This window comes from Gluconobacter japonicus (genome assembly GCF_002723975.1).
In the GTDB taxonomy this organism is placed as follows: Bacteria; Pseudomonadota; Alphaproteobacteria; order Acetobacterales; family Acetobacteraceae; genus Gluconobacter; species Gluconobacter japonicus.
The window spans coordinates 228828-284089 of sequence record NZ_BEWO01000001.1; the positions used below are offsets into that span (position 1 = coordinate 228828).

The 55262-nt window shown below is 57.1% G+C and carries 51 protein-coding genes (1 of these 51 only partly in view); 26 read left to right on the forward strand and 25 right to left on the reverse strand.

All coding sequences use genetic code 11. From position 1 onward, the window contains the following. On the reverse strand, positions 1-308 hold the start of the coding sequence (locus GJA01_RS01110) for a glycosyltransferase family 4 protein (RefSeq protein WP_253783423.1). It extends 769 nt beyond the left edge of the window; 308 of the gene's 1077 nt are visible here — the first part of the coding sequence; the start codon lies at positions 306-308; its stop codon lies beyond the left edge, outside the window. Positions 309-407: 99 nt separating this feature from the next. Next, positions 408-593, reverse strand: a complete 186-nt coding sequence (locus GJA01_RS01115) for a hypothetical protein (protein WP_062505281.1) — start codon at positions 591-593, stop codon at positions 408-410. A gap of 232 nt (positions 594-825) precedes the next feature. On the opposite strand from GJA01_RS01115, the gene mtnA reads away from it, so the two are divergent. Next, complete coding sequence (mtnA, locus tag GJA01_RS01120) at positions 826-1920, forward strand: S-methyl-5-thioribose-1-phosphate isomerase (RefSeq protein ID WP_062505280.1); 1095 nt, start codon at positions 826-828, stop codon at positions 1918-1920. Positions 1921-2473: 553 nt separating this feature from the next. Further along, entirely contained in the window at positions 2474-3394 is a 921-nt protein-coding gene (locus tag GJA01_RS01130) for a DUF2272 domain-containing protein (RefSeq protein WP_062505277.1), read from the forward strand. Here the strand turns inward: GJA01_RS01130 and GJA01_RS01135 are convergent. Then, positions 3370-3762: a rhodanese-like domain-containing protein gene (locus GJA01_RS01135; RefSeq protein WP_172794498.1), complete on the reverse strand. Its 393-nt coding sequence runs from the start codon at positions 3760-3762 to the stop codon at positions 3370-3372. The two genes, GJA01_RS01130 and GJA01_RS01135, sit on opposite strands and share 25 nt — an antisense overlap. 56 nt (positions 3763-3818) lie before the next feature. Between GJA01_RS01135 and GJA01_RS01140 the strand changes: the two genes are divergently transcribed. The 4 genes from GJA01_RS01140 (at position 3819) to aroE (ending at position 8201) form a co-directional block, all read left to right on the forward strand. Beyond that, the gene (locus GJA01_RS01140) at positions 3819-4862 is read left to right on the forward strand and encodes a cysteine synthase A (protein ID WP_010500923.1); all 1044 of its coding nucleotides are present in this window, start codon (positions 3819-3821) and stop codon (positions 4860-4862) included. Between the two features lie 61 nt (positions 4863-4923). Continuing rightward, positions 4924-5649, forward strand: coding sequence for a response regulator (locus GJA01_RS01145; RefSeq protein WP_010500921.1), 726 nt, complete (start codon positions 4924-4926; stop codon positions 5647-5649). A gap of 2 nt (positions 5650-5651) precedes the next feature. Continuing rightward, entirely contained in the window at positions 5652-7226 is a 1575-nt protein-coding gene (locus GJA01_RS01150) for an ATP-binding protein (protein WP_062505273.1), read from the forward strand. Between the two features lie 114 nt (positions 7227-7340). After that, positions 7341-8201 (forward strand): shikimate dehydrogenase, encoded by an 861-nt coding sequence (aroE, locus tag GJA01_RS01155; protein ID WP_010500918.1) that lies wholly within the window; start codon positions 7341-7343, stop codon positions 8199-8201. Positions 8202-8252: 51 nt separating this feature from the next. Here aroE and GJA01_RS01160 read toward each other — a convergent pair whose 3' ends face one another. The 5 genes from GJA01_RS01160 to GJA01_RS01175 form a co-directional block, all read right to left on the reverse strand. After that, positions 8253-9188, reverse strand: coding sequence for a hypothetical protein (locus GJA01_RS01160; RefSeq protein ID WP_062505271.1), 936 nt, complete (start codon positions 9186-9188; stop codon positions 8253-8255). Continuing rightward, positions 9185-10057, reverse strand: coding sequence for an ABC transporter ATP-binding protein (locus GJA01_RS01165; RefSeq protein WP_062024540.1), 873 nt, complete (start codon positions 10055-10057; stop codon positions 9185-9187). The genes GJA01_RS01160 and GJA01_RS01165 overlap by 4 nt, the downstream gene beginning before the upstream one ends. After that, complete coding sequence (locus tag GJA01_RS01170) at positions 10054-10413, reverse strand: GntR family transcriptional regulator (RefSeq protein ID WP_010500915.1); 360 nt, start codon at positions 10411-10413, stop codon at positions 10054-10056. The genes GJA01_RS01165 and GJA01_RS01170 overlap by 4 nt, the downstream gene beginning before the upstream one ends. A 202-nt stretch (positions 10414-10615) precedes the next feature. Next, positions 10616-10795, reverse strand: a complete 180-nt coding sequence (locus tag GJA01_RS15125) for a hypothetical protein (RefSeq protein ID WP_145993780.1) — start codon at positions 10793-10795, stop codon at positions 10616-10618. A gap of 181 nt (positions 10796-10976) precedes the next feature. Then, positions 10977-12317 (reverse strand): RsmB/NOP family class I SAM-dependent RNA methyltransferase, encoded by a 1341-nt coding sequence (locus GJA01_RS01175; protein WP_062505269.1) that lies wholly within the window; start codon positions 12315-12317, stop codon positions 10977-10979. Positions 12318-12338: 21 nt separating this feature from the next. Here GJA01_RS01175 and GJA01_RS01180 point away from each other — a divergent pair, with 21 nt between their 5' ends. From GJA01_RS01180 to GJA01_RS15205, 7 genes are all read left to right on the forward strand, one after another. Then, the gene (locus GJA01_RS01180; RefSeq protein WP_082785314.1) at positions 12339-13073 is read left to right on the forward strand and encodes a YggS family pyridoxal phosphate-dependent enzyme; all 735 of its coding nucleotides are present in this window, start codon (positions 12339-12341) and stop codon (positions 13071-13073) included. A gap of 106 nt (positions 13074-13179) precedes the next feature. Continuing rightward, complete coding sequence (locus GJA01_RS01185) at positions 13180-15204, forward strand: potassium transporter Kup (protein WP_062505267.1); 2025 nt, start codon at positions 13180-13182, stop codon at positions 15202-15204. Further along, complete coding sequence (gene hemW, locus GJA01_RS01190; RefSeq protein ID WP_062505266.1) at positions 15201-16352, forward strand: radical SAM family heme chaperone HemW; 1152 nt, start codon at positions 15201-15203, stop codon at positions 16350-16352. Before GJA01_RS01185 ends, hemW begins: the two co-directional genes overlap by 4 nt. Positions 16353-16387: 35 nt before the next feature. After that, positions 16388-17470, forward strand: a complete 1083-nt coding sequence (locus tag GJA01_RS01195) for a nucleoside hydrolase (RefSeq protein ID WP_062505264.1) — start codon at positions 16388-16390, stop codon at positions 17468-17470. A 22-nt stretch (positions 17471-17492) separates the two neighbouring features. Continuing rightward, positions 17493-17912 (forward strand): DUF1489 family protein, encoded by a 420-nt coding sequence (locus GJA01_RS01200; RefSeq protein ID WP_062505262.1) that lies wholly within the window; start codon positions 17493-17495, stop codon positions 17910-17912. Between the two features lie 108 nt (positions 17913-18020). Continuing rightward, on the forward strand, positions 18021-18956 hold the full coding sequence (locus tag GJA01_RS01205; protein ID WP_253783420.1) for a VOC family protein: 936 nt from the start codon (positions 18021-18023) through the stop codon (positions 18954-18956). Beyond that, a complete protein-coding gene (locus GJA01_RS15205) occupies positions 18953-19363 on the forward strand; it encodes a hypothetical protein (protein ID WP_062505260.1) in 411 nt (136 codons plus the stop codon). Before GJA01_RS01205 ends, GJA01_RS15205 begins: the two co-directional genes overlap by 4 nt. Positions 19364-19386: 23 nt before the next feature. Here GJA01_RS15205 and GJA01_RS01215 read toward each other — a convergent pair whose 3' ends face one another. The 10 genes from GJA01_RS01215 to rimP all read right to left on the reverse strand — a co-directional run bounded on the left by GJA01_RS01215 (position 19387) and on the right by rimP (position 32605). Then, positions 19387-21387 (reverse strand): FUSC family protein, encoded by a 2001-nt coding sequence (locus tag GJA01_RS01215; RefSeq protein ID WP_062505258.1) that lies wholly within the window; start codon positions 21385-21387, stop codon positions 19387-19389. 1 nt (position 21388) lies between these two features. Further along, a complete protein-coding gene (locus GJA01_RS01220) occupies positions 21389-22807 on the reverse strand; it encodes an NAD(P)H-dependent flavin oxidoreductase (protein WP_062505256.1) in 1419 nt (472 codons plus the stop codon). A 64-nt stretch (positions 22808-22871) separates the two neighbouring features. Next, positions 22872-25022 (reverse strand): polyribonucleotide nucleotidyltransferase, encoded by a 2151-nt coding sequence (pnp, locus tag GJA01_RS01225; RefSeq protein WP_062505255.1) that lies wholly within the window; start codon positions 25020-25022, stop codon positions 22872-22874. A gap of 195 nt (positions 25023-25217) precedes the next feature. Further along, complete coding sequence (rpsO, locus tag GJA01_RS01230) at positions 25218-25487, reverse strand: 30S ribosomal protein S15 (protein ID WP_010500901.1); 270 nt, start codon at positions 25485-25487, stop codon at positions 25218-25220. Then, positions 25447-26448, reverse strand: a complete 1002-nt coding sequence (gene truB, locus GJA01_RS01235; protein WP_010500899.1) for a tRNA pseudouridine(55) synthase TruB — start codon at positions 26446-26448, stop codon at positions 25447-25449. The genes rpsO and truB overlap by 41 nt, the downstream gene beginning before the upstream one ends. A 100-nt stretch (positions 26449-26548) precedes the next feature. Next, complete coding sequence (gene rbfA, locus GJA01_RS01240) at positions 26549-26968, reverse strand: 30S ribosome-binding factor RbfA (protein ID WP_010500897.1); 420 nt, start codon at positions 26966-26968, stop codon at positions 26549-26551. Continuing rightward, on the reverse strand, positions 26965-29760 hold the full coding sequence (gene infB, locus GJA01_RS01245) for a translation initiation factor IF-2 (RefSeq protein ID WP_010500895.1): 2796 nt from the start codon (positions 29758-29760) through the stop codon (positions 26965-26967). The genes rbfA and infB overlap by 4 nt, the downstream gene beginning before the upstream one ends. Continuing rightward, the gene (locus GJA01_RS01250; RefSeq protein WP_023944810.1) at positions 29757-30461 is read right to left on the reverse strand and encodes an RNA-binding protein; all 705 of its coding nucleotides are present in this window, start codon (positions 30459-30461) and stop codon (positions 29757-29759) included. Before GJA01_RS01250 ends, infB begins: the two co-directional genes overlap by 4 nt. Continuing rightward, positions 30409-31956 carry a transcription termination factor NusA gene (gene nusA, locus GJA01_RS01255; protein ID WP_062505253.1) on the reverse strand — a complete coding sequence of 516 codons (1548 nt, stop codon included), beginning with the start codon at positions 31954-31956 and terminating at the stop codon, positions 30409-30411. Before nusA ends, GJA01_RS01250 begins: the two co-directional genes overlap by 53 nt. A 34-nt stretch (positions 31957-31990) precedes the next feature. After that, positions 31991-32605 (reverse strand): ribosome maturation factor RimP, encoded by a 615-nt coding sequence (gene rimP, locus GJA01_RS01260; protein ID WP_010500889.1) that lies wholly within the window; start codon positions 32603-32605, stop codon positions 31991-31993. Positions 32606-32807: 202 nt separating this feature from the next. Between rimP and GJA01_RS01265 the strand changes: the two genes are divergently transcribed. The 3 genes from GJA01_RS01265 to GJA01_RS01275 are packed head-to-tail and all read left to right on the forward strand — an operon-like array spanning position 32808 to position 35619. After that, positions 32808-33410 carry a hypothetical protein gene (locus GJA01_RS01265; RefSeq protein ID WP_062505250.1) on the forward strand — a complete coding sequence of 201 codons (603 nt, stop codon included), beginning with the start codon at positions 32808-32810 and terminating at the stop codon, positions 33408-33410. A gap of 31 nt (positions 33411-33441) precedes the next feature. Beyond that, positions 33442-34692 (forward strand): AAA family ATPase, encoded by a 1251-nt coding sequence (locus GJA01_RS01270; RefSeq protein WP_034881021.1) that lies wholly within the window; start codon positions 33442-33444, stop codon positions 34690-34692. A gap of 3 nt (positions 34693-34695) precedes the next feature. Further along, positions 34696-35619 carry a hypothetical protein gene (locus GJA01_RS01275; protein ID WP_023944806.1) on the forward strand — a complete coding sequence of 308 codons (924 nt, stop codon included), beginning with the start codon at positions 34696-34698 and terminating at the stop codon, positions 35617-35619. A gap of 65 nt (positions 35620-35684) precedes the next feature. On the opposite strand, the gene GJA01_RS01280 is transcribed toward GJA01_RS01275, so the two are convergent. Continuing rightward, positions 35685-37253: an ABC transporter substrate-binding protein/permease gene (locus GJA01_RS01280; protein WP_062505249.1), complete on the reverse strand. Its 1569-nt coding sequence runs from the start codon at positions 37251-37253 to the stop codon at positions 35685-35687. Continuing rightward, the gene (locus GJA01_RS01285) at positions 37253-38038 is read right to left on the reverse strand and encodes an amino acid ABC transporter ATP-binding protein (RefSeq protein ID WP_373317451.1); all 786 of its coding nucleotides are present in this window, start codon (positions 38036-38038) and stop codon (positions 37253-37255) included. Before GJA01_RS01285 ends, GJA01_RS01280 begins: the two co-directional genes overlap by 1 nt. 170 nt (positions 38039-38208) lie before the next feature. Between GJA01_RS01285 and ccmA the strand changes: the two genes are divergently transcribed. The 4 genes from ccmA (at position 38209) to GJA01_RS01305 (ending at position 45190) form a co-directional block, all read left to right on the forward strand. Further along, on the forward strand, positions 38209-38838 hold the full coding sequence (ccmA, locus tag GJA01_RS01290) for a heme ABC exporter ATP-binding protein CcmA (protein ID WP_062505247.1): 630 nt from the start codon (positions 38209-38211) through the stop codon (positions 38836-38838). After that, positions 38835-39500, forward strand: coding sequence for a heme exporter protein CcmB (gene ccmB, locus GJA01_RS01295; protein ID WP_061932746.1), 666 nt, complete (start codon positions 38835-38837; stop codon positions 39498-39500). The genes ccmA and ccmB overlap by 4 nt, the downstream gene beginning before the upstream one ends. Positions 39501-39747: 247 nt before the next feature. Then, positions 39748-41727 carry a Hint domain-containing protein gene (locus GJA01_RS01300; RefSeq protein WP_061932747.1) on the forward strand — a complete coding sequence of 660 codons (1980 nt, stop codon included), beginning with the start codon at positions 39748-39750 and terminating at the stop codon, positions 41725-41727. Positions 41728-41875: 148 nt separating this feature from the next. Continuing rightward, positions 41876-45190, forward strand: coding sequence for a S41 family peptidase (locus GJA01_RS01305; RefSeq protein WP_062502595.1), 3315 nt, complete (start codon positions 41876-41878; stop codon positions 45188-45190). Between the two features lie 45 nt (positions 45191-45235). Here the strand turns inward: GJA01_RS01305 and GJA01_RS01310 are convergent, their stop codons facing one another. Next, on the reverse strand, positions 45236-45766 hold the full coding sequence (locus GJA01_RS01310) for a cytochrome b (RefSeq protein WP_062502594.1): 531 nt from the start codon (positions 45764-45766) through the stop codon (positions 45236-45238). Between the two features lie 123 nt (positions 45767-45889). Between GJA01_RS01310 and GJA01_RS01315 the strand changes: the two genes are divergently transcribed. The 3 genes from GJA01_RS01315 (at position 45890) to GJA01_RS01325 (ending at position 48296) form a co-directional block, all read left to right on the forward strand. Further along, positions 45890-46468 (forward strand): YqaA family protein, encoded by a 579-nt coding sequence (locus tag GJA01_RS01315; RefSeq protein ID WP_062502593.1) that lies wholly within the window; start codon positions 45890-45892, stop codon positions 46466-46468. A gap of 248 nt (positions 46469-46716) precedes the next feature. Continuing rightward, positions 46717-46932: a hypothetical protein gene (locus tag GJA01_RS01320; protein ID WP_062502592.1), complete on the forward strand. Its 216-nt coding sequence runs from the start codon at positions 46717-46719 to the stop codon at positions 46930-46932. Beyond that, a complete protein-coding gene (locus tag GJA01_RS01325) occupies positions 46929-48296 on the forward strand; it encodes an MFS transporter (protein WP_023944796.1) in 1368 nt (455 codons plus the stop codon). The genes GJA01_RS01320 and GJA01_RS01325 overlap by 4 nt, the downstream gene beginning before the upstream one ends. A 98-nt stretch (positions 48297-48394) precedes the next feature. Here GJA01_RS01325 and GJA01_RS01330 read toward each other — a convergent pair whose 3' ends face one another. Both GJA01_RS01330 and GJA01_RS01335 read right to left on the reverse strand, forming a co-directional pair. Then, positions 48395-50365: a transglycosylase SLT domain-containing protein gene (locus GJA01_RS01330; protein ID WP_253783111.1), complete on the reverse strand. Its 1971-nt coding sequence runs from the start codon at positions 50363-50365 to the stop codon at positions 48395-48397. Between the two features lie 165 nt (positions 50366-50530). Beyond that, complete coding sequence (locus tag GJA01_RS01335; protein ID WP_253783109.1) at positions 50531-51409, reverse strand: uracil-DNA glycosylase; 879 nt, start codon at positions 51407-51409, stop codon at positions 50531-50533. Between GJA01_RS01335 and GJA01_RS01340 the strand changes: the two genes are divergently transcribed. Genes GJA01_RS01340 through GJA01_RS01350 form a run of 3 tightly spaced genes read left to right on the forward strand, consistent with a single transcriptional unit; the run spans position 51386 to position 54460 of the window. Then, positions 51386-53149, forward strand: coding sequence for a tetratricopeptide repeat protein (locus GJA01_RS01340; protein WP_062502590.1), 1764 nt, complete (start codon positions 51386-51388; stop codon positions 53147-53149). The genes GJA01_RS01335 and GJA01_RS01340 overlap by 24 nt on opposite strands. Next, entirely contained in the window at positions 53146-54024 is an 879-nt protein-coding gene (locus tag GJA01_RS01345) for a 4-(cytidine 5'-diphospho)-2-C-methyl-D-erythritol kinase (protein ID WP_062502589.1), read from the forward strand. Before GJA01_RS01340 ends, GJA01_RS01345 begins: the two co-directional genes overlap by 4 nt. A 37-nt stretch (positions 54025-54061) precedes the next feature. After that, complete coding sequence (locus GJA01_RS01350; RefSeq protein ID WP_253783107.1) at positions 54062-54460, forward strand: hypothetical protein; 399 nt, start codon at positions 54062-54064, stop codon at positions 54458-54460. A gap of 7 nt (positions 54461-54467) precedes the next feature. Here the strand turns inward: GJA01_RS01350 and GJA01_RS01355 are convergent, their stop codons facing one another. Together GJA01_RS01355 and GJA01_RS01360 are read right to left on the reverse strand one after the other, a co-directional pair. Further along, a complete protein-coding gene (locus GJA01_RS01355; RefSeq protein WP_010500850.1) occupies positions 54468-54794 on the reverse strand; it encodes a hypothetical protein in 327 nt (108 codons plus the stop codon). Between the two features lie 3 nt (positions 54795-54797). Continuing rightward, the gene (locus tag GJA01_RS01360) at positions 54798-55193 is read right to left on the reverse strand and encodes a response regulator (protein ID WP_062502587.1); all 396 of its coding nucleotides are present in this window, start codon (positions 55191-55193) and stop codon (positions 54798-54800) included. Between the last annotated feature and the right edge of the window lie 69 nt (positions 55194-55262).

Here is a 55262-nt window from a genome sequence, read left to right on the forward strand (position 1 = left end):
ATCAGGCGAACAGGCGCGAAACGGGACAGAAACAGCGCAAGATCCGGGCGGTTATGAACTTCAATCAAATCAGGTTTGAAATCTCGCGCCTCAGACAAACAGGCCATGCCATATTTCAGACGCTGGGGAAGCGGCCAACCGGAGATTTCAAGGGGAACAAAAGACCCACCGGGCAAAGGGACATCAGTTATTGCTTTCCCGGTGATACGGTCTCCCGGTTGAGCCAGACGACTGACGAGCAGGGCAATCGCACCAGCATGGCCCTCCGCATAAGATTCACGCGGCGGGAGAACCGTCAGTACACGCAATGACACCGCTTTCTTGGCCTTCCCCGACAGGTCACCAGCATTCAGGCCAGAGACGAAAACGAATTACCAAACAGCACAGGGAGAGCGAAAGCCTATACGTCAGGAAGAATGCTGGAGTCTCTGTTCTTCCTCGATGCGCTGACGGCGAACGACTTTGCGGGTCTCACGGAGAATGCGGTATTTTTCCAGGGCGGACAAACCTTCCCGACTGGACTTCCGACGAACGGGCGAACGCGTGGCTGCCGTGTCTGAAACAGATTTCCCGGTGTTCACAAAAGCGCCCATTATCTTTCCCTGCGGCTTAGAAAGAGAATCCAGACATATTACGTAACACAAGCAAACCAACTGGTATCGGAATAATTCTGACCAGACAACCGCTAAACGCACGATACGGATAGGGGGTTTCTTCTCCTGACGTCGTAGGCCTTGAGTTCCGGGCTTCTATCGCGCACATGCCATAAAGACTTTTCGACCCCGACCGCGCGCTGACCGTCGGCGCGTTTTTCAGGAGCACTCCATGAAGATCAATGGCACAGCCTATCGCAGTCTCTGGCGCCCTTCTGACGACGCCAAAAGCATTCGCATTTTCGATCAGACGCGCTTTCCGTGGGAAGTGGAAATTCTTGAATTGCGCGACATGGGCGCTGTCGCTCATGCAATTCGCAGCATGCAGGTTCGTGGTGCGCCTCTGATTGGTGCCGTTGCAGCCTATGGGCTGGTTTTCGCGCTGCAGGATGACGCTTCTGATGCAGCTCTGGAGAAGGCGGCGGCTGACCTGATCGAAACGCGTCCAACAGCCATCAATCTCCGCTGGGCCATTGAGCGCATGGTGTCTCATCTGCGCGCCCTGCCAGCAGAACGCCGCGTTGATGCCGGGTATGTGGAAGCGGATTCGATCTGCGATGAAGACGTTCAGGTCAATGAAGCTATCGGCCGTCACGGGTTGGAACTCATCCGGGAGATCTGGGAGAGCAAGGGCCGTCAGGGCCGGGTGAACCTGCTGACGCATTGCAATGCCGGCTGGATTGCAACCGTGGACTGGGGCACCGCACTTGCCCCGATCTACATGGCGCATGATGAGGACATCCCGGTGCATGTCTGGGTAGACGAGACCCGTCCCCGCAATCAGGGCAGCCTGCTGACGGCCTGGGAACTCGGCAGCCATGGCGTGGCGCATACGGTCATCGCAGACAATGCTGGTGGCCATTACATGCAGGCTGGCGATGTTGATATGGTCATCGTCGGCACGGACCGCGTGACGGCACAGGGCGATGTTGCCAACAAGATTGGCACCTATCTCAAGGCGTTGGCCGCCAGAGACAACAATGTTCCATTCTGGGTAGCGCTGCCATCCTCGACAATCGACTGGCGCGTTTGCGATGGCGTGAAGGAAATCCCGATCGAAGAGCGGAGCCAGAACGAGGTTCTGTTCATGACGGGCCTGACGGAAAGCGGTGATCCGGGACGTGTCCGCATCGCACCAGAAAACAGCCCGGCGGCCAATCCGGCTTTTGACGTAACGCCAGCCCGCCTGGTGACCGGTCTCATCACCGAGCGTGGCCGGTGTGATGCTTCCGAAGAAGGGCTGAAAAGTCTGTTCCCGGAAAGCTGAGGACGATGAACTGTAGCCATTCCAGTTCTTCGGGACGAGTGGCTACAGTTTTCTCAGGCGCACACTCCTCAGGCCCATTTGTTAGATCCGGCAGTCTGGGCCTTAAACTGGCCTTAGTAATAAAAACTGCCTTTACGCGGGGGGCTCAACAGCATGTTTGCCGGCCTTCCACCCTGCACGTCCGGATGATTTTCCGGCATCTGATGTGCATCATATCGACCAAACTGCTCGCTTGTGAAAGTCTGACACCCTGTCAGCCCTGCCAAAAGACATACCATCAACAAGCCAGACGCGATTTTATAAATCATCTGAACCTCATTCTTTACTGTATGCCGCACAAAAAACCGAAGTCTGTTACTTTCGACACTTTCAAGAAAATTGAAGCACTACTGGAACATCATCGCAAGTCATTGGTTCTCCCTCGCATCTGCACCGCCCAGAACACAGTGAAGTTCTCAGCGCCGCAAACCTGTCCCCCTGCTCGAAGAGTGTTGCCCTTGACGCTCCATCGCACTTGCCGTTCAAGATGATGCTTCATCGAGCCCGCATGAGGATGATTGTGTCAGACTCGCATATCTTCTGGCGAACAGCCGCTACGGCCGCACTGTTCGTACTGACTGGCTGTGCCAGCCAGACCAGTGTCCGCCCATATCCGGCCCAGACGCCCAACGCTCAATATGCGAACGGCACAACCGGAACTCTTGGCTACAACAGCCATGTTCCAGATTTCGCCAGTCGGAATTTCGAGCCGTTCAACCGTCAGGACGTCGCAGCCATTGCCCTGCGGGAATGGCGGATGTTTGGCTCTCCGGTTTCGGATGATGATCCGGAAGATCGTCCGGAACCGACTGATCCGGCCCTCAAGCCAGAGCGTATTCCCGGTCTGTGGCAACGTATTGGCGAATACTGGTGGATCGGCCAGGACCCTTATGAAACGGAAGTCGCCTGGACGGGCAAGACCGATGCCAACGGCACGCGCTTCGAGGCGGCTCATGATGGCCATTATGCTTGGTCAGCCGCCTTCATTTCCTACGTCATGCGGGTTGCGGGAGCCAATGATCGCTTTCCGTATTCTCCCAATCACGCCACTTACATCAACGCGGCGGCCAGCGGGCAGTCCAGCGGTGTCAGCGCACATGATCCGGGGAGCTATACCCCCAAACTGGGCGATCTGATCTGCGTCGGGCGTGGACGGAGCAAATCCGTGACGTTCTCGATGCTGCCAACGTCCTACGGCTTCCCGGCGCATTGCGGCATTGTCACCGCCGTCAACCAGACTGCCCAGCCGTTCGGCCATGAACTGAGCATCGTGGGCGGCAACGTGGACGATGCGGTGTCCCTCACCCACGTTCCGACCGATACGAACGGCCGGATCGCGGATGGATCAGGCCACAGTTACGACAGCCGCTATCCTTGGTGTGCGGTTCTTGAAGTCCACTACGATGCGGATCAGGAACCTGACAGTGGTATGTGAGTAAACGGCAGTCCCCCGGCGCGCCAGCCTGTGCCGGGGCCATGCTTGTCCTCAAAGCCATCAACAATGTTTGTCACATCCGCATAACCGGCATGTTCTGCCAGAAGCGCGGCATTATGCGAGCGCATCCCTGAACGACACAGGAACAGCACGCGGTTGTTCTGATCCGGAACCGCATCCAGCAAACCTTCCAGAAAAATCTGCTCCAGACCGGGTTGCCAGGTCAGGCATACAACAGGCCGTGGCAGAGCCGCAGAATCGGGCAGACCGATTTCCGCCCATTCCACTGGCGTTCGGACATCCACGAGGACGCTGCCGGCCTCATTTGCAAGCACATCCCATGCCTGCTTTGCTGTCAGTACCTTCATGGCCTTCCTCATCCTTATAAAACGCGGTCTAATTCCGTCAGCACAGGAGAAAACGTATGACTGACATCACCGACGCACACCAGTCCGTTTCAAAAGGCTGGCAGGCTCCGTCTGCTGGCATGACGGCCGCCATCGGTGGCACGCCGCTGATCCGCCTGAAGCGTGCCTCGGAAGAAACCGGCTGCGAGATTTATGGCAAGGCTGAGTTCATGAATCCGGGAGGGTCCGTCAAGGACCGCGCGGCTCTCGCCATCATTCAGGACGCTTTCCGCACCGGTGCCCTCAAGTCCGGCGGTACGGTCGTTGAAGGAACGGCTGGCAACACGGGCATTGGCCTGACACTGGTGGCACAGGCCATGGGCTGCAAGGCCATTATCGTCGTGCCGGAAACGCAGAGCCGCGAGAAGCTCGATTTCCTGCGTATGATTGGTGCCGACCTGCGCCTCGTTCCCGCCAAGCCGTTCCGCGATCCGGGCAACTATGTCCATGTTTCGCGGCGACTTGCTGAAGAAACCGGTGGCTTCTGGGCTAACCAGTTTGACAATACCGCCAACCGCGAAGGCCATCGCACCACAACTGCCGTGGAAATCTGGAACCAGACGGGCGGGAAGATTGATGCCTTCACCTGCGCCTGCGGGACCGGCGGCACACTGGCTGGTATCGGAATTGGTCTGCGCGAACAGGCCGCAGCAGCTGGAAAGACGGCTCCGAAAATCGTTCTGGCTGATCCAGAAGGGTCTGCGCTGTATGGCTGGGTGAAATCCAACGATCTGACGATCAGTGGTGGTTCCATCACAGAAGGAATCGGTCAGGGCCGCGTGACTGCGAATCTTGAGGGCTGTGCGCCAGATGATGCCGAGCGCATTCCTGACCCTGAAGCTCTGGAGCAGATCTTTGCCCTGACGGCAGAAGAAGGGCTCTCCGTAGGTGGCTCTTCAGGCATCAATGTTGCAGCGGCCATTCGCACTGCAAGGAAGCTTGGCCCCGGACATACGATTGTTACAATTCTGTGCGACGGTGGTGCCAGGTACCAGTCAAAGCTGTTCAACCCTGACTTCCTTCGCGCCAAGAACCTGCCGGTTCCATTCTGGCTGGCCTGAGTGCGAAAGTGACGCGGTGGACCTGAACCGCGTCACAAGCCTACGGAAAGGTAACGCCATCATGGGTACGGAAACCCTGCCCCATCTTCTCGTCGTAGATGACGACCGTGAAATCCGGGAACTGCTGAGCAAGTTCCTTGAACGCAATCATTTCCGTGTCACCGCGGCTCGGGATGGCCGTGAAGCCCGCAAGGCGTGGTCCAACGGTCATTACCAGCTCGTCGTGCTGGATCTGATGCTTCCGGGCGAGAGCGGCCTTGAAGTTGCGCGCTGGCTGCGGTCTCAGGATAATGTTCCTATTATCATGCTGACGGCCATGAGCGATGAAACGGATCGTATCATCGGGCTGGAATTCGGCGCAGATGATTATGTCGCCAAACCATTCAACCCGCGGGAATTGCTCGCCCGCATCCGTGCAGTTCTGCGCCGTACGGTTGACGCTTCCGAAAAACGGCAAGCCACGGATACCCGCAAGATCATGTTTGCCGGATGGTGCCTCGATCCCGTTCGTCGTCGCCTGCTCAACCCGGACGGAGCAGAAATTTCTCTGACCGGCGGCGAATACGATCTCCTGATGGCTTTGCTGGATCGGGCAAACAGGGTTCTGACCCGTGACATGCTGCTTGAACTGCTGCGTGGCCGTCAGGCTGGACCGTTTGACCGGGCCATAGACGTGGCCATCAGCCGTCTACGACGCAAGCTGGAAGACGATGGCCGCAATGCTCAGGTCATCAAGACCGTCCGTGGCGGCGGTTATGTTCTGGCCGCAGAAGTCGAACGCATCTGACCATGAAGTTCCTGCCCGGTTCCCTGGTTGCCCGAACCAGTCTTGTCCTGATTGTCGGGCTTGCCGTTATCGAACTGGCAGGACTAGGCATCCATGCGCTTGATCGCCTCGACATGGCAGAGCGCAGCGAGATGCACGATTACCAGATGCAGGCCTTCTCCATTTACCGCACCATTGCAGAAACCAAGCCCGAAGATCGTCAGGCCATCATTGACGATCTTCATATTCCATCGAACACAACCGTCCTGCTCCGCCCCATGCCGGACCAGGACATTCACAGCCACAAGGTTCCACTTCCTTTTTTCCCGCCCCCGAAACTGGCTTTTCCAGATCATTTCCGGCCGGGACCTAATGACCCCTCACCCCGCAATGCGCCTTTTGAGCCTCCTAACCCCATGCAGGACGGGCCATACGGTCGCCCTCCTGCGGACATGGAGCCTTTTCCTACTCAAGGTCATCCACCGTTCCCCCATTCTGATGGCCCAGACGAATGGCGCTTGCCCAATGCCGGAGAACGCCACCGTTTCCAGGACAATTTCCCTGGCGCCCATTGGCCGTTCCTTCCTGCCGCCCTTTATCCCCGGGAAATCTGGAGCGGACAGGAACTGAGAACACATTCAACATCCCTGCTTTTGCCGGATACACAGTCCTGGGTGGTGGTGCGCTACGTCATGCCATTACCCAACCCGTTCGATGCTCCCACCTTCATCGTGGCCTTTCTGGTCATGTCTCTTTGCGGCGGCGCCCTGATCGTCTGGGCTACACGACGACTGATCCTACCCGTAACCACTCTTGCGAATGCAGCCGAAGCGCTTGGCCGGGACGTCAACAGTTCGACCGTTCTGCCGGAAAACGGACCTTCTGAGATCCGTCGAGCGGCCGTTGCTTTCAATACCATGTCCATGCGAATCAGGCGCTTCGTCTCTGACCGCACCCTGATGCTGACCGCCATCGGGCATGATCTGCGGACACCCATTACGCGGCTGAAGTTGCGGGCCGAGTTCATTGACGATGATGAACTTCGTACCAAAATGCTGGCTGATCTTGATGAGATGGAGGCCATGGTGGCAGCCACTCTGGCATTTGGTCGCGACAGCGCATCCAATGAACAGGTTGTTTCCCTCGATCTCCGCGCACTGCTTCAGACGATCATGGATGAAGCAGCAGAAGCCTACCCGGATCAGGCCGCCTCTCTGGTTTATGAATCGCCCAACGTCCCCGTCAGGATCATGGCGCGATCCGTGGCGTTGAAACGCGCCTTGAACAATCTGATTCTCAATGCCCTGAAATACGGCAATAGCGCCCATGTCACGCTGATCCCTCCGAACCAGAAAAAAGAGAAAGACCGGTACGCGCGCATCATCGTGGAAGACAACGGCCCAGGTCTGCCTGATGATGAACTGGACCGTGTCTTCGAACCTTTCGTCAGGATCGAAACCAGCCGCAATCGGGAAACAGGCGGAACCGGACTTGGCCTATCCATTGCCCGGACAATCCTTCGGGCTCAAGGCGGTGATGTGCGCCTTATGAACCGTCCCGAAGGGGGGCTGCGCGCCATCATCACACTGGAAGCCTGACCACACAGTCCATCACAAATCCGAAAACTGGTCTTTTTTAACCAGCCTGCCGGTTACAATCTGCGTCAGTTATCTTTCTATGTCGGAGACAGTCTCGGAAAAGGATAATCGACCATGAGCGGACAAGGCTTTCGGAGCATTCTCACAGGCTCGTTTTCAACACCCTGCGCCGACAATCCTACCGTGGCGATGGTAGAAGCAGGCTACCACCATGCCGGTCTTGATGCCCGATACATCAACTGTGACGTCAAAGCCTCTGGTCTTGCGGATGCCGTCAAAGGCGCCAAGGCCATGGAATGGGTGGGTTTCAACTGCTCCCTGCCCCACAAAGTCGCCGTTCTCGATCATCTGGATGATATTGCGGAGTCCGCCCGGCTCATCGGCGCGGTCAACTGCGTGGCCATTCGGGAAGGAAAGCTGATTGGCCATAACACTGATGGCAAGGGCTTTCTGGCATCTCTGAAAACTGTGACGTCTCCTGCTGGCAAAAGGGTTGTGATCCTTGGAGCAGGCGGAGCAGCCCGCGCAATTGCGGTAGAACTTGCTCTGGCAGGAGCGGCGCATATCACGATCGTCAACCGGGATGCCTCAAAAGCAGAAACCATCGCAGCACTGATCAACGACAAAACTGAAGCGACCGGCGAAGCTCAGGCATGGTCTGGGAAATTTTCCCTTCCCACTGGGACGGACATTCTCATTAACGCAACGTCTATCGGGTTGGGTGATCCCAATGCGGCCCCTCCCGTTGAAATGGGCAGTTTGACAAAAGAGACCGTCGTTGCGGACGTCATTCCCAACCCGCCTCAGACCCGCTTCCTGAAAGATGCCAAAGCCCTCGGCTGTACGACGCTGGATGGACTAGGAATGCTCGTCAATCAGGGAGTCATCGGTGTGGAAATCTGGCTGGGTCGCACACTCGACAGCGCTGTCATGGCTCAGACGCTGGAAAATATCTTCGGAACAGAAAACAAGTAAGCTGTTTCACCCCTGCCCGACCGATGGGCAGGGGTTTTCATACCATCAGACCTAAATCGGCTCCGCCCGGCGGCGTAACCAGATCGTCAGGGCAAGACAAACCACCCCAACCAGCACACCCCACCACAGAGCGGGGGCAGAAAACAATTCAGCAAAATTGGGGTGTACGACCAGTTGCTGGACTGGCGTATGGTCGATAGTGAGACCCTGATCGCGACCTGCACGCATCTGCATTTTTGCGTGACTCAGATTGCTTCCCGGGAAATGAGTAAATCTGTTGGAAACCAGATTTACGATACCACTCGTTGGTAGCCCCGCCATGCCTGTGATGGCCAGTGCCGCCAGAGCGCCCAGAACCCACACAATCGGCGTGCTTCTCACAAGAACCGATACCAGAAAGAGACTGGCATAAACCGGTAGCCACCAAAGAGCATTCAGGAAGCTGTATACTGCGTAATTCCCAAGATTTTCGATGATTCCAGCAGGGTGAGCTAACGAAGCAAGGCCTCCTCCAAACGCATAAGTACTGGCCAAAGCAAGCGCCAGAACACCAATCCATGTGATCATGAGCGCAAAAAGTGGAACAACAATCAGAATGACACCAATCTTGGCCAAAACAATCAGATGATCGGATACAGGCAGGGATTTCCAGAACAGGATCGAGAGATCCTTGCGCTCATTATAAAATGTACCCATTGCGTAAATACATCCCACTGCCAGCACTGACAGATTGGCAATGCAGGAGAGTAATTCTGCCGTCAGGGTAAAAAAGAGTTGAGGCGTAACGCCGGGTCCACTGACATTATGTCCTTTTAGAAGAGGGATACAAACCAGAATAACGGATAAAAGAACCATAATAAGCGGTCCCCAGAACAGAAACCGGTTCTCCCAAATCTCCCGCTTCACAGACCAGACATACTGCCTCAAGAGCCAGTCCATTTTTGAGCGAGAGTGCTTTCCAACAGACATCATCATGCTTTCGCTCATGCCACCGCTCCCTTGTTCAAACGGCTTTGCCCCATCAACACCAAAAAGAGATCTGCGAGTTTTGGTTGGCGCGTCTCCCCCAGAGCAGCTAGTTCGTTTTGCGGAACACCGTCAAAAAGCATGAGGGATTGCCCAAGGATGAGCCTTTCGTTCAATGGCCTCAGCGCGCGAGCAGCCTCGACAGTATCGGGACGCGGCTTTAGTTCCACAAAGCGTTGGGCCAGATTGTCCATACTATCCTGCAGCGTGATACGGCCGTCGCCGATCAGAATCACATCCGTCAGAATATCTTCGATTTCCTCAATCTGATGCGTTGTCACCAGAATGGTTCGGTCATGATCAAAGTAATCGTTGAGCAACGTAATGTAGAATTCGCGCCTATATAGCAGATCCAGACCTAACGTTGGCTCATCAAGCACCAGGAGCTTGGCATCAATAGCCATAACGAGCGCCAGATGCAGTTGTGCCACCATACCTTTGGACAGGTTCCGCACACGCGCTTTTTTCTGGATATCCGTTTTTAACAGAAACTGCTCGGCACGCGCCCGATCAAATCTTGGGTGCACCCCTTCAACATAGTCGAGAACCTGCCAGACCTTCATCCAGCGTGGCAGCAGAGCAACGTCTGCAATGAAGCAGACATCCTGCATCATGGCTTCGCGCTCACGCCAGGGATCACGCCCCAGAACTTTCAGAGAGCCTTCGTAGGGCACAAGCCCCAGGATGGCATTCAGTGTAGTGGTTTTACCCGCGCCGTTTGGGCCAATCAGCCCGACGATCCGGCCAGAAGGAATGCTCAGGTCAATACCCTGAACACCTTTGCCGCCACGGTGGATCTTGCGCAGGCCACGCGCTTCAATGCAGGTCATTGGCCGTCTCCATTTCGTAGAAGGTCATCCACAGACAAACCAAGGCGACGAATGGTTCGCAATGTCTCGGGCCATTGTTCCGTCAGGAATTTCTGTCGCTCGCTTTGCGCCAGACGTTCCAGCGCGCCGGACGCAACAAACATTCCCAGTCCGCGGCGTTTCTCCAACAGCCCTTCATCGGAAAGCTGCTGATAGGCTTTCATGACAGTCAGGGGATTGATCTGGCAGTCCGCAGCAACCTGCCGCACAGACGGAACAGGATCTCCCTCTCCCACAGCGCCATCCAACATCATGCCCACCACCTTTTCGCGCAGTTGCTGATAGATTGGCTGACTGTCATTCCACACACCATCCATGCTGGTCCTCCAGATGTTGACCACAACACAGGTCGCACCCTCTATTGGTATGGTGTTTTACATATGTATATCACCAAACCAATAGCAAGAGATTTTTGGAGGCCATTCCCCAAACGATCGGTCTTCGTTCTGATCAAAACGAAAAAACGCCACATCTTCCGATATGACGTTTTAAAAGTATACTTTTAATATTGAAGTAATTTTAGAACATCGCTCTATCAGGAATTGTGTTTCCTTCAGGAGAAATCATTTCTATTGTCTGCGAATAATGATTATTGGCGGCATATTTTTCTGGAGATCTACTTACAGAACATGCCCCTAATGAGAAGGACATTCCTACAATTGCGAAAGAGAGGAAAATGGTTTCTTTCCGGATCTTCATCGTTTTTCTCCTTATTCTTATTTTTTCCAAACGATAATCCTTAAAAAAATTATTAAAATCAGAAATTTTGGAATAGTCACAGAATTTTCATAAAAATAATTTATGAAAGTTCCCTGTCAGAATCCGTTTCTCGGGAAACCAAATAAAAAACCCCGCCTGAGCAGTCAGGCGGGGTTTGGCATCAGACCTTGATCAGACGGGCCGCAAAAAACCCGTCCATGCCGCCGCGGTCCCACCAGAGACCTGGATGTGTGCGGAAGAAGCCTTCCGGTGTGCGGGCGATGGACATTTCTGCCAACTCAGCGTCCGTAAAAGGCTCATGTCTCCAGCCGCCACGTTCCAGGGCCGCGCGAATGCGATCCGGGCCTTCCTCATCCTGAAGGGAACAGACAGCATACATCAGCATCCCACCTGGCTTGAGCATCTCACGCGCGGAATCAATGAAGGCATCCTGCCCTTGCGCCAGTGCGGTGACATCGCGGGGGCGTTTGATCCACAACACATCCGGATGACGGCGAAATGTCCCGGTGGCTGAGCACGGTGCGTCAAGCAAAACGGCATCCACGGGAGCTTTCGGACGCCAGGTCAGACCGTCTGCCACGATTGTTTCAGCCTCTACACGCATCCGCGCAATATTTTCGCGCAACCGTACAGCGCGTGCTTCTTCCTTCTCGATGGCAATCACCTGAGCCCCAGCCGTTGCCAACTGCGCCGTCTTACCACCGGGGGCCGCACACAGATCAATGATGGTCTTGCCAGAGACATTCCCCATCAGCTTCACAGGCATTGCGGCGGCAACGTCCTGTGCCCAGAACTGGCCTTCCTCGAAACCTTCCATCGTAGCGATGCGCGTTCCAGCCGGATAACGCACTGTCCCCGTTGGGAGCACATCCCCGCCCTCGGGGGCCGTTGCACCGGGTCGCAGGCTCAGATCCAGCGGGGCCTCACGATGAAGGCCACGGGAAATGGAACGCGCGCGTTGTCCCCATGCTCCCCACATCCAGGGTTGGACGTCCAGACGAGCCTCATCCAGCCCTTCCATCAGATCCCGTCCTTCACGAGCCACGCGACGCAGGACTGCATTGGCCAGCCCCGCGAACGGCGCCAATCCACGGCGACGCAGAAGATCCACGATCGTACCAACAGCCGCATGAGGCGGGGTTTCCAGATGCAGAAGCTGTGCGACACCTAACAGAAGCGCACAACGCACAGGCTCAGGCGGCTCCCGGCGCAGCATCGGCTGTAGAATTTCGGTCATACTGCCAAGGTAGCGGAGCGTCGTCGCTGCCAGACGATGCGCGGAAGCACGATCCCGCAGATCCATCGGTCCCGCGCGATCCAACGTCGTTTCCAGCATCCGGCGATGCTCGACCACACCACAGACGATATCAAAGGCCAGGTCGCGCGTCGGGTCAGGCGCAGGGCGGCGCTCCTGTCCCTGTTTCGGACGGCGTCCTCCCTGACGGGAAGCAGACGGGTTCTTCGGACGGCCGGAGCCGCGGGGGGGCGTATTCTGTGTCATTTTCAGGCGTCGATCTCTCGCATGCTGCCGAAATCGCATCTTGCGGCTTCTGACGCAATGGAGTCTTCTGCCGACATGTCCGATCAGATTGCAGAAAATCTCTCCCTTATCCGCAGTCGCATCCTTCATGCGTGCGAAAATTTGGGGCGTTTGGCCTCGGATGTTGGCCTCGTCGCCGTCAGTAAGTTTCATCCGAAAGAGGCCGTTGAAGCAGCCCTAAACGCCGGTCAGCGTGTTTTCGGGGAGAACCGTGTTCAGGAAGCCGCCTCAAAGTTTCCAGATCTTCGTACGACATGGCCAGACCTGCGCCTTCACATTATCGGTGGCCTCCAGACAAACAAGGCTGTTGACGCCTGCCGCATTGCGGATGTGATCGAGACTCTGGATCGGCCGGCTCTGGCTGACGCTCTTGAAAAAGCTGCAGACAAGCTGGGTCGGCTGCCGGAGCTTCTCGTTCAGGTCAACACCGGCAATGAACCTCAGAAGTCAGGCGTCCCGCGTGACGAAGCCGATGCCTTTATCAAAACCTGCATGACAAGGTTCGGCGCCAAGGTGCGGGGCCTGATGTGCATTCCTCCGGAAGACGAGGATCCATCAGCGCATTTCCGTTTTCTGACGGGTCTGGCCAAGCGCCACGGGCTACCGGTTATTTCTATGGGCATGTCTGCCGATTTCGAAACGGCCATCGCCGAAGGAGCCACGCTTGTCCGGGTTGGAAGTGCCATTTTCGGCCCCCGTCCCATGACAGGTTCCTAACGCACAGCTTGCATCCCTGTAAGAAATCCTGTCTTGAGGGAAAAGACCGCGCTCCGACACGTCCGTGTGAGGTGTTGGGAGTGCTGGTTTCCTGCGATGCCCGTAAATGGAACCACCGATGCCAGAACACGACGGCGATAACGCTCCCCCTCCTCGTCCCGGTGTCGGAGTACCAGTGGAGAGCGGCGAAGTCCTGCAAACCATCGATCAGGCCCGCAAGGATGGAAATACCGCCGAACTTGGGGATTTTGAAGGCAGCAGCCACAAGAAACCCGTAGGCTTTGGTGCACTTCTTGCCGTTCTGGGTGTCGTGTATGGCGATATCGGAACAAGCCCGCTCTATGCGCTTCAGTCTTCGGTCAATATCGTCGGCTCCGCCAAACATCCGGCCGCCGCATGGGAGATCATGGGGCTGGCCAGCCTGACATTCTGGGCGCTCATGCTGATCGTGACATTCAAATATGTCCTGCTCATCATGCGCGCCGATCATGATGGCGAAGGCGGTATCATTGCCCTGATGTCCCTGGCCCAGCGCGTCTGCAAATCACAGAGATTCCGATGGCTGTTCGGCCTCGTCGGCATCGCGGGCACCTGCCTGTTCTTTGGTGACAGCATCATTACGCCTGCCGTGTCCGTTCTTTCTGCCGTCGAGGGCATTGAAATCGCGGTTCCATCCGCCAGCCATGTCATCATCCCGATTGCCATGATTGTTCTTGTGGCGCTGTTTGCGGCACAGGCCATGGGAACGGGGAAGATCGGCAAGGCCTTTGGTCCGATCATGGTTGTCTGGTTTGCGGTTCTGGCCATTCTCGGCGTACGGGGCATTATTCTCTATCCCCATATCCTGCTGGCCCTCTCCCCGACCTTCGCGCTCGAATTCATCGTTCTGCACGGCTATCTATCCTTCATCGCACTCGGTTCGGTCGTTCTGTCCGTAACGGGTGCGGAGGCACTTTATGCGGATATGGGGCATTTCGGCCGTGCGCCAATCCGCAAGGCATGGCTGTTTTTCGTACTGCCGTCCCTGACATTGAACTACTTTGGTCAGGCCGCCCTGCTGATCCACGATCCAGCCACGCTAGCCAATCCGTTCTATCATCTTGGCCCACACTGGGCGCAGATTCCGCTTCTGATCCTTGCCACCTTTGCGACCGTCATTGCGTCTCAGGCAGGTATCTCGGGCAGCTTCTCGCTCTGCCGTCAGCTCATCCAGCTTGGTTATCTGCCCCGGACCCGCATTGTGCATACGAATGCGGATGAAGAAGCGCAGATTTATCTGCCGTCCCTGAACTGGATTCTTGCCTTCGGGGCACTGGTACTGGTTCTGTCCTTCCGCTCCTCTGCTGCACTGGCGGCCGCTTACGGTATTGCTGTGACCGGCACATTCCTGTGCACCTGCGTCCTGGCCATGGTGGTCTTCCGCCGCACCTTCAAATGGAGCGCTGTGGCCGTTGGAGCCGTGTTCGGTCTGTTCTTCGTCGTGGATGCAGTCTTCTTCTCCGCCAACGTGCTAAAGATCCCCGATGGTGGCTGGGTCCCACTCGCAATCGGCATCATCAGCACCATCGTCATGACAACATGGAAGCGCGGCCGTAGCCTGATTGCCGCCAAGCAGCAGGCAAATTCCATGCCGATGGCCTCGTTTCTGGCCCGCCTGCCGCAGTCACGCACCATCCGCGTTCCGGGCCTCGCTGTCTTCCTGACGGCCAACCCGGACGTCGTGCCGAACTCGCTGCTGCATAACCTGAAGCACAACAAGGTTCTGCATGAACACGTCATGTTCGTAACCGTGCAGAACCTTGATCAGCCGGAAGCCGAGCGCGGACACCGCACGATCGTTCAGGAACTGGCGCCGAACATCAATCGCGTGATCGTCCGGTACGGCTTCATGGAAATGCCAAACCTGCCGCGCGCCCTGATGGAGCTGAAGGCGCTTGGGGTCGCGTTCGATGCCATTCAGGCCTCCTATTTCACGTCCCATGAGCTTGTAGTTCGCTCCCGCGTTCCCAAGATGCAGCTCTGGCGGATGTGGCTGTTTCTGCTTCTCCTGCGTAATGCTGCCTCGACCACGGAATTCTTCCGCATCCCGCCTGATCGCGTGGTAGAGTTCGGCGTCCGGATTGCAATTTGACCGAGCCTCTTTCCCTTTACATTCACTGGCCGTTCTGTCTGGCGAAGTGCCCTTACTGCGACTTCAACTCCCATGTCCGGGATGAAATCCCGCAGAAGCGCTTCGCCGCAGCCCTGCGGCGGGAATTGGCGCATGACGCGGCCCGTCTGGGCCGTCGGCCCCTCCGCTCCATTTTCTTTGGAGGCGGCACCCCTTCCCTGATGGCTCCGGAAACGGTCGCGGCACTCATTGAGGATGCACATCAGCTTTTCGATGCCGAGCCGGATCTGGAAATCACACTGGAAGCCAATCCGACCAGCGTGGAAGCCGGGAAATTCTCCGCCTTTCGTCAGGCCGGCGTGAACCGCGTATCTCTCGGGGTGCAAAGCCTGCGGGACGACGCACTCAAAATGCTGGGCCGGGAACACTCAGCCGGACAGGCCATTCAGGCACTTGAAACCGCCCGCTCTCTGTTTCCGCGCATCTCCTTCGATCTGATTTACGCCCGACCGGGCCAGAGCGATGCTGACTGGGAGAACGAACTCTCCACGGCACTGGATCTCGTGGCCGATCATCTGTCGCTCTATCAGCTCACAATCGAACCCGGTACGAAGTTTGAAGCCCTGCATCGCAGGGGCGAACTGACGCTTCCTGATGCCGATGACGCCGCACGCCTCTATGACCTCACCAGCGAGACGGCGGCCCGACATGGCCTCCTGCCCTACGAGGTCTCCAACTACGCCCGACCGGGCGCGGAAAGCCGCCATAATCTGACCTACTGGCGTTACGCAGATTACATCGGCATTGGCCCCGGAGCGCATGGGCGCCTCACACTGGACGACACATTATACGCCACCCGACGCCATCGCGCGCCCGAACCATGGGCAGAGCGCGTTGAGAAAACAGGATCTGGCAGCACAGACGAAACGGCCCTGTCCCCTGAAGAAAAAGGACGGGAAGCTCTCCTGATGGGATTACGCCTCTCCGAAGGGATCAACGAAACCCGCTTTGCCCATCGTACGGGTCGAGCACTGGAAGACTGCGTAGATCCGTTCATGCTTGAAGCCTGTCTGGAGGAGAATTATCTCATCCGGGAGGGGGGTATCCTGAAAGCGACGGACGAAGGCAGACTTCGTCTTGAAGCATTGCTGGCAAGATTGGTCACTTAAGGGCATGATCGCGCGCTAATTAACAGGACGAGACCATGCGCCGATCCATTCTCTCTGCCCTCCTTGCTGCCTGCGCTTTGACCGGCATTGCTTCCGCCGCCCCTGCGGCTCCGGGATACTACATTCAGGACAACGACTACCTCGGCCCAGGCGGGTCAGACATTCAGTCCGTCATTCCGCTGCTGAACCGCGACAACGTCAATCTTCTGGCCCTGACCGTCACGGTTGGCGATGACTGGGAGAATGCTGAATCGGCCCATCTGCGTCGCTTCCTCGAAATCGCCAAGCAGACCCAGATCCCTGTCGCCGATGGCGCGACGCTGCCGCTCGTCAACACGGTGGCTGCAACGCGACTGCGTGAAAAGCAGTACGGCACCATCCCCTGGAAGGGCGCCTGGGGCGGTCTCGGGTCTATCGACAAGACGCCCGCGACCCAGCCTGCTCTCAGCAAAATGCCGGACGGGACGCCGCGCATGGCGGTCGATCCGCTTCCCGCCGCCATGGTTCTGATCAAAGCCGTTCACGACCATCCCCATCAGGTCACGATCATTGCCGCAGGCCCGCTAACGAACCTTGCGCTTGCCATCCGTCTGGACCCAACCTTCGCCGCGACTGCCAAGCAGCTTGTTTTTATGGGGGGGCTGCTGGATTCCAGCATGATGTCCGTCACGGGCAATGCTGACTTCGCCTCCGACTTCAACATGATTGCCGACCCTGAAGCCGCACACATCACACTGACGGCTCCTTGGGCGTCCATCACCTGTGTCGGGAATGTCTCGAACGATATCATGATGACGCATGACCTGATGAACCGTATCGCGGAGAAGAAGACGCCCGTTACGGAGTATCTTCAGAAGTTCTACGCGCCCCTGCCGCTGTGGGATGAGCTGACATCCGCCATCGCAGTCGAGCCAGATCTGGTGACGAAGTCCGTCGATGCCTATATGGACATCAACACGGCTCCGGGCATGGATTACGGCCACGCTCATGTCTGGCCGGATGCGACAGCACCTAAAGGAATGGGCCTGCAGAAGGTGAAGCTCGTTCAGTCCGTAGACACGAAGCGCTTCATCAATGAGTTCGTCGCCCAGGCACAGAACGCCATGGGTACCCACTAAGACCTGAAGAAAGGCAACCGACATGCTGAACATCATCAAGCTGGCCGTCGGTTGCCCGACCATTGAGGTTCTCCGGGAACGGATGAAGCATCCACGCGTGAATGGTCATGGCGCCGTCCCCACGCGCACGATGCCCAAACGGACCGCCGAGGTTCTGGACGGCGGCTCCCTGTATCGCGTTATGGACGGCATGATCCTCTGCCGTCAGCCTATCATCGGGCTGGAAGCCTGCCGCCGCCCGGACGGCACCGAGGGTACGCTTATCGTTGTTTCGGATGACATCATTCCCGTACAGCCGCGTACGATGCGCCCCTTTCAGGGTTGGCGCTATCTGGACCCGAAGGATGCGCCGCCGGATCTCGGACAATCCGCCGGTGGAGATAGCATCGCTGATCTCCCACCACACCTGCGGCGGGAACTGGCAGAACTGGCCCTGATCTGATCCCGCCATTTAAAAGGGCCGATCTGGAACAAGATAGCGGAACGTGCGTTGAATGCTCACGTCATGCCTGCTCCGCAGGCACCCTCCTGTCCTGCAAGGAGACATCCGTTGTCGTTGTTTCGTATGCATACACGCAAAATCCGGCGATCCATCGCCCTCCTTCTCGGGACAGGCCTATCCCTTGCTGTCGCGCCCCAGCTTCACGCTGCAGACGTATCGGCACCTGCGCCTAATGCCTCCGCAAAAGAGCAAATTCTCCCCGGCAAGATCGTTTACGCCCAACTGACCACGCCGCACCTCGACAAGGCCAAAGCCTTCTATGGCTCTCTGCTGGGTTGGACGTTTAAGGACGTCACAGTCTCAAAAGGCCGATACACGCAGGCGATCGTCAACGGACGCCCCGTTGCCGGGCTGGTCGAACGGCCAAATATGGTCGCGCATGGTGATCCGCTCTGGCTGCCATTCATCTCTGTGCAGGATGTCCGAGCCGCAGCAAATGCCGCAAAGGTCTGGGGCGGCCACATCCTGTTTAAACCGCAGAAGGTGATAGGCCGAGGCGATGAAAGCGTTATTTCAGATCCACAGGGCGGTCTGTTTGCAGCCCTGCGCTCCGCCACAGGCGACACCCCCGATGACACGACACCTCCGCAACAGGGCGAATGGGTCTGGAATGCACTGCTGACCAGCAAACCTTATGAAGCCGCTGGCTTTTACCAGAAACTGTTCGGCTATCAGGTTGAAGCCGTGCCGGATGCAAAACGGGGAAGCGCCTATCTTCTGGAATCCCAGTCCATTACACGCGCTACCATTAATCCGCTGCCATCCCGCTTGCCAGATGGGGCACATGCGCGCTGGATGAACTTCGTTCAGGTCGACAATGTTGGAGCTACAGCCCAGAAGGCTGTTGAACTTGGCGGGAAGGTGCTGGTTCAGCCTCATCCTGATCGTCAGGACACCATCATTGCCATTCTTGCAGACCCTTCCGGGGCGGCGTTTGGCGTAATGGAATGGCATGACACTACGGTCCCAGGAGATGCGAAATGATCTCTCGTCTGTCACGCACTCTGGCACTGGTCGGTGCTTTCTCCCTCGTTCCCTTTCTGTCAGGCTGTGTCGGGTATGACGGATATGGAGGCGGCGGTTACGGCGGCAGCTACTACAACACGGGCTGGGGCGGCGGAGGCTGGGGCGGCTGGGGCCCGGGCTACGCTGTCGGACCTTATCCGGGCCGAGGAGGACGCTGGCAGGGCGGCCGCATAAATCGCTGGGGCCCCGGTGATGGCGGACACATGGGTGGTCGCCCCGGAGGTGGACCAGGTGGTGGGTTCCCGGGCGGAAGGCGCCCCGGCGGAGGCCCTCGTGGAGGCTCTCACGGCGGTCCTGGTCAGGGTGGTGGCGGCCGTGGACCTGGCGGCGGAGGTGGCCCTGGAGGTCCAGGCGGTGGACGCTAAACCACTCGCCGAGCACCAAGACCCTATGGCTTCGGGAGCGTTTCTGAGAGAGCGGGCGCTGTGCGATCCACTCTCTCAAGGGCCGCGATCTCCGATCTGATTTTTCCGCTTTCGAGTTCCTCTGCAATTTCTGCAAGCGGCTCTCCGGCGGCAAGAGAGTCTGCCTTCGTCTGCCAGAACGCCGCAGCCTCAGGATCAGGCACGCACAAGTCTGCTGCCATATCGAAGCGCAGAAGCGTTACCTCACCGCTCAGGCGCCGCAACGACCGCAAGAGCTTGTGCGTGTGTTCGCTTTCCTGTCCGACATTCGATAGCCCACCCAAAATTGGTAAAGAACCACGCGCAAATTCAGCTCGCGTCGTGTCTACTCCTGCCTGGCGCTGGGCTCTGTCTGTGGTGAGAGTGTCATCACCATTGAGTACGGCAGCAAGATATCGCAGATTGCCAACAATCGCAGAACGCAGCAGGCCATTCATATCCTGTGTGACACCTTGCGGACAAACCGCAAAAGCACAGCCGAGGCCTATCAGGCTGCCCACCGTATTATCGAGAATACGTAACCACGCAATGCCGTGAGACGGCATCGTCATTTCCGTCACAATAATAAAATGCGCACTCAGAAACATAACGAGCAGCGTGTAATTCACGGCCCGCATCGCAATCGCGCCAATTACGAACACCGCAAGCGCCACAGCCATTTCCGGCAGGCCTGGCAAGAATGGCGAAACCGCCAGAACCAGAACGCCACCACCAATTGTGCCCAGAACCCGTTCCAGAGCCCTTACCAGCGTGGTCTGACCGGAAGGCTGGATCACCAGCAGAAACGCAACAAGTGCCCAGAACCCGTAGCTGAGACTTAGCCATTGCGTCGCCAGATATGTTCCCAGAAGCCCGACAACCATCCGCAATGCATGGCGCCAGATCACGGGCGTCAGACGGGCCACATGTCGGGGCGCTTCGGCGTCAAACGGCATTCGGGCTTTTTCTGCCAGCCCGTCCGCAAGATTACCCAATGTGCGCGCGCTGGTTGCAACAAGTTCGCTGATCGTACCGGAACGAACGCGAATACTGCCCGCAAGCGCAAGCGCCTCCTGAGATAATGCTTCAAGATCGGGAACAGGTGCGAGGGCCGCCTCACTCGCATGCTGGCAGAGAGCAGAAAACGCAGCCAGCGTTCCGCGGGCCTCAAAATCCAGCCCGCGTGTTTCCACAAGATGTTCGACGGCCAACATGGCCGTAAACAGACGTTCCGCACCAGCCAGAGACGCAATTAACCGTCCGCGCATACTGTAGCTGGCATGGCCCGCGTCAATCTGAAGCGCGACGCCCCTCGCCCGCTCAATCGCCGTTCGGATTGTCTGCCGGTGTACGGTTTCCTGCAATCGCCCTGCAGCCAGTTCCCCAGCCATCACCGAGAGTAGTCTGTAACACCCTCCCACAGCACGACGTGCAGGAGCGTAGGGATGCTGTGGCCAGAGAAACAGGCATAGGAAAATGGCCCATACGCCTCCACCACCAAAGGCGTAACTGATGGTCAGCGCATCCGGTAGCGTATGGGCCGGGAAGCCAATACCAGCCAGCATGACACAGCCCAGAAGAGCGCAGAGCAACGCCATACTTGGGACAAGCGCCCACGCCAGCCCCACGAACAGTCCTGTCACGATCAGCCAGGGCAGAACGCCCCAGAAAGGCGATGTGGCAATCAGGGAAGCAATACCGCCCAGCACGGCACCTGCAACAGTGAAAATACCCAGAATACGGAACTGCTCGCGCGCCGTGCCACCGGGTTCAATCAGGCAGCACCAAAACGCTGCAAACGCAGCCCAGGCAAAAACAGCCTGATGAAAATAAAGAGCAGGAAGAAGAGCAACAACCGTTGCAAGAGCCGCCCGGACACCCTCAGCCGGAGCAAGCTGCTCGGGGCTGAGAGGAACCGAATGACGGGCCAGAAACTGGGACAGGAAAGTCAGGTGACGGGTGCGGTTCGAGGAAGCCTGTCGCGCCTTTGGATCACGCACCGTCATCTTATCGTCCTGTCAGAATACGCTCCACGAGCTGGCCCACTGTAGGAACAAATCCATTCGCATAAAAGGGATCGGTTCCGAAACGCCAGGCGTTCGTGCCACCAAACATCAGGTTGTGGTCAACCACATCATCCGCATGCTCATCATTCGGAGCATGGGCAATGGTCTGAAGCGTTTTCTGAATGCAGAAGGAACGCGGGTCAGCTTTCTGTCCGTTGGTGTAAGGCTCGCGCTGCATCCAGTTGGAGAACTTACAGGCGGACAGACAGCCCATGCAATTCGTCTGGTCCGCCAGAATTTCGCGGGCACTGTCTGGCGTCACGAACACCAGCGTATCATCCGGTGTGCGAAGCGCTTCCGTGTAGCCCTGGGCTTCCCAGCCAGCGATATGCTGACGATCTGTGGAAGAAACAAACACTTCCCGCTTGCGCGCGCCCACACCGTAAGCCGCATCCAGTTCTGCAGTTGCTTCCGGGCTATAGGCAACCTGTCGCTCGGAACGACCGCGCAGATCCTGCATGAAGCTGTTGTTCACGGCAGAAGAATAGAAGCCCGTCGGGGAGAAGCGGTTGAGATACACATCTCCCTTCTTCAACGTCAGAAGACGGCGCTTCCACGCATCTGGGATCGGGCTTTCCTTCGTAAGCAGCGGACGCGTTCCAAACTGAAACGCAATCGGTCCGAGATCCGGGTTCCCGATCCAGTCCTGCCAGTCTTCAAGTGCCCAGACACCACCCGCCATGATGATTGGCGTCTCATCCAGACCATACTGACGCATGACCCGACGCAGTTCGAGGACGCGCGGGAACGGGTCTTCCGGGTTTAGCGGATTTTCCGTGTTGGACAGGCCGTTATGACCACCAGCCCGCCACGGATCTTCGTAGACCACCCCCCCCAGCAGTTCCGGAGCCTTGCTGTACGCCCGACGCCAGAGCGCATTGAACGCACGACCGGAAGACACGATGGGATAATATGGAATGCCGTGCTTGACCGCGATCTCAGACAGGCGATAGGGCATGCCCGCACCACAGGTCAGACCATTGATCAGGCCCGGCGCGCCATCAAGAATGCCCTCAATGATCTCTTCTGCCCCGCCCATTTCCCACAGGATATTGGCGTGAAGACGACCTTTTCCTCCAGCAATCTCATGCGCAATCTTCGCCTGCGCGATACCACCATCAATCGCATAGCGGATCAGTTCGCGCTGCCGCTCACGGCGAGTGCGTCCATGATAGATCTGGGGAACAGGACGCCCCTGTTCGTCATAGCTGTCAGCGTTGACGGCGGAAATAGTTCCAATTCCGCCGGCAGCAGCCCAATGACCTGCCGAAGTGCCGGTGGAGACAGAAACACCTTTGCCTCCCTCAACCAGAGGCAGAACATCCTGACCACCAAAACGAAGGGTGTCGATCAACTTCATGGGGACTCGATGTCTCCGATACTCACACAAAAAAGGCGGGGCCTTGCGAGCCCCGCCCGAGGACTCACTCGGCGTCGCGACGAGGCGGACGGCCAGGCTTGGCGCCCACGCTTTCCGTAATATCGGCACCGGTTTCCTGATCGACAACCCGCATGGACAGCTTGACCTTGCCGCGATCATCGAAGCCAATAACCTTGACCTTCACGGCATCACCCTGCTGGACGACGTCGGACGTCTTGGCAACACGACCCTGCGTCAGCTCGGAGATGTGAACCAGACCATCACGCGGGCCAAGGAAGTTCACGAACGCACCGAAGTCCGCCGTCTTCACAACCTTACCGTCATAGATGCGACCGATTTCCGGCTCTGCGACGATGCCTTCAATACGGGCAATCGCCTTCTGGGCCTGCTCGTCATTGGAGGCAGCGATCGTGATCGTGCCGTCATCACCAATGTCCACCTTGGCGCCGGAATACTCGACGATCTCGCGGATGACCTTACCGCCGGAACCGATCACATCGCGGATCTTTTCCTTCGGCACGGACATCGTGGTGATCTTCGGGGCATTGCCGGATACGCCTTCACGGCCTTCCGTCAAAGCCTTCGACATTTCGCCAAGGATGTGGATACGGCCGCCACGAGCCTGCTCCAACGCGATCTGCATGATTTCCGGCGTGATGGACGTGATCTTGATGTCCATCTGAAGGGCCGTGATGCCCTGCTCCGTACCGGCGACCTTGAAGTCCATGTCACCCAGATGATCTTCATCACCCAGGATGTCGGACAGAACCGCAAAACCACGATCTTCCTTGATCAGGCCCATAGCGATGCCAGCGACCGGACGCGGCAGCGGCACACCGGCATCCATCAGCGCCAGAGACGAACCGCAGACGGTTGCCATGGAAGAGGAACCGTTGCTTTCCGTAATCTCGGAAACCACGCGCATCGTGTACGGGAACTGCTCCTTGGACGGCAGCAGCGGATGCAGAGCGCGCCATGCCAGTTTGCCGTGACCGATTTCACGACGACCCGGGGAGCCCATACGACCGCACTCACCGACCGAGTATGGGGGGAAGTTGTAGTGCAGCAGGAAATTGGAGCGGTATTCGCCTTCAAGCGCGTCAATGACCTGCTCGTCCTGGCCCGTGCCAAGCGTTGCGACAACCAGCGCCTGCGTTTCACCACGGGTGAAGAGCGAGGAACCATGCGCACGCGGCAGGATACCGACTTCTGCAAGGATCGGGCGAACCGTCTTCAGATCGCGACCGTCAATACGGATGCCCGTCTTGAGGATGGAGCCACGAACAACCTGAGCTTCCAGTTCCTTGAGCATCGGCTTGGCCAGCTCGACGTCAAAGCCTTCTTCAGCCAGAATTTCGTTGATCCGGTCCTTGGCCTCGCCAACCTTCTTGTAGCGGGCCTGCTTGACGCGCTCCTTGTAGGCTTCAGCCATCAGCTTGTTGCCGACCTTCTCGACGCGCTTGCGAAGGGCGATTTCTTCCTTCGACAGCGTCGGCAGATCCCACGGAGCCTTGGCGGCGTGTTCAGCCAGAGCAATGATGGCTTCGATCACAGGCTGGAAGGAGGTGTGACCAAGCGTCACGGCTTCCAGCATGGTCTCTTCCGAAAGCTCGCTGGCTTCGGATTCAACCATCAGCACGCCTTCGGACGTACCGGCAACAACGAGATCCAGCGTGCTGTCCTTCATTTCGGACAGCGTCGGGTTTACGACAAACTTGCCATCAATGCGACCGATACGGGCCGCACCAACCGGACCAAAGAATGGAATGCCGGAAAGCGTCAGGGCAGCAGAGCAACCAATCAGGGAGACGATCGCCGGATCGTTTTCCATGTCATGGCTCAGGACCGTTGCCGTCACCTGAACTTCGTTGCGGAAGTTCTCAGGGAACAGCGGACGAAGCGGACGGTCGATCAGACGCGCATTCAGCACTTCGGCTTCAGACGGACGGCCTTCGCGTTTGAAGAACCCACCTGGGATCTTACCGGCAGCGTAAGCCTTTTCCTGATAGTTGACCGTCAGCGGGAAGAAGTCCTGACCCGGCTTGACGCTCTTGGCACCAACAGCCGTACACAGAACAACCGTGTCGCCATAGGTGACCATGACGGCACCATCAGCCTGGCGGGCAATCTTGCCGGTTTCGAGGATCAGCGGGCGTCCGGCCCACTCAATTTCCTTACGGAAATAATCGAACATATCGTTCTCCTAAACTAGGAACGAGCCATCATCTGGACAGTCCGGCAGGTGACGGAGCAGCGTTTCGGACGGCATGGCGGTGGCAACGGGAGAATACCCGCAACGACACCATGTGGCCTGAAACGCCGGTCGCGCACCCCACCTGCGGAACATCCGATGGCAGGAATGTCCGGGGGCAAGCCCCCGGACGACGTATCAGCGACGCAGGCCGAGACGCTCGATCAGACCCTGATAGCGGGCCTCATCCTTGCGCTTCAGATAGTCCAGCATGCTGCGACGCTGACCGACCATCATCAGAAGACCACGACGGGAGTGGAAATCCTTCTTGTGGGTCTTCAGGTGCTCGGTCAGGTTGACAATGCGCTCGGTCAGGATCGCGACCTGAACTTCCGGGGAGCCCGTGTCGGTCTCGTTCTGGCGGTATTCAGCGATCAGAGCCGTGCGGCGTTCTGCAGTAATCGACATCGTGTTCTCCAAAAAACTCGTGGTTTTCCAGCATCCGTGCTGCCCTGAGCCGTCCATCGCGGATCTGACACAGGCCAATCACGTGCTCTCCGATCATCGCACGCCACAGTTGGTCTCCCTCCTGTGACACAGCCGGCAGAGGATACGTCAGATCAGCGGGGTCAAGAGACTGCCCCCAGATCAGTATCCTTCCCTCCGCTTCGGTAACGGCCAGCGCCGGGATGTCGACCAGCGCGGTCGCTACATCCAGCAGAGGAGCCGGAAGAGCATCGGCCTTGTCCACAGTTTGAGCCGATTTGTCCAGTGCTATCTGATCTATCGTCATGGCATGGGACAGATCGAAAGGTCCGCATTTCGTCCTGCGCAGGACTGAAATATGCCCGACCGTTCCACAGGCCAGAGCAATATCGCGGGCCAGCGAGCGCATATAAACACCCTTGCCGGATTGGACTTCAAAGAGTGCCGTGTCCGCATCAGGGCGCGACACCAGAGTTATCGAATCGATACGTGCAGGGCGTGGAGGAAGCTCAGGCGGACGGCCGGAACGCGCCAGATCATAAGCGCGCTGACCACCAACACGCAGCGCTGAAAAGACAGGAGGAACCTGCATGACGTCACCGGTCAAAGATGGCAGGCAGGCGCGGAGTTCTTCATCCGTCGGACGATACGATGAGGTTGCCAAAACCTCACCTTCCAGATCATCAGTCGTGCGGCTTTCACCCATCGTCAGCGTGAACTGGTAACGCTTTGTCGCATCCATGATGTAGGGGATGGTGCGTGTAGCCTTGCCGAAAGCGATGGGCAAGATACCAGAAGCCAGAGGGTCAAGCGTACCAGCGTGGCCAGCTTTCTGAGCGTCAAATGCCCAACGCAGCTTGTTGACCATATCTGTTGAGGTCGGACCAAGTGGCTTGTCGAGAATCAGCCAACCGTCAATCTCGCGTCCACGTTTTCTCGCCACTGTCCCAGCACCCTTTGTCCATGATCGGGCGCTGATAGACCAGTCAGACGGGTAAATGCAAAAAACTCCTCCTGACGAACGTCAGAAGGAGTTTTTCAAATCAGTCTTCCAGATCGCGCTTCACTTCCGGAGACCGGAAAAGCTGATCCAGTTCCATCGCATTGTCCAAAGCCGTATCTGGCTGGAAATGGATTTCGGGAACAGTCCTGAGCCGAAGCATCTTGGACAGACCCGTGCGAAGGAAAGGAGCAACCCGCTTCAGCGCCGGAAGAACCTCTTCCACATCGCTGCGCCCCAGACGGGTTACAAAAGCCGTCGCATGACGAAAATCCGGAGAAATCCGAACTTCCGTCACAGTCACATGAACATCCAGCAGTTCCGGATCACGGAACTCCGTACGGGCAAAGATTTCCGCCAGAGCACGACGGACTTCCTCAGCCACCCGAAGCTGCCGGGTGCTTGGTCCATGAGCAGAGACGCCCGCCGGACCCTTCAGGTCATTTCTGGAACGTGAGCTCAAGCCGGGATCACTTCCATCTCATAGCACTCGACGACATCGCCTTCGCGCAGATCATTGTAACCTGCGAAGGACAGACCGCACTCATAGCCACGAGCCACTTCCTTGACGTCGTCCTTGAAGCGCTTGAGCTGGCTGAGTTCACCCTGATGGATGACCACGTTCTCACGCAGCAGACGCACGCCACAGCCACGCTTGACGAGGCCTTCGGTGACATAGCAACCGGCAACCTTACCAGTCTTCGTGATGTTGAAGACCTGACGGATTTCCGCATAGCCCAGGAACTTCTCGCGATGCTTGGGCGCAACTTTGCCCTTCACGAGCTGCTCTACGTCGTCCGCCACCTGATAGATGATGGAGTAGTAACGGATGTCCACACCTTCACGCTGCGCCAGTTCACGAGCCTGCGTTGTCGCACGAACGTTGAACGCCACGATGATGGCATCGGAAGCCTTGGCTAGCTGAATGTCGCTTTCCGTGATCTGGCCGACAGAGGCGTTCAGAACGCGGATCGCAACTTCTTCATGGGCAAGCTTTTGAACTGTCGTCGCAATGGCTTCCGCGGAACCCTGCACGTCAGCTTTGATGAGAAGGGCAACTTCCTTCTGATCACCAGCCTGAATACGTGCCAGCATCTGGTCAAGCGTTCCACGAGCGGCAACCTGCGTTGCAGCCTGCTTGTCCTTGATCACGCGCTGACGGAACTCGCTGATCTCACGGGCACGAGCGTCGTTTTCAACAACAACGAACGGCTCGCCAGCACCAGGGACACCCGTCACGCCGAGGATTTCAACCGGCATGGAGGGGCCAGCATCCTTGAGCTGACGTCCACGATCGTCGAGAACCGCGCGGACACGTCCCCATTCCGCACCTGCGACAACAATGTCACCACGGCGAAGGGTACCCTTCTGGACGAGAACGGAAGCAACTGGGCCACGTCCACGATCCAGACGACTTTCGATCACCGTACCTTCAGCAACACGATCCGGGTTAGCCTTCAGGTCAAGCATTTCTGCCTGGAGAAGAATGGCTTCTTCCAGCTTGTCCAGACCAGTGCGCTTGAGAGCAGACACTTCGATGTCCTGCGTGTCACCACCCATGGCTTCCACGACGATTTCGTGGCTGAGCAGTTCCTGACGGACACGATCCGGGTTTGCACCCGGCTTGTCGATCTTGTTGATCGCCACAATGATCGGAGCATTCGCAGCCTTGGCATGCTTGATGGCTTCAATCGTCTGCGGCATGACGCCGTCATCCGCAGCAACCACCAGAACAACCACGTCCGTCACGGATGCACCGCGAGCACGCATGGAGGTGAATGCCTCATGACCCGGGGTATCAATGAAAGTGATCTTCTTACCGGAAGGCGCCGTAACCTGATACGCACCAATATGCTGCGTAATACCACCTGCCTCTCCACCCGCCACATCAGCAGCGCGCAGGGCATCCAGCAGAGACGTCTTACCATGATCGACATGGCCCATCACGGTCACAACCGGAGCACGCGGCTTCAGGTCTTCCGGACGGTCCTCGACACCTTCAATGCCGATTTCAACATCGCTCTCGGCAACACGCTTCACGCGGTGGCCGAATTCCTCAACAACCAGTTCTGCCGTATCACCGTCAATGCTCTGCGTTGCCGTCGCCATGACGCCCATCTTCATGAGCGACTTGATGACTTCACCCTGACGGGACGCCATACGGTTCGCCAGTTCAGCAACCGTGATGGTCTCCGGAACGATCACGTCACGAACGACGCGAACCTGATCCGAACGCAGACGCTCCAGTTCGGCCTGACGACGCTCGCGATCACGCTGACGACGGACCGAAGCTAGTGAACGGGTCTTACCGTCGTCACCTTCAATCGCTGCACGCACGTCAATACGTCCGCTACGACGATCGCTACCACCGCCAGCGCCCTTGCGGGGTGACGGCTGTGCAGAACGACGCTGCGCCGCACCACCCGGTGCGCCACCGCCACCACCACTACGGCGGGCAGGGGCACGACGTTCCTCATCACCGCCTACATTGGCAGCAGCCGAGCGCAAGTGAAGGGTTTCCCCACCACGCGGCTGAGCCGGTGCAGAGGCAGGAGCCGGACGAGCCGTCTGAATGGGGCGCTCCGGCATGATGGCACGTTCTGCCAGCGGACGAAGACGCTGAACCGGCGCGGCCAGCTGAACACCGCCAGTTGAATGGCTGCGCGGATCAAGAGGAGCAGAGCGCGCGGCTTCTTCGGCTTCACGTTCTGCCTGACGTGCGGCACGCTGGGCTTCCTGCTCAGCATGGATGCGCGCTTCTTCGGCGGTACGGACAGCCTGAAGGTCACGTTCTTTGCGAGCGGCCTCTTCAGCAGCCTGAGCCTCGACAGCCAGGCGCTGTTCTTCCTCGGCACGGCGAGCTGCTTCTGCAGCCGACATGATCTGGATTTTTTCTTCTTCGCGACGCGCAGCTTCCTCGGCTGCAGCTTTCCGCTGCGCCTCAAGAACGCGCTGGCGGGTCGCAAGCTCAGCAGCCGTCAGGGCGCGACCGCCGGCACCAGCACCACGTCCACCACGCGCACCACCTGCCGGACCACCAGGACCAGAAGTTGCACGCTTGGGCTTGCGCACCTCAACCTGTACGACCTTGGATCGGCCATGGCTGAAGCTCTGCCGTACGGAGCCGGCATCCACTGTACGACCAACATCCTTGCGGCCTGCGGGGCGTAGGGACAGGCGGCCGCTCTTGTTCTGTTCGCCGCCCTGTGATGGGGTCTGTGTTCCGTCCTGGTTGCGCTCGTTGCCGTCGCTCATAGTTCCGCCTGTTCCTTACTGACCCCTGCGGGGTCTGGGAGTGGACGTCCTGCCACTCCCGAAAATCTCTCATGTTCGGCGATCAGGCGTTGTGCCAGCGCACCCGGCGCCATCACCGCATAGACCGCCCGGTCCCGGCCGAACGCCGAAGCCAAGACGCGATCGGGAACTGTCACCACCGGCAGAGAACGCCGGCCCGACACCAGTCTGGAGAACTCGTCCGGACTTGCACTTTCCGAACGGATCACCACCCCTGCCCTACCGGAAGTGAGCCACTCCCGGCATTTCTGAAACCCGCAGACAACCTGCCCCGCTCTTCGGGACAGACTGACGGCATCCAGCATCCGCTGTGTCAGACCGGCTTCGACGAGATCCGCCAAACTGTCCGGTACAGACACCTGAGCCTTCGCAGCACGTGCGAAAGCCTGACGGGTGCGGGGGCTATCTAACACATCCCGGCTAGCACTCAACCACATTCCCCGACCCGGCAGCTTTGCCGCCAGATCAGGCACAACCCGGTTATCCGGGCTGACTACGAAACGGATCATGCTCTCAGGCGGCTTCTGCTCTCGAGTCACGAGGCAGCGCCGCTCTGAACTGCGGCGCCCTAGAGCACCACGAACGGGACCATTATCAGTATCAGAAATATCAGACGTCGGTCGACTCCCCGTCCTGCTTGTCGGCTTCAGCCGATTCGTCACCTTCGAACCAATGTGCTCGAGCAGCCATGATGACTTCATTTGCAGCATCTTCATCCATGGCATCGGCGCCAAGAATGTCCACAAGTTCGTCACCAGCCAGATCGGCCAGATCGTCGAGCGTCTTCACACCCTTCTCACCCAGCGTTACCAGCATCTGGTTCGTGAAGACTCCGAGGTCAACAACATCGTCCGTTACGCCAAGCGCCTTGCGCTTGTCGTCCAGCTCCTGTTCCTTGCCAGCCAGATACTCGTTTGCACGGAGCATCAGCTCTTCGGCAACACTCTCGTCGAAGCCTTCGATATCATGCAGCTCGCCCGGGTCCGTATAGGCCAGTTCGTCAATGGAATGGAAGCCTTCTGTCACCAGCAGACTTGCAATCACGTCATCCACGTCAAGGGAGTCCACAAAGAGACCTGTCCGCTTGCGGAACTCTTCCTGACGGCGCTCCGATTCCTCAGCTTCCGTCAGAATATCGATGTCCCAACGCGTCAACTGACTGGCCAGACGCACGTTCTGACCGCGACGACCGATAGCGAGCGAAAGCTGCTCGTCAGGCACCACGACTTCAACGCGCCCTGCCTCTTCGTCCATCACCACCTTGCTGACTTCAGCAGGAGCAAGGGCGTTCACCACGAACGTGGCGGCCTGCGGACTCCAGGGAATGATGTCGATTTTCTCGCCCTGCAGTTCAGCCACAACAGCCTGAACGCGGGAGCCGCGCATACCAACGCAGGCACCGACCGGATCAATCGCCGCATCGCGGGAAATCACGGCCATCTTGGCACGGGAACCAGGATCACGGGCAACAGCCTTGATCTCGATGATCCCGTCGTAGATTTCCGGCACTTCCTGAGCAAACAGTTTCGCAAGGAAAGCCGGATGCGTACGGGACAGGAAGATCTGTGGTCCGCGCGGCTCGTCACGCACATCATAGATGTAGGCGCGAACGCGGTCGGAGTTGCGGAAAGACTCGCGGGGGATCAGTTCGTCACGACGCAGAAGGCCTTCGGCATTGCCGATTTCAACCATCATATTGCCGTACTCGGTCCGTTTGACGGTACCGTTGACGATCTCGCCTACGCGATCCTTGAATTCGTTATACTGGCGCTTACGCTCATATTCGCGAACGCGCTGAACGATGACCTGCTTCGCCGTCTGGGCAGCGATACGTCCGAAATCGATCGGCGGTAGCGGATCAACGAGATGCTCGCCAATCTGGATTTCCGGCTGGAACTTACGGGCGATGTGAATGGGGATCTGCGTGTCCTCATTCTCCACCTGCTCGACAGCTTCCGTCCAGCGGCTGAGACGAACTTCGCCCGTCTTACGGTCGATGGTCGCGCGAATATCCTTCTCGTGACCATACTTTGCGCGGCCGGCCTTCTGAATGGCCTGCTCCATCGCTTCCAGCACTTCCTCGCGGTCGATGTTCTTCTCGCGCGAGACTGCGTCTGCGACCAGCAGCAGTTCAGGGCGGATAACAGATGTGTCCATCAGATCGGACCTCCAGCCAGCATGAGACGGGTCATTAGTTCTTCTTCCCCGGCTTCTTCGGGTTCAGTTTAGGAACGCGGGGCGTCTCGCCATCGCTTTCCTCGTCGGACGAAACGCCTGACAGGGCAGCACTTGCCTCGATCAGAGCATCCGTCAGCACCAGACGAGCCTTGCGGACTTCCGTCAGCGGCAGCTCTGCCTCGGTGCCGTCATCCAGACGGATAACACCTTTACCATCCCGCGCGCCCATCACCGTTCCGGAGAAGCGACGACGACCATTCAGCGGCACATCAAGTTCAGCCTTGGCCAGATGCCCGGCGAATCGATCCCAGTCCTTGGCGCGGGTCAGCGGACGGTCGATCCCTGCGGACGACACCTCCAGCATCCAGGCCCCAGGAATTGGATCATCGACATCAAGAATGGCGCCGACAGCGTGGCTGATCTGCTCACAATCATCCACAGAAATCAGGGAGCCGTCTGCACGGTCTGCCATGATCTGGATGGTCGGGGTGTCGCGCCCGAGAACGGAAAGGCGAACGAGCTCGTAGCCCAGATCCGCCAGAGTCGGCGCGATCCGCTCTGCAATACGGGCTTCAAGGCCCGTGAGATGAGGCAGTTCGAGACCGGAAGATGTGTTCTGTTGAGGCAAGACAAAAAAGGCGGCCCGTCAGGGCCACCCCCCGAAAAGAGCGGAAGATGAATGGAATGGCATCTATTTAGGCCCTCGCTCCTCTCAATGCAAGTAGAAGCACAGGGAAGCTGCCATGCAGGGGATTCGAAAGATTTGTTTACATTTATCCAGACGCAGAATGCTTGCCTTGGAAGGCCTGTCGGGGTGAGATGACTGTCCGATGACAATCCAACCCGAGCCTAAACCACAACTTCTTCCCCAACAGGAAACGCCTCGCAGTCGTTCACTCTGGGCGGGAGGAACCCTTCTGGCCGTTGCATCCATCGGAGCGGGAGCTTTTTTCTTTACGCACTCTACTTCAACGCCAGCGGCGGCAACACTCGCTTCCCTAGTTGGCAATCAGACAGCCAGCGCTGCATCGACCTTTCAGGCAGATGCCCAGCTTTCCATGATTGCTCCTGGAGATGCGCCCAAAGCATTGGCAGGGACCAGCTTCACGGAACAGCAGAAAATCAGCATCCTGGCTGCCGTCAAACGGGGCGACATGCGACTTGTGGAAATGCCTGTTCTTGATGGCGCAGGCGTTACAGGGCAAACCGTTGATGTTACAGTGTCAGGGTTCACGCAGCGTATTGTTCTGACAGGAAAATTCCAGCACCTCGTGCTCCCGATTGTGGAAGCAGCGCAGGTCACGATTGATCCCGTCACCATGCCTCATGCCCCCGCTCTCACCATCGGTGCCCTGACCGCTCTTGGCCCCGAAGCCCTGCCAAGCCTGACCGCGCTGACCCAGCGCATCGTGCTTGACGTGATTGTTCAGTAAAGGCCTCCCGGTGCTTAAGTCGATCGTCCCCATGCTCAACCGGGCCATGCCACTCATGATGGCGGCCTTCCTAATTTTGGCGGTCATTCAGGTGGCCGTCATGCTACATCTGTCCCTGGACGGGCTTTGGCGAGCCATAGATTGGATGCGCCCCGCTTACCTGCCCCTCGCCGGGACAGGCGCAGCACTCACCGCTTTAGGCCTCGCCTACGAAACTTCTGCTGAAAAACTGGCACGCCGTGGGCTACGCCGGAGGAAAGGTTTGATCATGGATGTTCTCAGCCGGCTGACCAATCGCGGCGCCCTCGAAGAACTCATGGCCCGCGAACAACGCGAAACCGTCATTGATGCGGAAGAACTCGCCGCCTCCCTCCGGGCCCGTGTCATCGGGCAGGATCGCGTCTGCGAAGATATTGCCCAACAACTTCGGCGGCGACTGGCTCTTCAGGTCCGTGGCAAGCCTGTTGGAATTTTTCTGCTGGCCGGCCCCCCTGGTACAGGCAAGACCTATCTGGCCAAACAGATCGCAAAGCAGATGGAGCGACCCCTTCTGCATTTCGACATGACCCAGATGTCCAGCCCTCATGCAGCAACCCAGCTTTTCGGTTCTCCGAAAGGCTATGTGGGTTCCGACACGTTCGGCAAGCTGACAGGTGGTCTCAAGGATCAACCAGATGCGGTCGTTCTGCTAGATGAAATCGAGAAAGCACATCCAGATGTCTTCAAGAAGTTTCTGACGGCCTGGAACGATGGTCATGTTACGGAGGCTTCCACCGGTGAGCAGGTTTCCACCACGCGCGCCATTTTCATGCTGACATCCAACATCGCAACCGACGCCCTGACGGAAATTGCAGACCGGCTTGAAAATGAGCCGGACAAGATGCGCGCCGAGTCTGTGGAAGCTCTTAAGCGGGCCGGCTTTGCGCCGGAAGTTCTGAACCGCCTTGACCGGATCTTTGTATTCCGCGCTCTGAGAGGGCTGGATCTGGCACGCGTTGCAGCTCTGGAAATCGAAGCCATGATTGAGAGCTACGGCCTCCATGTCGAGACAGGCGGCATTGATGCCGCCCTGCTCTTCCAGGTCATGGTCAAGCAGAAGAACCTTGGAACCGGGGCCAGCGCACGCGATCTGGTTCGCTCTATTGAGGATATGGTCAGTGAAAGCCTGATTGTCGCACGACAGCAGGGCGCGAAGATGGTCCGCCTTTCTGCCGGAGACGATGGCGTCAGAGCTGAAATCTCAAAGGATGCAGATGTACAGCTCGGTCGCCTGAGTCACTGATCCATGACAGCATTTGGTCGACTCTGGCGCCGTGCGCCCCTCTGGCGCACAAGCCTTTTCATTATGGTGGGAGGCATGGGAATGGCAGCATTCTTTCCTACCCCCACACTCAAGAAGCATCTTCCATGGCTCCCGGGAAAAGCCCCGGGAGCCAGTCCTGCGTCCACACAATCCGCACAGGGGAATAGCGGCGGCACGCCGAACAATAGCCCTGATAGTGTGACGGCCCCAGATCCCGCAATCATCCAACAGGCGGGACTGCACCTGGCCGGGCGCATCATTCCTCTTCCTGTTGGCGAATGGCATCCTATCCTGGCGGCCCGCACCGGGCCACACGGCGAGATTTCCCAACAGGTTCTGGCCAGAACGTCTCTTGGTGTCGTTTCGGGCGTCATAGTCGTCGAGGCCAGCCAACAGCCTCTACCGCCCCAGGCCGTAGATGATCTGGAACGCCCCTGCCATGATGATCGGAACTATGCATCCCAGATTGTGGAAAAACAGGGCCTGGTCGAAGAATGTGCCTATATCGGCAATGCCTTCATTCTGCCCGGGTCTCCCAACGGTGGCCCTTTTGTAAGTGCAGCTTTCGACCGCATGAACACTCTGGGCTTTCCCATCCCACCGCTCATGATTACGCTTGGATGGTATCACGCAGCGGCTCAAGGTACTCAGGGCGTCCAGATTGAAGCGGTGGAAACCCTGATTGCCCCAATCGAGCCGGGCTCACGCCAACTTCTGGCCCCTCCCCCCGTCTGGACGAAGGATGGGATCAAGACCAACCCGGCAGCGGCGAAATTTATTTCCGACGTCAAGACATGGATGCCCGGATGGACGGATCTGCTTCGTAGGGGATTCGATGGCAAGCTGGATGCGAATGCAATTCCTATTGCCCCCACCAGAGATCCGTCAGCCCCCAAAACGCCCTGAACTCTGTCAATGTCTGAGTAAGTAAAGGCCGCGCTTAGAGCCCGACCTTTACTGTCTTCAAGTGATCAGTGATGACCGACATTCCCGCCCATGCTGCGCCCCATCCGACGTTCTGCCATGCGGGCCAAACGTACGAAGGGCAGGCCCAGCAACAGATAGGCCGCGCCCACCATCAGACCAGTTCCGAAATAATCGTAATAGGTGGATGACAGGCGCACATAGGTCTGGCTGAGCTCTGTCAGGGTAATGACAGAGACAAGCGAACTGTCTTTGAGCAAAGAGATGAAGTCGTTGGTCATGACCGGCACAACCGTGCGGAACGCCTGCGGCACCACAACCAGACGCAGGGCCTGCCAGTGCGTCATGTTCAGAGCAATTGCCGCTTCCATTTGTCCGCGTGGAACGGATAGTAGCCCCGCACGATAGTTCTCAGCCTCATAGGCAGCGTAATTAAGCCCAAGAGACAGGACACCGGCCATGAAAGGGGACAGGCGAATTCCAAATGCGGGCAGGCCGTAGAAAATGAACAGCACCTGAATTAGCAACGGCGTACCACGCACGATTTCGACATAGAAACCTGCCGTCAGGCGCAGCACAGCGCCACCGTAATGTCGGGCCAGAGCAAGTAAAAGCCCCAACGCAACAGCAAGAACCATGGCCAGCGCAGAGACCGCCAGCGTCATGAGAGCGGCCTGCCCGATCAGGGGCAGAAAACCGACATAACGATGAACCAGAACTTTCCAGTTATTTCCCGTCGTACTGGCCATGGCAGCCCGGTACCGGTCCCATTCCACCGGAGCGATGTCCGGATGGGTATGGTCGCCGGTGTAGTTCTCCATCAAGGGAGTCCACAAGTTCCAGCGTGCCAGAATTTTATGGAGCGTTCCGTCCTTGATGAGTTCGCCAAGGGCTGCATCCACCTGATCGCGCAGCGCACGGCTTCCGGGCGCAAAGGCGATGCCATATTCCATGCTGCCAATCGGTTCGCCGACCAGCTTCATGTCATCGGAAATACTGCCGTAATACATCGCGATGGGGGCATCGAGCAGGATCGCATCCAGTCGCCCGTTCCGAAGATCTGAAAAGGCGTTCGTCTCTTCTTCGTAAGACCGGATTGTAGAACCACCCTGTCGACGGAGCATACGCTCCGCCGTTGTGTCCTTAATGGTTCCGATCTTGTGACCCTTGAGCGCCTCCATCGTGTCGAGGCCAGTCTCATCCTTGCGCAGAATGATCCGCTCGCTCGTCACATAATAAGGGCGAGAAAACAGAACAGCTGCCTTGTGTTCCGGCGTCATTTCGATGCCGTCCACAACCATGCTGTATAGATCACGAGACAGGCCAGGGATCAGGCCATCCCAGTCATTCTGAATAAAGCGCCCTTTGCGGTGCATCTTCTCAGCAATGGCGTTGACCAGATCGTACTCAAAGCCGGTCATGCGGGATTCATGTTCCGGGTCATGGAACACGTAGGGCACGTTGGCCTCACCATCAGAGGCCCAGGGCAGGTCCGTGCTGTCCTTTGCTCCCGGAACAACCAGCGGTGCAGCAGTCTGCTCATCAGCAGCTACAGCATGAACGGACGGCGCCAGCGTAAGAGCCAGCACAACGAGACACGCAAAAAACTTGTTCATTACAGCAGCGTCCGCAGGAAGCGTCGTGTGCGCCCCTCTTTCGGGTTGGCGAACATCAGGTCTGGATCACCGCTTTCGACGATTTCCCCACCTTCTACATAAAGCACCCGGTCAGAGGCGGCCCGGGCGAATCGCATGTCATGTGTCACGACAAGCTGCGTCATTCCATCATCGTCCAGATCCCGCATGACGGAGAGAACTTCTTCCGAAAGCTCAGGATCCAACGCAGAAGTCGGTTCGTCATACAGCATGACGGAGGGCTTCATGGCGAGTGCACGCGCGATGGCGGCCCGCTGTTTCTGCCCGCCCGACAAACTGTCCGGATAACGGTTCTTAACGCCGGACAGGCCGACTTTCTCCAGCAGAGTACAAGCGGTGGCCTGCGCCTCATCCCGTGAGATTCCCTTTACCTGCATGGGCGCCATCATGACGTTATCAATGACGGTTCTGTGCGGGAAAAGATTGAAAGCCTGAAACACCATGCCAACATGCGCGCGCAGGCGGTGGGCCTGCGCCTCGTTGGCGCGCGTCCAGTGCTTTCCGGTGCAGGACAGGGTCACGTCTTCAATACGAACTGTCCCTGCATCCGGATGCTCAAGGAAATTGAGACACCGCAGAAACGTGGATTTGCCACAGCCCGAAGGCCCGATGATCGAGATCAGCTCGCCACGTTCAACATCAAGTGACAGACCACGAAGAATTTCGTTGCCATCAAAAGACTTGGCGATTGCGCTCGCCTGTAACACCAGATCAGTCAGTTCCGGATATCCCTTCAGAAGACGCACGACTTTTCCGTCGTCCAGCCCTCATAACGAACCTCGCTACAGCTATCGAGACCTTTCCGTCACCTGACTGCGAGAATTCACCATATTGCAGCTTTTCTGATGCCCCTTGCAGTTCTTCCCTTCAGGGTCTCTAAGTCAGGCAGGACTGTGAACGAGACAGAATACGACACATGATACCCCAGCCTCCGTCTTCCGCCCCTCCTCCGCCCATTCTGGATGTCAGGGATGTTACGGTGTTCCGCGGTGATCGACTGGTACTTGATGGAGTGTCTCTTTCTCTGTTTCCCGGGGATGCGATGATCCTGACCGGCCCGAACGGTGCAGGAAAATCTACGCTTCTCAGAACCATCTCCGGATTACGCAAACCGGATGGCGGAACGGTCGACCGTCAAACGGAGATCGCCTGGCTGGGACATCAGGATGCGCTGAAGCCCGGACTGACGTTAACCCAGAACCTTGCCCTTGCCGCGAAGCTCGGCAAAAACCAGATGAACGAGGTTCTGGAGGCTCTGGATCTGGCGTTTCTGGCAGACCTGCCTGCACGCCTGCTGTCTTCCGGGCAGAAACGCCGTGCCGCTTTTGCGCGTGTCATGCTGTCGGGCGCGGAGCTTTGGCTTCTGGATGAACCCACTGTCGGACTGGATGTGGCGAGTATCGAGCGACTTGGCGCCATCATGGCAGAGCATCGTGCAAAGGGGGGAGCCATGATCGTGACGACACATGTTCCTCTTCCCCTTGAAAACACCCGTTCGCATGAACTGCCTTCTCTCGCAAACTCCGAACCGCTCTGGCTGTCATGACTGCTTTTCTTGCCCTGATCGACCGTGACCTGCGTATGGCCTACCGGTTCGGTGCCGATACGCTGGCGTCCCTACTCTTCTTCATATTGTGTGGCAGTCTGTTTCCGCTGGCGCTTGGTCCGTCTCCGGACCTACTGCGCCATATGGGGCCGGGCATTGTCTGGGTCTGTGCTCTGCTTGCCTCTCTGCTTCCCCTAGACCGCCTGTTCGGCTCAGAATTGGAAGACGGCTCCCTTGATCTGCTGATGCTGACGGGTCTACCCGCTTACGCCGTTGCGTTTGCCAAGATGATCGCTCACTGGCTGACAACAGGATTACCTCTGCTGATCGCTGCCATCCCGCTGGGAGTTATGCTTGGCGTCAAGGGCACCGAACTTCCCCTGCTTCTTCTGGGATTGATGTTGGGAACGATGTGCCTGTCCCTTCTGGGCGGTATGGCGGCTTCCGTGGTTCTTGGAGCCCGGCGGGGAGGTGTTCTTCTGCCATTGCTGGTTCTGCCACTTGCAACCCCAGTTCTGATTTTTGGGGCGGCATCGTCTTATGCTGGACAGTTGGGGACCTCTTCGGCTGCCGGATTCGATCTTTTGGGGGCGTGCCTTCTGGCTATGCTGCCTCTTTGTCCGCTAGCTGCAGGACAGGGCCTTAAGGCCGCCGTCGGCTAGGACGCGACACTACTTACCACCTTACATCATATGGATTTTATAGTCGCTTCTCTTCAAGAGAGTTGGACAATGGCTAACCTCACCCGCCGTTAATAATACATAAATTGTTTATTTTTTCAAAAAAATATTGACTGTTAATTTTATACAATCCAAACAAGACTTCAATGAGCTTTCACGTTCCCGTGAGATTGAACTCCGTGAGCGTAGTCAAAGCTTTCCCCCTTGTTTTCTGGAAATTTACAACATCATGACCACACCTGACTGGACCACTGGCGACAAGTACGCTTGGGTTGGCCCCAAGACCGGTGGCGACTGGAACGATGTCGCGAACTGGCAGTATGACGGCGTCGCCGCAACGCATGTTCCTAACACCCAGACAAATCAGGGAACGGTAACGATCCCTGCAGGGGTAACCGTCACGGTTTCAAGTTCCACGACGACACTTACAAACGTAAACATCAAGGTTTCCGGTACGCTTGATATTACATCAAGCAGCAGCGCTCTTAGCGTCGGCAATCTGGAAGTTGCGTCTGGTGGCACAGCCAATATTGCGCGCGGCCTCACCGCGAGCAGCAGTCTTCAGGTTGACAGCAACGGTGCGACAACCTTCTCAAATGTTACGCAGGACTGGTCGGCTTCTCCGGGCCTTAAGCCTTCAGTCGCTTCGGGTGGCACGCTGAACTTTGACAAGTCGAATATTACGCTGGGAAGCGTCAACGGGAACGGCATTGCTGGCAATCTGAACATCTACAACGGTTCAGTCGTCAAAGCAGCCAGCAGCAACACGACTATTTCCGGTCCGATTACCGTCAGCGGCGCCAATACGTCCTTCACTGAAAATTCGCAGCTTCAATCAACTCTGACGCTGAATGACAGCGCCAAGGCAACCGTTACAACTTACCCAGCAGACGGCACAAAAGTTGTTTTCGGAACGGGCCATAACACGCTTGTTCTGCCAAGCGACAAGTATGCTGCCAACAAGCTGGTTCTGGCCAACCTCAAGGAAGGCGACACGCTCGGTGTGAATGGTCAGACGGTAACTTCCGCGACCATGACAAGTGACAATGTCTCCCTGACCACGTCCAGTGGTACCATTGCTCCGAAGAGTGTCACCTACGGCAGCAGCTACACAAGCGCTCCGACAGGCGAACAGAAGGTTGCAGTCGACACCAGCAGCGGCAATGGCGTCATCTGCTTCCTTGCAGGCTCAATGATTCTGACGCCAACCGGTGAAATCGCAGTCGAGAACCTGACAGTTGGTGATAGCGTTATCGTCAACGTTTCTGGCCGCGAAGAAATCCGTCCTGTGACCTGGGCTGGCCGCCGCACCATGACAGTGCGCGCAGATCTGCCAGCTGATGAAGCCGGCTTCCCGGTTCGCATCCTGAAGGACGCAATCTCAGCTGGTGTCCCTCATAAGGATCTGCTGGTCACGGCAGAACATTGCCTGTTCCTGGATGGCAAGTTCATCCCGGCTCGTATGCTGGTGAACGGTCGTTCCATTCACTATGACCTGTCCGTTAGCTCCTATGACTACTTCCACATCGAGACGGCTGAACACTCAGTCATCACGGCCAATGGCCTCCTGACCGAGAGCTACCTCAACACTGGTAACCGTGGCTCCTTCCAGCAGGACGGCTCCGTGATCAGCCTTGGTGGCTCCATCAAGAGCTGGGTTGAAGACGCTGCTGCCCCCCTGACGACAGATCGCGCGACAGTAGAGCCGATGTTCCGGGTCATTGCTGCTCGCGCTGAAGCTGCTGCGCTTCCGAAGGTTGCTCAGGACGTCACGCTGACAGCCGATGCAGACCTGCACCTCGTGACGGAAGACGGTACAGTCCTTCGTAAGATGCGTGAAACCAACGGTTATGCCATGTTCATGCTTCCGCAGAACGTCCGCACCGTCCGTCTCGTATCCCGCACGAGCCGTCCGGCAGACGTCGTTGGGCCGTTCGTTGACGATCGCCGCCAGCTTGGCGTACTTGTCGGCAATGTTGCTCTCTACGATGCAGGCAGCACAACCAACCTTTCCGCTCACCTAACAGAAGAAACACTGTCCGGCTGGAGCGCATTGGAAGGCCAGACTGCACGCTGGACGACCGGGAATGCAGAAATCCAGATCACCGATCGCGCTACGCACAGCATCGCCATGCTGGGTGTGCAGATCCTGTCTTCCAGCCAGTATATTGTGTCTGATGTAAAGACGGCAGAAGCTCAGACAGCCTGATCCTACTTACTTTTCCAACGGAAAACGCCAGCCTCCCGGGGCTGGCGTTTTTTGTTTTCAGACTACGAAAATCACGACTGTCATCTCGACGCTGATAGGAAACCGCCGCATCATCACGCCACGTTTCATATCAGAAGTCTTGCTCACCATGCGTTTTTCCCTCCGACGCTCCCTTCTCTCCTGCGCCGCCATTTTAGGGTGCAGCTATGGCCTGATAGCCCATGCTGAAGCTGGTTATTTCAGGGAACCATCCGTGTCCGGTCAGACAGTTCTCTTCAATGCAGAGCAGTCTGTCTGGAGTGTTCCGCTTGGAGGCGGAACGGCCCAACGTCTGACAAGCGCACCGCACGGTGCAAACGCCGTTGATCCGCATCCCGTCCTTTCCCCAGACGGAACCGAAATCGCGTTTCTGGCCAATTTTGACGGACCGACAGAGGTCTATGTCATGCCAAGTTCTGGCGGCACGCCTAGACGGGTCACGTTTGAGAACGCCCCGAAGCTGCTTCTGACAGGCTGGGATGCCCATGCTGGTATTCTGTATGCCATGCCGGATGCCAGTGGCCCCTATTACAGCTACAACGTCGCCTCGCTTGACCCGAAAACGGGTACAAAACACGTCTATCCGCTGGCTAATGCCAATGACGCTGCGCTCAGCCCTAACGGGAAATGGCTTTATGCCGTTCGCTTCGGACTCGCCGTTACGGGCGATCATATGCGGGCCTATCGTGGCGGCAGCCTCTCCCAACTCTGGCGCTTTGATCTGCAATCCGGGAAAGAAGCCGAGCGGATCGGGCCACGCACAGCCAACCTTATTCGTCCCATGCCCTGGCGCGACCGCCTGATTGTCCTGTCCGACGAAAACGGTCGCTACAATCTCTGGAGCCTTGCACCGGACGGAACCGATGCGAAGCAACTGACGCATTTCACAGATTACAGTGTTCTGGAGGCCTCTCTCTCTGGCGATACTGTTGTTTTCCGGAAGGGGGCGGACCTGTTTGCTCTGGATCTGACTTCCGGCCAAAGCAGGCAGATCCCTATCACTCTGGTGTCGGACAATGCGCCACGCGCACCCTATTGGCTGGATCGTCCAACACGCTTCACGACGTCCGAAGCCATCTCCCCCAAGGGTGATACCACTGTCTTCACCATGCGTGGTCACACCGTTGTCGCCGCTGCATCCCCCAGACGCCTCATTGTCATCCCGACAGCCGATAATGTTCGTCTGAGACTGGCCCGCGTCACACCCGACGGAAAGTCTGTTATCGCTTTCAGTGATGCAGGCGGAGAGTCTGCACTCTGGCGCTTTGCCGCTGATGGCAGTGGCAAGGGAGAAGCCTTGAGCCAACCCTCCTCCACCGAACCTGTGGCGTTGGCCATTTCGCCTGATGGCAAATTCGTCGCCCATACCGATCTTCTGGGTCGTCTGTGGCTCTTCAACCTTTCCAACAAATCCGAAAAGCTGGTCGATGACGCGACGGCCGACGGAACGAATGTCTTTGACACCCTGTCCTGGTCGGCAGACGGGAAAGTTCTGGCATTTGTCAGAACACGAGGCACGGGTCTGAGGCGACAGATTGCTTTCTATGCGCCCGAGACAAACCGCACGGAATGGGTGACCGGGGATCGCTACGAATCTTACAGTCCGACATTCTCCCCGGATGGAAAGTGGCTCTGGTTCCTGTCAGACCGGACATTCTCTCTGGCCAACACATCCCCTTGGGGTGACCGTAATCTTGGTCCCGCCTTTCCGCATCGCACGGGGATCTATGCCCTCGCCCTTCAGGATGGAAATCATTTTCCGTTTCAGGCCCCCACCGAGCTGGATCACGACCACAGCAAGGACAAGCCTGACGAGAAGACCGGAAAGAAAGACGGCAAGGACACTCCAAAAAAGCCACTCCCTGCTCTTGAATGGAACGGGCTGGCAGATCGTCTCTATCAGGTACCGGTGCCAGCGGCGGACTATCATAGTCTGGGTGCCTCAAACGAGTTCCTGTTCACCATGGATGGCACCGATGATGATACGAACCCTCTGAAGTCCATCCACATCGACAATAATGAGCACAAGATCGAAACTTTTGCTCCAAAAGTGGAGGACTTCGACCTTTCGGCGGATGGAAAAACCATCATGACCGTCACGCCTCGTCCAAAGCAGACACCAGAGGTGATGCTGCTTCCTGTCGGAGCAAAAAAGCCTGACGATGTTACCGGCAAGACCGTCAGCCTTGATGGGCTCCGTCTGCGCATCGACCCGGCTCAGGAATGGAGCGATGAATTCGTTGATGCCTGGCGCCTTCATCGTGATCATTACTATGACCGCGATCTGCATGGCGTGGACTGGAAAGCCGTTAGAGCCCATTTCGCACCATTTGTGGACCGACTGGGAGATCGCGCCGATCTGGATGACCTGCTCGGCCAGATGGTGGCAGAAATCGGTGCAATGCACTCCCAGCTTCGCCCTGCACAAGGCCTCGACGAACCAGCAACAAGTCTGATTGCTGGGCTAGGAGCGCAACTGACCCGTGAGGCTCAGGGCTTCCGCATTACACATATCTATAGAGGAGACCGGGACCTGCCGGATCAGCAGTCCCCTCTCGCAAGATCCGGTGTAGACGCACAGGACGGAGACCTGATTGTTGCTGTCAACGGACAACCCACAGCTGGCGAACCGGATCTTTCCGCTCTTCTTGCCAATCAGGCTGGAAAACAGGTTCTCCTCACGCTCTCCCGCAAGGGAAAAGAGCACAAAACCGTCGTGACAGCCGTCAGTTTTGCCAAGCAGAAATCCTTCCGTGCGCGGGACTGGGAAGTCAGCCGTGCCGATGCTGTGGATCGCGCGAGCCATGGCCAGATCGGCTACCTGCATCTGCAGGCCATGGGCGGAGACGACATGGAAGCCTTTGCACGGGAATTCTACGCCAATATCGACAAGGATGGCCTGATTGTTGACGTCCGAGGCAACAACGGCGGCAACATTGATAGCTGGGTGCTGACCCAGCTCATGCGTCGGCCATGGATGTTCTGGAGCCGCTATGGAAACGCTCCAGCCATCGACATGCAGCAGGCTTTCCAGGGGCACCTCATCGTCATCGCGGATGAGAGAACCTATTCAGACGGCGAGACCTTCTCGCAGGGGATCAAGTCTCTTCATGTCGCGCCAGTTCTGGGCGAACGGACGGCGGGCGCGGGTGTCTGGCTGTCTGATGGGGATCGTTTGATTGATAACGGGAATGCCCGGACGGCCGAAAATCCGTATTTCGATATGGATGGGCATTGGCTGGTCGAGAACAAGGGCGTCTCACCAGATATCGAGGTCGAGAACATGCCAGTCGCGACCTTCAATGGACAGGACCAGCAACTCGATGCAGCGATTGCCTATCTGAAGAAACAGATGGCTGACCATCCTCGGCCAGCACTCAAGGCGGAACCTTTCCCGCTGCAAGAGCCTGCTCCCCCGAAGTAAGGCACATTGAAAAGGACCTCTGCTTCTGGCGGAGGTTCTTTTTTATCAGAGCATCATGTCCATGACCTGATCGCGGCGGGAGAACCGGTGCATCAGGGCCGCCACAATATGTCCGGCAATCAGAACGCCCAAAATCCAGGCGGAAAACTGATGTAGCACCCCTAGGGTCGGAGCCAGAAGAGGCGTTTTGTGGATAAGAGCTGGCAGATGAACAGTCCAGAGCATCTGGACTGGCGCTCCATGAGCCGAGGCCATGAGCCAGCCTGTCAGAGGCGTACTCAGCATCAGAAGATAGAGACATCCCTGAAGAACACGGGCAGCAATCTGCTGCTCTTCCGGAACGCTGCCGGGCAACGCGGGTGGCCGATGTGTCGCCCGCCAGGCCATTCTCAACACCACGAAAATAATGACCGTTGAAGCGATTTCCTTGTGAATGGACAACAGCTCTCCCTTGAGCGGAGACGGTCCACGCGGCAGCAGTCGACCGGCCGAAAAGCCAATCAGCCAAACAGGAATGATAATGGCCGCCATGCCCCAGTGAAACAGGCGAGCCGTAAGGGAATAACGCTGGGGCACAGAAAATCCGTTTAGCGAAAAGTGAGATTTTCTACTTTCCATATCCTGGATGAAACACCAACGGATTTCCATTCAGTGGCTGGGAGGATAGGAAGTTCTAATGTTTTTCCACAAGGCCAGACCGTGATCGACTCTCTTTACCGCCGCATGACCGACCTCGCTGCCTCTCCCAAAGCTGTATGGTGGCTGATCATCATCGCCATGGCCGAGGCGTGTGTTTTTCCAGTTCCGGTAGATCTGATGCTGATCCCCATGATCCTGACACGTCAGGACAGAGCGTGGTTTCTGGCCTCTATCTGCACAGTAGCGAGCGTCGTGGGAGGTGTAATCGGATGGTGTCTCGGGGCCTTTCTGATGGAACACATCGGCATGCCCATCGCCCATTTCTATCATGCAGATGGTCGGATTCTGGCACTCGAAGAGATGTTCCGCCGATATGGTGTCTGGATCATTCTCGGGAAGGGTCTAACCCCCCTGCCCTATAAATTTGTCACACTGGCAGCCGGTGCTGCGCATTATCCACTTTTACCCTTCATCGCGGCCAGCATCGTCACGCGTGGAGCACGTTTCTTTCTGGAAGCGGCCCTTCTCAAGGCTTTTGGTGAACCTGTCCGAGACTTCATCGAGAAACGTCTGACCGTCATCCTCCTGATTCTTCTGGTTGTCATCATCGCCGGCATAGCACTTGTTGAGCTTGTGTGAGCTAGAGATAACACTCATTCACTTATTTTTTCATAAAAAATAACATTAATATGCTTTAAATATAACAACTGCATGTTATTGTCCCGATGATCGTAAGCCTCATACGGTCATCGGTTATGGCTTTCCGGTAGTTGCAGCTGCTCCCACCCAGCCTCGCGCCCTGCGAGACTGACGGGAGAGCAAGACACGAATCGCCAGCCTCCGAACGACAACCCGAACACACATTCCCGCTGTCACAGGAGCTTGCCATGTTCAAAAAAGAGACAAACTTTAGCGCTAAACGTTTTCAGATCCTGCCGCCTGCTTCACGCGCAGCAGGTGTGTTCAGCGGGCTTGAAGCACAGTTTCTTGGACTGGCATCTCCCGGAGTCATTACATTGCGGGATCCTGTGAATGGTACGGATCCCTTACCGATGACGCCGTTTGAGGACAACTTCTCTTCACGGAGGCATGACCATCCATGAGTGCCACAGAGGTTTCTCCACCCCACCGACCGCTCATCACGAAATCCCGCGTCCTTTGGGGCATGCCGGTGATGTTGCTGTGGGGCTACATCGCTGTCGCCCTGTACATGACGGGCGACGGCATTGAAGTCGCATTCCTTGCAAAATACGTTACCCAGATCGGCTTCACACCCAAGCAAGCCGGGATGCTCTTCACCATTTACGGTGCAACTGCTGCCCTTGCGAGCTGGCTATCCGGCGTACTGGCTGAAGTTTATGGCGCACGCCGCATCATGGCGATCGGCACGCTGTGGTGGGCCCTGTGTCATGTGGCTTTCCTGAGCCTTGGGCTGTCCCAGCATTCTTTCCCGCTGATGATGCTGTTCTACGGCCTTCGTGGCTTTGCCTACCCGCTGTTCTTCTACGCTTTTTTCTTCTGGATCGTTCAGAAAACACCGGATCACCGACTGGCTTCCGCCATTGGTTGGGTGTGGTCCATGTTCACATTGGGCTACGGCATCATTGCTTCGTTCCTGCCCAGCTGGACGATTCCGGCTTTCGGCTTCATGCCAACACTCTGGATGTCGCTCGCATGGGTTCTGGCTGGTGGCGCACTCGCTTGCCTGACCATTCGTGAAGAACCTTCCGAGGGGGCTCCTCTGGCATCAAAGGTTCCGCTGAAGGATCAGTTGATAGAAATCAGCCGCAGCCTCACGCTGATTGTGGACAACCGAGACATCGCGCTGGCACTTATCACGCGCGTCATCTGCAACCTGTCCCTGTTCGGTTTCCCGGTCATCATGCCGCTGTTCTACACCTCTCCAGAGGTCGGCTTCACCATGCCGGAATGGCTGCGGATCTATGGTGCATTCTTCCTGGTGCAGCCTGTAACGAACGTGGTGTGGGGACTGATCGGAGATCGGATCGGCTGGTTGCGGCAGATGCGCTGGTTCGGTTTTGTCGGCTGTGCCATGGCAAGCCTTGCCTTCTACTTCATTCCTCACCTGATGCCGGGCAACATGTTCACCGCCATCATTGGTGCCCTGTTCCTTGCTTTAACGCTCAATGCCTTTGTGCCCATGGGAGCGATCTTCCCGGCTATTGCGCCTGAGCATAAGGGAGCTGCCGTATCGGTTCAGAATCTTGGTGGTGGTCTGAGCAACTTCCTTGGCCCGGCACTGGCAACATTGTTTGTCACCAGTTACGGTACGCAGGGCGTCGTCTTTATTTATGCCGCCCTGTACCTACTAGCCGCCGTGATTACATGCTTCATTCGCCTGAACCAGCCAAAAGGCGCCAATGCAATGGAGGTCTTCTCCGCTGCCAAAGCCGCTGCAGTTCATGAAGAAATGAATGATCTGGGCCTTCAGACACAGAAAAGCTGAAGCCCAAAAAATAAAACAGCCCGGCGCATGACCACCGGGCTACCAAACAAATAGAAACGCCACCCGCAGCTTTTGTGGGTGGCGTTTTTTTATGTCGTTCAGTTCAGGGCGAGACGCTCATGGGCCAGAGCCATTTCAGCCCCGAAGGACGGCCATTCAGCGTGCGTTAAAGCCTTGAGAGACGGGGAAGAGAGACCCATCCGTTTGGCGTAAAGCCACGTGTAGGTGAGCGCGCGATGAACATAATCCCGTGTCTCGGTATTTGGCAGCGTCTCCATGAAAAACAACGGATCATGCAAATCTGCCGTCTGAGCGTTTTCCCAGCGGGCAATGGCGCCAGGCCCAGCATTATAAGATGCCAGAACGCGTACCAGATCCCCACCTTCGGGCTGAGCAGCCTGAGCCGTATGGCTGGACTGATTTGCCAGATAGAGGACATAAAGCTGACCAATCTCAAGATTGGAAGCCGGATTGTGCAAACGGCTCACCATATCGGGCGGAACCGGGATCACAGCCATACCGTGGGCATCATACGTCTGATGATGCAGCGTGATGAAACTCGCTGTCACAGGACGGATCTGCATCAGACCGTGAGCACCAGCACCCGAGGTCGCCGCCGGATCAAAGTTCGATTCAACACGGGTCAGCGCATAGACCAGCGCCGGGTTCATGCGGAAACCATGGTTGGGGCGAAGGCGCGGCATTGGAAGTATCGTTGCGGGCGTATCCGAATGGCTTTCCCCGTCCATGATCAAAGACGCCAGTTGCTCGGACAGATCCTCGAAACCCGCTGCTTGTGCAACGAGTTGAAGCGAACGTGCGCGGGCGCTGTCTGCAGCAATTTCAGGCCATATACGCCGCATCAGGGCTTCAGCACGCGCACGCTCTCCGATCTGCAGAAGTGCGAAAAGCTGACGCCCTTGCGGAAGTGCTCCAATAGCCTCGACATCAATTTCGCCGAGAACCGGAACAGGATCATGCAGAGTGATTTCGATGGGGCTATCTGGCAGGCGGGCATGGCCTTTCCGTCCCAGATCAAGCGTCTGAGCCGCCAGCATCCCATAGAAAGTTTCGTGATGGTTTGCTGCACGGTGCAACCAGGACACATATGCCGCCATAGCATGGCGACGCGCTTCTGCCCGCGCAGCCCAGAAAGCTGCAGCGGCATGAAGCTCCTGTGACGTCACAGGCGCGTTGGCTGCAGATTCAAACAGCTCATATGCCGCATCAACATGCCCCTCTCGCCATGCTGCCAGCCCTGCCACATACGCCGGGAGTCCCACCTGATGACCGCCACGCTCAAAGCCTGCACAGCCATGTCGTAATGCACTCTGGGCTTCGCCTTGAGAGAGCAGACTGAGAGAAATCTCTCCATAGAGCTGCGCAGCGTAAGCCGGCGTCATTCCGGGCGTAATATCCACGAGGTGTAACGCACTCGTCGCCCCTTTGAGACCTTGCATGGATCGCTCCTGAACCGTGCGGTCCAGAAGGGGATTCCGGGTAAACGCCCGCGCCAAAGGGTCAGGATTGAGGGTCTGGGACACATGCACCGTATCGGGGCTGTCATTAGGAGCAAGAGATCGTACAAACGATTGAGCTGAAACGGTTCCTGATGGGGCCGTTTTAAGCAAAAGCCCCTGAATGGCTGGAGCATCCGGTTGACCAGAATAGTTTTTCAGCCAGTCCCGAAGCTGATCGGCTGCGGGATGTGCGCCTGGTACCAGATAGCGATCTGCCAGAACGTCCGAGATCAGAACACGATCCGTCAGAAGACGTGTCAGGTCGTTCGCCGTTTGCAAATCGCCACGACGCTGGGCCTGAAGGATCAGGCGATATCGGTTGGCCACAGTGGCCGTAAGAGGATGAGGCAGCGAGACGGTACCGTCTCCACCAAGGGAGGGGCGTGCTTCCGCAAACGCTGTTTCGTCACCTGCATGATCCGGTTGAGGCGGCTGTAACCGCAGACCTTCTGCACGCGCCGGGGAGAAAGTTCCACCGGCCAGAATCAGCACACTGACGAGCAATGCTCGTGCCGTGCCACCTGAGATGAAAGGGGTAATCCTTCGCATAGCAGCGGGGTGCTACCCGGTTTCGACTGCGATGGCAAGGTTTCGTTAACCCAGACAGACATCCGGACCAAGCGATGATACAGTCACACACTGGAACAATCCAGTGGCAAACACCTGTTTTCGAGCAGTTTTTTACGTTTTCACGAAGTTTTTTCAGAAGTGAAATTAAGACTGATTTTGTACCTTATTTTCGGATGCCAATCGCTCCATCAAAACCAGTAAATCCTGCCAGGCATTCCGCCGCGCAGCAGGGCTCGCAGCGAGCTGAAGCGGATGCCGCATGGGAAGCAGCGGCAATGGATTCGACAGGCCGGGAATCGACACATCCATCCATTTTCCACGCAAACGACCCAACATGGCCTGATCACCGATCAGCATTCGTAAGGGCGTCACTCCCATCGTCACCAGAAACGGCGGCTGACACAGAGCAATCGTCTTGAGCAAAAGAGGGCGGCAGGAGCGCATTTCCTGCTCCGTAACCCCTCGCCCCCCGGGTGGACGCCACGGTATGGCAGGTGCCATGGATAAAGAAGCCCGCTTCAGTCCAGCAGAAGCCAGCATCCGGTCCAACAATTCCCCTGCCCAACCCGCGAAAAGGACTCCTGAACGATCCTCGTCGGCATCAGGCGTTTCACCAATCAGCATGAAAGGAGCCTGCTCAACATGGATGGGCTGGAGTCTGTGTGTTGCCGTCCGAGCAAGAAACAGCTCATCCAGAGCATTACTGGCCGCAATCAGAGACGGAAGATCTTGAGCGCGATCGAGAGCAGCTCCTCCTGACGCACGCGGGGCCTCAGAAGGACCCTGTACGCGAGACAACCCACTGATCCGTTCAGGAAGCACGCGGGAAGCCTCTGAAAGACGATCTATCGTCTCTTCCGAGAGCGCTTCATCCACACCCCATTCGTATTGGAGGTGCAGGGCAGCAAGCAGTTCAGCCCGGCTCGGAACTGGCTGGGGCGTCATGAAGCATCCGTTCAGGTTGGCGTCAGACCACATGCGGTCTAGGATTGGCGCATTATGCAGATCACGCGCGGCTGGCACAGATCAATTCCGGTTTTTTCCTTTCCGCTTCGTGCGGGCCTTTCGGCTGTTTTGCTGACTGGAGCGGTATTACGGGGGGCGTCCGCCTCACCGGCACCAGAGATTCTGCCTGCCGTCAGCCCTGAAAAATCCCTGACCGGCTGGCTTCTGGCATCAAGCGTCATGATGCAACGGGGAGAGATAGACGCTGCCCATGAGGCACTGTCGCATGTTCTGACGCTGTCCTCGCAGAACCTGAAGCTTCGTGAAGATGGCCTTCGATACGCCGCAATGACAGGGCATGAAACCGAAGCTGTCGCGCTTGCAAAGACATTGCCCGCCAGCGACATCGCAACACTTGTCCTCGCCCAGAATGCTGTTCCCAGAAAAGCCTGGGCAGAAATGCGTCAAACCCTGAGCCGCAACAGTCATCATGGACCGCTGGTTTCAGTCGCCGCCCCAGTCCTCCTCGCTTGGGCACAAGCTGAAGAAGGGCACATCGAGCAGGCCCTCAATACCTTGAGTGCGGCGGCAGCCTTTGCGCCAACACGACGGCTGTACCAACTCCATGCAGCCTTGATCGCAGAACGCCTTTCATCCCAGCATGAGGCTCAGTCTCTTTATCAGAAAGCAGGCAACAGCCCTGACGACCCGCTCACTCTCCAGATTCTCTATGCACAACTGTATGGCGGCTGGCTGGAAGGCCAGGGACAACATCAAGGCGCTCGTGACGCCATCGCTGCACTCGGCGTCAGCTCACCATTGGCCTCGATGATCATCGGCCCACTTCAGCACACACTTCAGAAACGCGCGCCTCTCTCCGCAGCCCAGGGGGCGGCGATTCTGAACCTGCAACTGGCCCTGATGATTACAGACGTCATTCAGCAGGAAGGAATTCCTCGGGACCCAGCCATCATCACGCTGCAGCAGGCCCTTTATCTTGATCCAAACCTGACGGTGGCACGCATTTTTCTGGCGGACACCTTTCGGGAAGGAAACCAGCTCCCCAAAGGGCTGGGTGTTCTCGATCATGTAGCAGACACAGATCCACTCGCAGCTCTGGCCGCTCAGGAACGTGTCAATCTGGCCAGCCGATCCCATGATCTTCCCATGCAGGCAGATGCTCTGAACCGTGCCTTGACCCTCCTTCCGGACAATCCGGAGTTTTTGGTCCAGCTTGCAGAAGTGCAGGATCAAATGGGCCATCATGATGAAGCCATAGAACTCTACACCAAGGCTCTGAAAGCATCTCCCCCTCGCAAGGAAATTGTCTGGCCCATTCTCCTGGGCCGGGCCATGGCAGCTCAGGAGAGCGGCAACTGGGCAGTGATGAAGGAAGACATGCATCATGCTCTTGAATTGGCACCCGATCAGCCGGAAGTTCTTAACTTCGTCGGATATGCCAGCATCGAACATGATGTGGATCAGGAGCGCGCCTTACAGCTTCTCAAACGCGCTCTGGACCTGCAACCAAATGACCCCTCCATTCAGGACAGCTATGCCTGGGCACTCCTGAAGCATAAGGGGGACCTGAAAACCGCTCTTCCTATCCTCATTCAGGCGGCCGAACATGCGTCAAGCGATGCCGAAATTGGCTACCATCTCGGGGTCGCCTATTGGTATCTCGGTCGCCATACAGAGGCACAGGATCAATGGAACCAGTCTCTGGATGACAGTCCGCAGCCTCAGGACCGTACGCTCATTCTAAATGCCCTTCAGCAGGGCGGCCCCCACCTTAAGGCGTTTGAACAAAACAGATGACTCTTCTTCACGATACCGCTCATGCCAAGATCAATCTCTACCTGCATGTAACCGGCCGTCGCCCTGACGGATATCATCTTCTTGACAGCCTCGCTGTATTTGCTGGCGCCGCTGATGAAGTACGTCTTGCAAAACCGTCAAATACCTTTTCCCTTTCAATCGAAGGGCATTTTGGAAAAGGTCTCGAAGCCAACGACAGCAACCTCGTGCTTAGGGCCGCACGCGCACTCCAGACACATGCGCGACAAGAGAATGCCTACCACCTGATACTGGAAAAGAACCTTCCAGTTGCGTCGGGCATTGGTGGCGGATCAGCCGACGCGGCCTGCACACTCAGATTACTGGGGCAACTCTGGAATATCGCGGAAAAAGATCTTTTGGCGATCGCCGAGCCTTTGGGCGCTGATGTTCCAGTATGTGTGCAGCAGAAAACGACCCGCATGGAAGGAATTGGGGAAATTCTGACATCGGCACCTGCCATGCCAGACGGGGGCATCCTGCTCGTTAATCCCGGCATTGCAGTGTCTACGCCCGATATTTTTCGAAGCTTCGCGGCTATGGGCGGCATTATTGAGCGTCCCGCCCCCGTATTCCCTGCCCGCTGGGCATCCATGAACGCTCTTGTAGACATGCTGTCTCACACAACGAATGATCTTCAGGCCCCCGCCATTCATCATGCTCCTGTGATCGGAACTGTTCTTGACCGCATGAATGCTCAGAACGATTGCCTGATGGCGCGTATGAGTGGTTCAGGTGCCACCTGCTTTGGTCTTTTCCCTACCGCCGAAGCAGCGCGCAAAGCTGAAATGGAACTTTCCAAAAACCCGCTCCACTCGGGATGGTGGACATGGGCGGGTCCTTTCCTTCAGAATTAATCCGTTTCTACGCTGAGAAAGAAAGAGACTGAGAACCATGACAACCGGACCACGCATGCAGGTAACCCGCTCCGAGGACGGACAGAAAATTGTTCTCTCATTCCTTGAAAATAGCGGACTAACTGGAGATATCACGCTCGATGAAGCCCAGTTGACTCAATTAATCACAAGCCTTGGGTTGGCGAGAGCCGCACTGATTGAACAGAAACCTCTCCCTCCGATTGAAGGGGCGCGGTTTTCCCCTGTGTACAAAACCAACTGGGCGCTTCAGATCGACGCACTGACAGAAGGCTCTCTGCTGGCTTTTCAACACCCAGCCTACGGGCCCGTTGGACTAGTGTTTACTCCCACGGACACGGAAAGACTTATCGGCGGATTACAGCGCCACCGCGCAATGGTTCATTCCACCCCCGACGATGCACGCAAACCAAGCTGATAGGTCGCTAGAAAAGTTCAATATCACCCGCATTCTGCGGAGAAGAGCTATTTTCTCCAGCGAGGGCCTCACGCAGAACTGCCAGCGTCATCCGATCCACAGCCTCGCTATTCATTGTCATGTTCTGAATATCTTTCTGCACGGCAAGTCTTTGAAAGAGTAACGTAAACTGCTCAATCGTCTGCATCAGCGAATCAAAAGACTGCAACGTTGTAGTGTCCTTCTTCGCCACACGCGAAAGGGCCAATTGTTCTAACATCTGGCATTCTTTAAGAGCACGCCCCAATTGAATGGCAGTTCCTTGAAATAAGACCGGCAGCGCGACAGAAGCCATGCCTCAAGCGCCGCAAATTGGGCCAAAAACGGCCTCAATACGCGCTTTCAAAGAACTGGTTGTGAATGGCTTGGCAAGAAAATTGTTCACTCCAGAAGAAATGGCCTGCTGTACCAACTCTTTACTTGCTTGTCCTGTCAACATGATGAAGCCGGTCTTTGCGTTTTGCGACGACGCACGCACAGCTTTCAGCAGTTCGAGTCCATCCATATCCGGCATATTGAAATCAGAAATAATCAGATGCGTTGGGTAGGCCTTAAGATGTTCCAGAGCTTCTATGCCATTACGAACGCCCGCTACATGCACAAATCCAAGTTGAACAAGACTGTTCCTGAGAAGAGAACGAATGGATGTCTGATCATCCACAAGCAAAACGGACATGGATGAAGCGGAAATCATTGATAACTCTCCTGTGTACGATATTCAGAAAGACGAAGAATAGAGGGCCCAATTTCAGGTAATGGCAGC

Excerpts from the sequence above, each read along its gene's own strand:
- GJA01_RS01115 (WP_062505281.1), bottom strand. The coding sequence starts at position 593 with ATGGGCGCTTTTGTGAACACCGGGAAATCTGTTTCAGACACGGCAGCC.
- mtnA (WP_062505280.1), top strand. The coding sequence starts at position 826 with ATGAAGATCAATGGCACAGCCTATCGCAGTCTCTGGCGCCCTTCTGAC.
- GJA01_RS01130 (WP_062505277.1), top strand. The coding sequence starts at position 2,474 with ATGATTGTGTCAGACTCGCATATCTTCTGGCGAACAGCCGCTACGGCC.
- GJA01_RS01135 (WP_172794498.1), bottom strand. The coding sequence starts at position 3,762 with ATGAAGGTACTGACAGCAAAGCAGGCATGGGATGTGCTTGCAAATGAG.
- GJA01_RS01140 (WP_010500923.1), top strand. The coding sequence starts at position 3,819 with ATGACTGACATCACCGACGCACACCAGTCCGTTTCAAAAGGCTGGCAG.
- GJA01_RS01145 (WP_010500921.1), top strand. The coding sequence starts at position 4,924 with ATGGGTACGGAAACCCTGCCCCATCTTCTCGTCGTAGATGACGACCGT.
- GJA01_RS01150 (WP_062505273.1), top strand. The coding sequence starts at position 5,652 with ATGAAGTTCCTGCCCGGTTCCCTGGTTGCCCGAACCAGTCTTGTCCTG.
- aroE (WP_010500918.1), top strand. The coding sequence starts at position 7,341 with ATGAGCGGACAAGGCTTTCGGAGCATTCTCACAGGCTCGTTTTCAACA.
- GJA01_RS01160 (WP_062505271.1), bottom strand. The coding sequence starts at position 9,188 with ATGAGCGAAAGCATGATGATGTCTGTTGGAAAGCACTCTCGCTCAAAA.
- GJA01_RS01165 (WP_062024540.1), bottom strand. The coding sequence starts at position 10,057 with ATGACCTGCATTGAAGCGCGTGGCCTGCGCAAGATCCACCGTGGCGGC.
- GJA01_RS01170 (WP_010500915.1), bottom strand. The coding sequence starts at position 10,413 with ATGGATGGTGTGTGGAATGACAGTCAGCCAATCTATCAGCAACTGCGC.
- GJA01_RS15125 (WP_145993780.1), bottom strand. The coding sequence starts at position 10,795 with ATGAAGATCCGGAAAGAAACCATTTTCCTCTCTTTCGCAATTGTAGGA.
- GJA01_RS01175 (WP_062505269.1), bottom strand. The coding sequence starts at position 12,317 with ATGACACAGAATACGCCCCCCCGCGGCTCCGGCCGTCCGAAGAACCCG.
- GJA01_RS01180 (WP_082785314.1), top strand. The coding sequence starts at position 12,339 with ATGCTGCCGAAATCGCATCTTGCGGCTTCTGACGCAATGGAGTCTTCT.
- GJA01_RS01185 (WP_062505267.1), top strand. The coding sequence starts at position 13,180 with ATGGAACCACCGATGCCAGAACACGACGGCGATAACGCTCCCCCTCCT.
- GJA01_RS01195 (WP_062505264.1), top strand. The coding sequence starts at position 16,388 with ATGCGCCGATCCATTCTCTCTGCCCTCCTTGCTGCCTGCGCTTTGACC.
- GJA01_RS01200 (WP_062505262.1), top strand. The coding sequence starts at position 17,493 with ATGCTGAACATCATCAAGCTGGCCGTCGGTTGCCCGACCATTGAGGTT.
- GJA01_RS15205 (WP_062505260.1), top strand. The coding sequence starts at position 18,953 with ATGATCTCTCGTCTGTCACGCACTCTGGCACTGGTCGGTGCTTTCTCC.
- GJA01_RS01215 (WP_062505258.1), bottom strand. The coding sequence starts at position 21,387 with ATGACGGTGCGTGATCCAAAGGCGCGACAGGCTTCCTCGAACCGCACC.
- GJA01_RS01220 (WP_062505256.1), bottom strand. The coding sequence starts at position 22,807 with ATGAAGTTGATCGACACCCTTCGTTTTGGTGGTCAGGATGTTCTGCCT.
- pnp (WP_062505255.1), bottom strand. The coding sequence starts at position 25,022 with ATGTTCGATTATTTCCGTAAGGAAATTGAGTGGGCCGGACGCCCGCTG.
- rpsO (WP_010500901.1), bottom strand. The coding sequence starts at position 25,487 with ATGTCGATTACTGCAGAACGCCGCACGGCTCTGATCGCTGAATACCGC.
- infB (WP_010500895.1), bottom strand. The coding sequence starts at position 29,760 with ATGAGCGACGGCAACGAGCGCAACCAGGACGGAACACAGACCCCATCA.
- nusA (WP_062505253.1), bottom strand. The coding sequence starts at position 31,956 with ATGGACACATCTGTTATCCGCCCTGAACTGCTGCTGGTCGCAGACGCA.
- GJA01_RS01265 (WP_062505250.1), top strand. The coding sequence starts at position 32,808 with ATGACAATCCAACCCGAGCCTAAACCACAACTTCTTCCCCAACAGGAA.
- GJA01_RS01270 (WP_034881021.1), top strand. The coding sequence starts at position 33,442 with ATGCTCAACCGGGCCATGCCACTCATGATGGCGGCCTTCCTAATTTTG.
- GJA01_RS01275 (WP_023944806.1), top strand. The coding sequence starts at position 34,696 with ATGACAGCATTTGGTCGACTCTGGCGCCGTGCGCCCCTCTGGCGCACA.
- GJA01_RS01280 (WP_062505249.1), bottom strand. The coding sequence starts at position 37,253 with ATGAACAAGTTTTTTGCGTGTCTCGTTGTGCTGGCTCTTACGCTGGCG.
- ccmA (WP_062505247.1), top strand. The coding sequence starts at position 38,209 with ATGATACCCCAGCCTCCGTCTTCCGCCCCTCCTCCGCCCATTCTGGAT.
- ccmB (WP_061932746.1), top strand. The coding sequence starts at position 38,835 with ATGACTGCTTTTCTTGCCCTGATCGACCGTGACCTGCGTATGGCCTAC.
- GJA01_RS01300 (WP_061932747.1), top strand. The coding sequence starts at position 39,748 with ATGACCACACCTGACTGGACCACTGGCGACAAGTACGCTTGGGTTGGC.
- GJA01_RS01305 (WP_062502595.1), top strand. The coding sequence starts at position 41,876 with ATGCGTTTTTCCCTCCGACGCTCCCTTCTCTCCTGCGCCGCCATTTTA.
- GJA01_RS01320 (WP_062502592.1), top strand. The coding sequence starts at position 46,717 with ATGTTCAAAAAAGAGACAAACTTTAGCGCTAAACGTTTTCAGATCCTG.
- GJA01_RS01325 (WP_023944796.1), top strand. The coding sequence starts at position 46,929 with ATGAGTGCCACAGAGGTTTCTCCACCCCACCGACCGCTCATCACGAAA.
- GJA01_RS01330 (WP_253783111.1), bottom strand. The coding sequence starts at position 50,365 with ATGCGAAGGATTACCCCTTTCATCTCAGGTGGCACGGCACGAGCATTG.
- GJA01_RS01340 (WP_062502590.1), top strand. The coding sequence starts at position 51,386 with ATGCAGATCACGCGCGGCTGGCACAGATCAATTCCGGTTTTTTCCTTT.
- GJA01_RS01345 (WP_062502589.1), top strand. The coding sequence starts at position 53,146 with ATGACTCTTCTTCACGATACCGCTCATGCCAAGATCAATCTCTACCTG.
- GJA01_RS01350 (WP_253783107.1), top strand. The coding sequence starts at position 54,062 with ATGACAACCGGACCACGCATGCAGGTAACCCGCTCCGAGGACGGACAG.
- GJA01_RS01355 (WP_010500850.1), bottom strand. The coding sequence starts at position 54,794 with ATGGCTTCTGTCGCGCTGCCGGTCTTATTTCAAGGAACTGCCATTCAA.
- GJA01_RS01360 (WP_062502587.1), bottom strand. The coding sequence starts at position 55,193 with ATGATTTCCGCTTCATCCATGTCCGTTTTGCTTGTGGATGATCAGACA.